This window comes from Lactococcus garvieae (assembly GCF_016027715.1).
In the GTDB taxonomy this organism is placed as follows: domain Bacteria; phylum Bacillota; class Bacilli; order Lactobacillales; family Streptococcaceae; genus Lactococcus; species Lactococcus garvieae_A.
Genome location: NZ_CP065691.1, coordinates 115343 through 173013, shown reverse-complemented (window position 1 = coordinate 173013; position 57671 = coordinate 115343). Strand labels below are relative to the sequence as shown.

The window sequence follows — 57671 nt, the reverse complement described above, 5'->3', positions numbered from 1 at the left end:
AAGAGTTGAAAGAATATCAACCATATGCAAGTTTTGACCATTTGGAGCATGTTGGACGTCATTAACCTCAGCTACAACTTTTCCAGCGGCATTTTTAATCACACCATGGTCAGAAACTTGACCACCCATTTCAGCATAAAATGGTGTTTTATCAAAGATTAATTGTGCTTCACCGATAACTGTATCTACTTTTTCATCATCTTTAACAGCCACCAGTAATTTAGCATCATATTTTTCAACTTCATAAAGGAACTCAGACTCTTCTTTAATTGATTGAAGTGTTTCATTTTGAGCGCCCATTGAGCCCCCTTTGACGACAGCAGCACGTGCACGATCTTGTTGCTCTTTCATCGCTGCTTGGAAGCCTTCATGGTCAATCTTGAAGCCTGCATCTTCTGCTAATTCTTCAGTTAATTCCACTGGGAAGCCATATGTGTCATAGAGGCGGAAGATATCTTGACCTTCAAGCATTGTTTTGCCTTCTTCTTTAAGTTTAGCAAGTAATTCATCAAGAAGTTTGCTTCCTCCATCAATTGTACGACCAAATGCTTCCTCTTCACGGTCAACGATTTGCATGATGAAGTCTTGTTTCTCAAGTACTTCAGGATAGTAAGATTCCATGATTTTACCTACAACAGGTACAAATTGAGCTAAGAACTTACCTTCGATACCCAACTTCTTACCATGCATAACAGCACGGCGGAGAAGGCGACGAAGTACATAACCACGTCCTTCATTTCCAGGCAAAGCACCATCGCCAATAGCAAAACTAAGCGCACGAATATGGTCAGCAATAACTTTAAAGCTCATGTTATCGCCATCTGGATCATAAGTTTTTCCAGAAATACGTTCAATCTCGCGAATAATCGGCAGGAAGAGATCTGTATCAAAGTTTGTTTTACCACCTTGGATGATACAAACCATACGTTCAAGACCCATTCCCGTATCAATATTTTTTTGTGGCAATTCTTTGTATTCACTGCGTGGAATAGCAGGATCAGCATTAAATTGAGACAAAACGATATTATAAATTTCAATATAACGATCGTTCTCAATATCTTCTGCTAAAAGTTTTAGACCAATATTCTCTGGATCATATGCTTCACCACGGTCGAAGAAGATTTCCGTATCAGGACCTGAAGGACCAGCCCCAATTTCCCAGAAGTTATCTTCAATTGGTACTAAATGGCTTGCATCTACACCCAGTTCTACCCAACGATTAAATGTATCTTTGTCATCTGGGTAGTAAGTGATATAAAGTTTTTCTGCTGGAAAGTCAAAATATTCACTGCTTGTAAGCATTTCCCAAGCATAAGCTAAAGCTTCTTTGCGGAAATAATCTCCAATTGAGAAGTTTCCTAACATTTCAAACATTGTATGATGGCGTGCTGTTTTACCAACGTTTTCAATATCATTTGTCCGAATTGATTTTTGAGCATTTGTAATACGTGGATTTTCAGGTACAACGGATCCATCAAAGTATTGTTTCAAAGTAGCAACACCTGAGTTGATCCAAAGCAAAGTTGGGTCATTAACAGGAACCAAAGATTGTGATGGTTCAATAGAGTGGCCCTTTGCTTGGAAGAAATCAAGGAACATTTGGCGTACTTCTGTAGAAGTCATTTTTTTCATAATTACTCTCCTAATAAAATAATTTACGTTTATATTTTTATGTGAAATTTCACACAATGTCAAAACAAAAAATCCATCGTAAACGAGGGGCGTCACTTACGCGGTACCACCCTCATTCACGATGAATACATCGTCTCTATTTTGCTTGGTAAAGCAGCTTGCCCTGCTATATGAAAATCAAAAGATTTTCAGCACATTGACCTATCGGCTTTCACCCTATACCGACTCTCTGTAAGGTCATTTAATTTGTTTTTTATTTAGATGAACTTGATGTGAATTGTGAGAAGATTGAAGAGAAGGCTTCCTCTTTAACAGTCACATTGTGTGCTTTAAGATATTCTCCAATTACACCGGCAACATAAGTAGTATCAGCCATTTTCTGTGTTTTAATCACGTTTTTAAGTTGATCTTTATATTTGTTCATATCTGAACCTTTATCCGATGTTTTAATCATCTTAACAACATAGTAGCTTGTCGCTCCAGTAGAAGTATTTGTTGACTCGATTACATCTGAAACTTCACCATTTTTCAACTTGAAGGCAGCTGTCTGTACTTCTGAAGGAACAGTAGTGCTTGTTGAATCAAATTTTTGTTTGTTGCTGGCGTTGTCTTTTTCAAACTTAGCTGCATCTTCTTTAGCCGATTTTCTAGCCTTAGTTGCTGCATCTTTAGTTGTTTCAGGTACAACAATTGCTTCGACTTCTGGATGGAAGTCTGCCCAAGCTGCTTTTAAGTTAGCATCTGTATATTGTGTATCAGAGATTTTTTTCTCAATGGCATATTCTTGCAAAAGTTGAAGACGGACGTAAGATTTATAGCTGCTTTCAGTGAAACCTTGTTGTTGCAAGGCTGCTGCAAACTGGTCACCCATTTGTTTTTTAGTCTCATCAAACTTCGCTTGAACATCTTTATCCGAAACTTTATCCCCAAAGTCTTTTTCAAACATTTTTGACATAGTCAAATTTTGTAAAAGAGATGTTGCTGGCATACCTGGGAATTCTTTTGCCTGCTTATAGAAATCATTAACATTAATTGTATCACCCTTCATAGTGATGATATTAGCACCTGTCGAATTATTATTTCCACATGCTGATAATGTAATAAGTCCTACAGCTGCAACAACTGTTGCAAGCAAAATATTCAGTTTTTTAAATTTCAAAGTTTTCTCCTTGTGCGGGTATAATCCCTTGATACATTTAGTTGTTGTAACATTATTATAACACAAAACATTAAATAAACCTAAACCACTTCGGTACTTTTTCCTTTTTTAATCATCAAGATTCCATCGCCGAGCGGAACCATACTGGCGCGATATTTTGGATTATCTAAAACTTCATCAAAAAGACGACGAAGTCCACGCTCTAAAGCACGTTGTGTCCGTTTAATTTCCATAATAGGGATAAGAATTTCGCCCCCTTGAAAAATATCATCCATGATGATGACCCCATTTTCAGAAAGTAATTCCATTGCTCTCGGTAAAAATTCGACATACTTAGACTTAGCTGAATCCATAAAAATAAAGTCAAATTCGCCTCGCAAATCTGCTAAAAGATCTGCTGCATCTCCTTCCAAGAGAGTAATTTGCTTGTTACGGTCATATATGGCGAGATTTTCTCTGGCTAAGGCAATCATTTCAGGGTTGCGATCAATGGTGATTATTTCTGCATCAGGTGCTGCTTCTGCCATCATCAATGCTGAAAAACCAATCGCTGTGCCTACTTCGAGAATTCTTTTGGGTTTCATCATATCCAAAAGCAATTGAAAATACACAACTGTTTCATGCGGAATTATCGGAATATTATTTTCATGAGCAAAACTTTCGACATCTTTTAGTGGCCCGGTAATCTGTGTTTGACGTTCACGCATAAATTCAACAATCTCTTCTTTTACGACAGGACGATTCATCATTGGATTACTTGTTCTCTTATATGTTAAAACCATTATAAATGGACTCCTTTTTCTACTAACTTTTCAAGTTCACTCAAACGTTTTTCAAAAACAGCAAAGGCTGAATCCAAATATTCACTACCTTCCATATCAACTCCAGCCTTAGCAATTACAGCAAGCGGATAATCACTCGAACCTGCTTTAAGGTAGTTTAAGTATTTTTCTCGCGCGCTTTCGCCATTATGAAGAATGTTTTCCGCAAGATAACTTGCAGCTGCAAATCCTGTTGCATATTGGAAAACATAATAATTGTAGTAGAAGTGAGGAATACGTGCCCATTCGTATTGAATTTCTGGATTATCTTTAGCAGATAAACCATAATATTTTTCATTGAGCTTAGCATACAGGTTATTCATAAATTCGCTGGTTAAGACTGTTCCTTCTTGATCCGCCTTATGTATATCATGCTCAAACTCTGCAAACTGACTTTGGCGAAAGACCGTACCACGGAACCCATCAAGCCAATGGTTAAGAATCGCAAATCGCTCTTTTTCGTCTTCAGTTTCAGCGAGCAGACTTTCTGTCAATAGATTTTCATTTGTAGTTGAAGCAATCTCTGCAAGGAATATTGGATAATCTCCATAGGCGTAAGGTTGATTTTCTCGCGTAAAGGTCGAGTGCATACTGTGTCCCATTTCATGGACGAGCGTAAATAAATCATCGAGCGTTTCCTGCCAATTCAAGAGCATGAAGGCATTTGTATCATAAGATCCACCAGAATAAGCCCCTGACCGTTTACCTATATTTTCCTCAACATCTATCCATCGCTCATCAAATGCTTTTTTTACCCGAACGGAGTATTCTGTACCATAGACACCGAGAACTTCTTGGGCTTTCTGAACAGCAGCTTCATAATTAAATTTATAATCAAGATTAGATAAAGGGGTATAGACATCATACATCTTCAAATCCCCTTCCAAACCAAGAATCTGTTCACGAAGACGCATATAACGATGTAAAAGGGGCAAATGTTTATTTACAGCTTCTAAAAGTTTGTCGTAAACTTTTTCTGGAATAAAATTATTTGAGAGAGCTGCTTGACGTGCTGAACTGTACCCCCGTGCTTTAGCCATGAAATTATGAACTTTTACATTTGTTTGAAGTGTTTTAGCATAGGTATGCTGATATTGTTCATAATTACTGTAAAGCGCTTGGTAAGCTGCCTTACGAACCTTGCGGTCCTTGCTTTCCATAAGCGAAATATAGTTGCCATGCGTCAATTGAATCTCTTCTTTGTCATCCTTAACCACAGGAAGATTAATATCGGCATTGTCAAAAATTTCAAAGGTGTCCGCAGCTGCCCCAAAAATTTCTCCCGCAGATGCCAGGAGTTTTTCCTCTTTTTGGGTTAAAACATGGGCTTTTTTGGCAAATAGACGCTCAAACATATGCGCATATTGCTTAAGTTTTGGTTCTTCTTCCAAGAATTTTTCATAATCTTTTTGAGTAAGCTCTAAAAATTCTGGTTCATAAAAAGCAAATCTTTCACTAAATTTCGCATATAAATTAGTTGCTTTAGCCTCATATTCTTGGTAAAGACTTACTTGTGTATCTTGGTCATGTTTCATGGAGGCATAAACGTAGACTTTTTCAACCGCTTGTGAAAGTTCCAGCTCTGCCTCAGTAATTTCTAATAAATTATGCGCGCTATCTAGAAGATGGCCTTCATACTGCTCCACTGATTCTAATTTTTCTTGGAGCTCTGCTAGTTCCGCTTCCCATGCTTCATCATTTTTAAATATTGTTGTTAAATCCCAGGTTAAACTTTCAGCTATTTCATCTCGTTTTTTTGCCATTTCGCTCCCCATCTTCTTTTTTATTTTTACCCTTAATTATAGCATAGAAGCACGGGGCGTGCAGGATTTCTATTCCTTCCGCTTCAAAATTTTCATAAAAATTTTGGTAGTAGTCCACTAAGGAAGTTTCGATTTGACAAAAGGTCTCTTTTACGTCTTTCTCAAAACTGTATGTTAATAAATTCAAACCAGGCGGACTCCAGTAATTTTTATTCCAGTCCTCCATCAATAAGTTTTTACCTACTTGATAATATTTTTCTTGTATCTTAAGCCATTTTGGAGTACGATGATACAGTTGTTTTTGGATAAAGGATCTCATTTTCTCGTTTTTGGGAACTTTTATATTCAATTTCTTTTGTGCTTTAAAAGGCAGACGGAGAATTTCAATAATATCTCCACGCAACAAATCAAATTCCTCAGTCAGGTAAATCATCCTTCCTTGCAAGTCTTGATGAATGAGTGACTTCAAACGTATCTTTTGGTTATCTAAATCAAGTTCCCAAAAATAAAAGCCATAGTCTTCGGAATAGTAGAGCAAATTTTTTTGCAAGCTAGTCAATGAGTTTTTAAGCCATAAATCCCTGCCTTGAAGCCATAGAACAAAGTACCCCGCCTTACGATAATTCTCCGTTCTTTCGACTAAGCGCTGTAATGAAAGAGAGGAACACTGCACCTCAATCACCAATCGATCATTGACTAATAAATCTGCTGTTTGTTGAATTTCAGGAAGATATTTTTCGATTTCGACCTTTTCCTTTTGCGAAAACCACTGATACAAATTTAGCTTTAGTTCTAAATGCTGGGCCGATTCATGTTCACTCCATGAATCACACCCCTCGAGAGAGACATGAGCAAAGTGTGGCGTTTTTATGGTTCCCCGTTTCAAACGTAAGGGTGATTTACAAGCAGGACAATAGAAAGCTCCTTGCAAATCGGGCTTTTCTAATATATTGATTGCTTTTCCTTGTTCATCTAAAGCTACTAACATATCATCTAGTACGAAAAATATTATTAACTATCACTTCTAACTAAAAAAGCTCAAAAAATTGAGCTTTTTTCTAACATATTTTAACGCTTAAATACAATGTGCTCCATAAACAAGATAAACAAAGAGAAAGCAATAAAGATACCTGTAATTAAGCCTACCCAGAAAATATGTTTTCGTCGTTGACTATTCATTACTGCAATAAATTCACGGATAAATGCTGGAAGTCGAAAATACATCGGTGTTTTACCCCCAATGCCTCCTTGTGCATTGAGTCCTTGCTGAGCGGCAAAGAGTGCTGCTCGAAAAACGTGATAATCAGAAGAGAAAAAGAGAAACTCCTCATTAGCTTTATCTTCAATCTTTTCAATCAAGGACGATGAGAATTTTAAATTTTCAAAGGTTGTTCTTGATTGATCTTCAATCAATGTCCGTTCTTCCGGAAAGCCAAGCTTCTCAACAGCATATTTTTGCATAGCAACAGCTTCAGGAATTTGTTCATCAGCCCCCTGCCCACCTGAAAAAACCAAAATGGTTTCAGGAGAGGCTACAGCAATTCCCGCACGGATTCTGTTTGCTAATAGTGGGCTTACTTCTCGACCATTAATGAGACCCGAGCCTAAGACAACATGATATTTAGCAGACTTCTTACGAAAACGGCGACCATAGGTCCAGCTGGCAAAAAAGAAAACAATAAATTGCCAAACGAGATAAATTGCTAGAACTGGATAAGTATAACTCAAAAGTTGTAACCAAACCCAACCCTCAGACAAGTTTGCTACGCGGATATAGAGCCAGTCCACCAAGAAGAAAACAAACATAATAGCAGGTAAAATGAGGTTTGCTAAACTGTGAGTTTCTCGTCGCCACATTTTAATAGTCAGAACAACTATACTAATAGGCACGACAAAACTAATCATAAAAGTTGGAATCAGAAAGATAGCGAGTTCGATAGCTAATATCACTAAAATAACATTACTGTGATAGTTATAATTAGCAGAGAAAATAATCCCCATAATACCGTTAAACAAGACAAAAATACTGGCTAAAAAACCAATGGTTAAGCGTCCTAAGCGAAGTGTTCTCAAATCTTTCATACGATGTGACTTTGTATAAAAAATAACAGTGGGTATCAAAGCAAAAAAACTGATTACCGAGAATATAATAATAAAAGGTGTTTCCATAATATTATTTTAACATAAAAATCCGCTTACGAAAGCGGATTTCTCTTTTAATATCAGGCTATAAGCTTGAGTTCTTATAGAATAGCTAGTACTGCAAAGTTCAATGCAAAGGCGATTGCTACCACCCAAATGATTGGTTTAACTTCTTTAATTTTACCTGTGAACAGTTTAGAGAAGATATATGTGATAAATCCTGCAGCAATACCGTATGAAATAGAATATCCAAGCCCCATAAATACTGAAGCAAAGAAGGCTGGAATAGCTTCACTTAACTCAGACCAATTAATTTCTTTGAATGATGACAACATCATCATACCCACAATAATAAGGATTGGCGCTGTAGCTTGTGTTGGAACGATAGCAAGCAAAGGTAAGAAGAGACTTGAAATAGCGAACATTACAGCGACCACAATTGAAGTCAAACCTGTGCGTCCTCCTGCTCCAATACCTGCAGCTGACTCAACATAAACTGTTGTATTTGATGTTCCAAAGATCGCACCGATTGGAGTGGCAATCATATCAGCAAAGAGAGCTTTATCCATCTTAGATGAGAAACCTTTACTGTTTGCCATATCCACGAAGTCTTGATCAGAAAAGATACCTGTGCTGCGGCCTGTACCAATGAAAGTTCCAATCGGATCAAAAATAGAAGTTAAAGAGAAGGCCAAGATAGTCATAAGAACTTCAATAATACGTGAAGAATCAGAGAATAAGCTTCCAAAGCCTTGTGAGCCAAAGGCCGCACCAAATGTAGTGCCCATTTCATTGATCGCTGTTCCAAGATTGTTATCCGCAAACAAGGTAGCCATATCAACTTTTGTTACGCCTGTCAAAAGCGCAAGAACAGTTGTAACCGCGATTGAAAGAAGAATTCCTGCTTTCCATTTGCGGAGAACGAAGAACATTGTAACAAGAATCCCCACAAGAGCAATCAATACTCCTGGGTCATCAAATTTTACAAGTCCAGGAACGATAGTGGAATCTGCTGTGATTGTGCCATGGTTGTCAGAATAAGTACCTGGTGAGGCAATAAATTCTAAGATACTAGCATTTTTGATACCAATATAAGCGATGAAAATCCCGATACCACCACCAATAGCATGCTGTAAGCTTTCTGGAATTCCCAGAACAATCGCTTTACGAATTGAAGTAAACGTAATAATGATATTTACGATACCACAAATAAAGACCATAGCTAAAGCTTCTTGCCAAGTATAGCCAAGAGAAAGGACAACGGTATAAGCAAAAAAGGCGTTAATTCCCATCCCTGGTGCAAGGGCATAAGGTACATTAGCAATCAAACCAATAGCTACAGAACCAACGATAGAAGCCAAGATAGTGGCTAAGAATACTGCTTGAACGGGCATACCTGTTGATCCTAAAACATCAGGATTGACAAATAAAATATAGCTCATAGCAAAGAAGGTAGTAATACCTGCCATAATTTCACGGCCAACAGTTGTGCCGTTTTCTTCAAGTTTAAAGAACTTGTTCACGAGGATGATCTCCCTTTTCTAATATAATAAAAAGATAATTATTTCTACATTCCTATTCTAATGACTTTCCCTATTACTTTCAATCTATTTAGAGATATTTAGTTAATTAGTTACAAGAATGTCCGGAAATATCTAACATTTAATTGCAATCGCTTTTTTTCATTCAGGAATTTACGATTATGTTATAATGGCCTTAGTATTTATTATTTAGAAAGCAGAACAACTTCTATGGACAAGAACACTCAAAAGCTTATTGCCATTGACCTTGATGGAACAACACTTCTTAGTGATGGTAAAACGATTAGTCGTTATACAAAATACGTCTTCAAACGTATTGAAGAACTGGGGCATATCATCTGTATATCAACAGGCCGCCCCTTTCGTATGTCCTTAGATATTTACCGTGAGCTAGAGCTTAAAAGTCCCATGATTAACTTTAATGGTGCATTAATCTCCAAGCCTGATAATCGTAATTGGGAGCATACAAAAGGACATTATATTGATCGCTCATTTGTATTTGATTTTTTACGTCACCAACAAAATTTCGATTTAGAATTTTTTGCAGTTGAATATCGCCGCAAGTTCTTCTTGAACAGTTTCCGTAATGTCGAGCCGAAGTTATTTGGAGTGGATAAATTTCATCCTTACAACCGTCTCCGTGCGGATCGACTCGATGATAATCCGCATGCGGTCTTGCTTTCCACCCGCGTCAAAGACAAGTTCCGTCTTGCTAAACAAATCCAAGACCACTATAATGGAAAAGTCAATGTAAGTGGCTGGGGGGGACCAAACGGCATACTTGAAATTGTCCCTAAAGGAGTCAGTAAAGCTTCAGGGCTTAAACATCTGCTCAAGGTTCTAGATATTCCTAGAGAAAATTTAATTGCTTTTGGTGATGAACATAATGATATTGAGATGTTTAAACTTGCCGAAGAAGCCTACGCGATGAAGAACGCTTCTTATCGACTTATCCCCTATGCCACAGAAATTATACCTTGGACAAATGATGAAGATGGGGTGGCGCGAAAGCTAGAAGAGCTTTTTTTGAAATAATTTCTTTATAAAGAAAATTAAGTATAAAAATAAAAAAACTACATCCACTGATGAAGTTTTTTTATTTTTATTAGTCACGACTGTTGCCCATAAATCCAAAGAGTCTTAGAATTGTGAGGAACAGGTTGATAAAGTCAAGGTAGAGTGACAAGGCCATACTGATAGCCCAACCATTATTGACATTACCATTATTTTGACGGTAGATTTGTTCAATCTTTTGATTGTCCCAAGCGATTAAACCACTGAAAACAATAACACTAATGATTGATGAAACGAAGACAACCATCGGGCTTCTTAAAAAGAAGTTAATGATGCCTGCAATAATTAAACCGATTAGCATCCCCATCATGGCACGACCCATACCAGATAAGTTACGTTTTGTTGTTCGTCCATAGACAGAGAGACCAAAGAACATACCTGCAGTTGTGATGAAAGCTAAAGTAACATCTGAAGCTGTGTAGGCAACAACTGTAAAGCTCATCATGAAGCCCATGAGGATTGAAAAGCCAATAAACATCGGCAAAGCGGTTGGTTTATTCTTCATTGCTGCATTTTGCATCGGGAAGATGAGAATAAGCGGGAGGAGCCAAATAATGAATATACCTATACCTGCATTCTCTACTAAGTTTTGGGCACTTTCCCAAAAGACATTCATTGTCAAATAAGATGTGAGTGCCGAAATCGCAACTCCGATACCTACAATTCCATAAATACGAGCAAAAAATTGATTTAACGATACTTGACTGTTGTTGTGTTTATCTAAAAATGGATTTTCCATTGTATCTCCTTTTCTAATATATCTTTAGACTCATTTTACCAAAATAATCTAAGACTGTCATCAGACTTGAGTCCGAGTTAGGCTTATTTTCCTAATAATCGTCTTATTTTGACCAATCTATGGCTTTTTGTCCTGTACTTTCTAAAAAATCATTGGCGCGTGAAAATGGATGTGAACCAAAAAAGCCACGGGAAGCAGACAAAGGTGAGGGATGTGCGGACTCAATAATCAAGTGTTTTTCGGAATTAATGAATTTTGCTTTTTTTCTTGCATCTCCACCCCATAAAAGAAAGACTTTTGGCCGTTCATCATCGGAAGCAATCTTGATAATCTCGTCTGTTAAAGGTTCCCAAATTTTTCCCTTGTGGGCATTGGATTTCATTTCTGGAACTGTTAAGACTGCATTGAGTAGGAGTACTCCTTGTTCTGCCCAATTTGTCAAATCAGAGTCTTTTTTCTCAAAGCCTTCACTCAATAGCTCTTTCCGAATATTCACAATCGAATCCGGACGGTTAACAACAAATGATGCCGGGTAAGAAAAACTTAAGCCTTGTGCTTTATCTGGTTGAGGGTAAGGATCTTGTCCGACTAGAATAACTTTGACTTCTGCTAAGGATGTCAACTCAATTGCTCGAAATATTTTATCCTCAGGTGGATAAACGTTTCCTTGTGCGTAAACGTCATTGATAAAAGTTATTATTTCTTGAAAATACTCCGCACTAAGACGCGCTCTTAACGGTTTGCTCCAGTCTGTTTTTTTCATTTTTTAACCTCATAATTATCTTTAACTACTGCATATTGGCGAAGTACTGTCTTTAATTTCTCAGGCACAGTTTTTCGGAAATCACTAAGATAAATTTCTCGATGATGATAAGTTTTGTGAATAAGTGCCAGTCCTTCTGCTTTTGCAAATTCTTCCATCTGAGTAAAGGTTGTTGCTTCTTCCGCGAAGGGCCCTATGTGCATAGCTTGTACACATAACCCATCCGCTATTTTCTCATAAGTAACTGAGGAAAAATCTTCTCTTTTCCTCAGAGTAGCTTCATGTTTTGCCCAATCTACAACTTCTTCTGTAACAAAGTCTGGCATCCTCAGCATGATTTTCCAAATCAGTTCTTCTTTATTTAAAACTTGACCTTCCTTAGGTGCTTCTTTGCTTGTCCACAATCCCTCTAATGGCGGTACAACAAAGTTATAAAATCCAGGAATTTTATAATCTTCTTTTTTATAAGACATGGAAATCGTATAAGCAATAGGATAAAGTAACCCAATAGCTTTTTGAAAGGCTTCTCCTGCGGGATCCCCCTCTCCAGATACCGTTAAATAGGTCATCTCTGGCACAGTGATTGTTTCTATTTTCTTAGGATAATAGTACTCTTTTTCCGTTTTTTTAAAGTCAATTTTTATAGGTTTAGTCATTGCTTAAATTCCTTAAGAAAATCCACACTCTACGTTCATACCACTATTTCGCTCTGGCTTTTTTGTGCTTCCTTATCTTTTTCCTTCTTTAATTTTTAACGTCATCTCTTCCTAGATTTTTGAGTAAGAAAAGTTTATAAACTCATTATACCATTTATCTTTCTCTAACCACCACTCGCCTAAATATAAGAAAAAGAGGTCTACACACCTCTACCTAAATGTTAATTATAAAATGCTTTCTCAATGTTTTAACCCACCTGAGATTTAAAATTATTTCCAAGTGCAATATCACGAATACTTTCACTCGCATCCGCCATCTCTACACGTCGTACCGTTCGAGGTAAAAATTTACGTATGTCGTCTTCATTATACCCCACTTGAAGACATTTATCATTAATAATTAGAGGGCGTCGCAAGATAGAGCGGTTTTCATCTATAAAATTAAGCAAATCTCCTAAGGAAAGTTTATCCAATCTTGACACGAGTTTTTTGTAGATACGGCTGCGTTTTGAGAGAATATCTCCTGTTCCTTCCTCTGTCAACGAAAGGATATTAAGAAACTCTTCTTTTTCTATATCAGCAGTAAGCAAGTTTATCTCTTGGTACTCAATACCATGATTAGTCAACCAATTTTTTGCTTTTTTAGATGAGCTACAAGCTGTCACTGTATAAATTTTTAACATTTTTGCATCCAAATTCCTTTGTTTTTGTAATTTAATTATAACATTTATTACAAAAACGTCAAGTTGTCTCTTAAAATTCTTTTAAGTAATTTTTAGTAATGTAAAAAAGTGTAAAAAAAATCCTATCAGCCGACAGGAATATTTTTTGCAATTAAGAATTAGCCCAATTTAGCTGCCAAACGTGATTTATCACGTGAAGCTTTGTTAGCGTGGATAAGACCTTTTGTTGCAGCTTTGTCAATTGCAGAGCTTGCAGCTTTATATGTGTCTTCGCTTGGTGCAGTTTCAAATTTTTTGATTGCAGTACGCATTGCAGATTTTTGTTGTGAGTTGCGTTCGTTAGCAACAACGTTCAATTCAGCGCGTTTGATTGCAGATTTGATATTAGCCATTATTTCCTCCAAAATTTTGTAATACCTATAAATTATACAGGATTTTTAGGTTTTTAGCAACTGTTTATCCGAAGAAAATCGAATTATTTCACTTTTTTTAGCTGTTAAATTGCATATTGCTATTTACATTTTACAGTTTGGTGCTATAATATGAATATGAAATTAGATGAAAATCCTTGGTTGACAGATTCCGAATTTATGAGTTATGTTGGTCACTTTCTTGAAATGCCGGAACTGAAACAACTTGATGAAATCACACATCACTATACTTCTACACGTTTGATTCATTCAATCAAAGTAAGTTATGTGAGTTATTTAGTTTGTAAAAAAATGGGTTGGAATGCAAAATCAGCAGCCCGTGCAGGTCTTTTACATGATCTCTTCTACTACGATTGGCGCGACACTAAATTCAATAAAAGTCATGCCTATGTTCATCCACGTATTGCTGCCCGTAATGCAGCAAAAATCACTACACTTTCAGATCTTGAATACGATTGTATCGTTAAACATATGTGGGGAGCAACACTTGCACCACCCCGTTACAAAGAAAGTTGGGTAGTTACCCTTGCAGATGATTATGTTGCGATGACTGAAGGAGTAGAAACTGCGCGTTTCAAATGGAAAACACGTAAGTACTTTAAACGTCACCTCCCAATTTAATAAAAAGGCTTGCCTTAAGGCAAGTCTTTTTTTATTTAAAAATCATAAAATCTGCTTCAGTAAGTCCAATCAAGGGGTCAAATTCTCCAGAGTTAATGAGAGCAGTGCTCAAATATGGTTCATTTGTAAAGCTGTCTGTATTCTCTTCTGGGAAAAGAGAGATTTCTTCGGACTGTGTTACTTTTGGCTCAAAAACTTTTTGGGTAACTGTTTCTGTTTGCAATTTACTCTTTTCAAGCGTTTCTGTTTTACCATTAAAGCGCTCAATCAGATAAGTTTTACGATTGGCGCTCTCTTTTTGCACAGCTTGCATAAAGGCTTTCTGCTCCCCAATGAGAATCAAACTCTGCTTGGCACGCGTGATTGCCGTATATAGAAGATTTCTTTCGAGCATTCTTGAGTAAGAAGAAACCATAGGGACAACAACTGTAGAAAACTCACTCCCTTGTGATTTATGAATAGACATTGCATATGCCAGTGTAATTTTGTACCATTCTGACCTTGGATAGCTGACTTCTTGACCATCAAAATCCATCACAATCTCATCTTGCTTACTTTCGGTATGCTTTGCTGGGATGAGTTCAATTACTCTACCTAAATCTCCATTGAAAACATTACTTTCTGCATCGTTTACCAAATGTAAAACCTTGTCTGCCTCTCGAAAATGGATTTCTTGGAAGTTAAACTCTTGACGATCCTCAAGTGGATTAAAAAGCTCTTGCAAAAGGGTATTTAGCGTATTTATTCCTGCTACACCTTTGTACATTGGGGCTAATATTTGTAATTCGAAAGGATTATTTCCTCTTTTTTTCCAAGCGGTTGCTACCTGTGTTACAAGATTAGCAACTTGCCCTGTACCTGCTTCAAAGTATGAACGGTCAGGATGGCGACTCGTGAAATCAGCTGGGAGTCGCCCTTCTTTAATCTCATGAGCCAAGTCAATAATCGTGGATTCTGAACCTTGTCGGAAAATTTTATCCAGTCTTACTGATGGAATATCAGTTATCTTTAACAAGTCAGCAAATACTTGTCCCGGCCCCACCGAAGGGAGCTGATCTGCATCTCCAACAAAAAGAACTTTCATTGATGGTGGGATGGCTTGCAAAAGTTTATTGGCTAACCAAGTATCTACCATAGAAAACTCATCCACAATCAAAAGTGAACCCGAAAGGTCATTGCTTTCCATATCCATCGCTTCATCTGTATTCAAGCCAAGCTGACGGTGAAGAGTAGCGGCTGGCAACCCTGTCAGTTCGTTCATACGGCGGCTGGCTCTTCCTGTAGGCGCAGCAAGAAGGATAGGAAAAATGTCATCATTATAATGCTCAGGGTCTAAATCAATTTCATAGAGCTGTGCATAAGTTTCAATAAAACCATTAATTATGGTTGTTTTCCCTGTACCTGGTCCACCTGTGAGGATAAAAAACTGACTTTGAAGGGCTTGTAGAATAGCTTGCTTCTGTAACTTATCATAAGTAATTCCCAAACTCTTTTCAACCTGCTCAATAGAATCTAGAATTTTTTCTTCCGAAAAATCTTGCATAGGCCGCTTAATGAGTTTTTTGAGATACTCACTAATTCCCTCTTCAGCAAAATAAAGCGAGTTTTCGAAGATTTTTGTTCCTTCTTGCTGAATTTTCCCATCTTCTAAAAGATGATTGATTTCTTCAGCTACAAGTTCTGGTTTAATCTCTACTTGTCGCGCTTCTTCGAGCAGTTGAATGGTTTGAGTGAGAAGTTCACGAGCCTCTACATACGTATCTCCTGTAAGAAGCGGCTCTGTCTTCACTACATGCATTAAACCTGCTCTAAATCGATCGCTACTGTCAGCTGCAATACCGAGTTCTTGAGCAATTTGGTCTGCTGTTTTAAAGCCAATCCCTTTGACGTCTTCGACAAGTTGGTAGGGATTTTTAGCAATAATATCTAGTGTTTCATCTTTATAAAGCTCATGTATTTGAAATTGTAGTTTACTAGGTATACCATATTCTGCAAGTTTAGATAAAATCTTTTCAACACCATGATTGTCTCTCAGTCGCTTAATAAAAGAATTTTTGCGGGCCATGGGAAGTATTTCTTCTAGCTCTTCTGGTGAACCTAAGATACTGTCTACGGTATTCTCTGGAAAACGAGCCACAATTCTTTCTGCTGTCTTTTTACCAATACCAGGAAATTTTTCAGATGAAAAATATTTTATGAGTCCAGCGGCACTCGTTGGCATTGCCTTTTCATAGCTTTCAACTTGCAATTGCTCCCCATACTTAGGATGAGTCGTCATCTGACCATAAAAAGTATAACTGTCGCCCTCTATAAGGTCTCCAATCGTTCCCGTAACAACGATCTCATAATCTTCGTATTCGCTATTTGTATCGTCAATTTCTAACAAAAGTACTTTATAAAAATTACTAGGATTACTGAAGAAAATAGCTTCAATAGAACCCGTAAAATATATTTTTTCTGTCATAATTCTTGATTCCAGTGAGTCATCTGAAAGCCTTGACCCTTTGTTTCCAGTACAGTCACACTATTGTTGGCCAACCCGCCTGCCGCACGTAATTCCTGAATAGGAAAACCTGCTAAATGTCGTATGCCTGCTGTTCCTGAAGCACCATGTCCTACAAGTAAAATATTTTCTGCATCTTGATGACGCAGTTCATCAGCCAAGCTGTCAAAGCGAGCCAAAACATTCCCAACTGTTTCAGCTCCAAAATGTCGTCCATCAAAATTTTGCAATTCATTTCGCGATGCAAACATTTCTTCTGGGTATTTAAGAAGGGCATCGGCAACAAGTTGGCCCTCCAACTGCCCAAAATTCCACTCTGAGAGTCTAGGGTCTTTGGCTACCGGTAATTCTGTCAATAGTTCTGCTGTCGTAATTGCTCGCGGCTGGGGGCTTGAGATAACCTTATCAAACTGAACAATCTGCGACAGTTTTTTATTTACACGCGCAATAGCCTCGTAGGATTCCGCTAAAAGGGGAGAATCTCCCTTTTGGCCTTGAAGTCTTTTTTCTAAATTCCACTGCGTTTTTCCATGTCTTACAAAATAGAGTTTCATTTTAATTCCTGAATTTCTTTTGCTATTTCTTCTGGACTTTTGTCCTTAGTTTCAATAATAATATCAGCCACTTCTTCATAAAAGCTTTCTCGTTGCTGAAAAAGTTTTTCAACTTCTTTTCTTGTTTGTAAAGCTAAAGGTCGGCTGTTTTCTTTATCCGAGAGGATGCGGTTATAGAGCGTTTCAAAATCAGCCTTGAGATAAACAACTTCTTTCATTTTCTTTAAACATTTGCGATTTTCTTCTAGTTTAACAATTCCACCACCCGTAGCAACATTAAAACCTGAAAGTACTGCTGCTTCTAAAGTTTCTCTTTCAATCTGACGGAATCGATCTTCCCCATGCTCTTCAAAAAATTGCATGATAGGCATTTCGATCTCTTTTTCAATCGCTTGATCTAAATCAATAAAATTTTTCTGGCTCAAAGCATTAGCGATGGTCGATTTTCCAGCAGCCATAAAACCAATCAAAATTACTGGCATCATCTGTCCTTTCTATGGAGACTCATAAGTATTTCCAAATCTTTAAAGAAGCTAGGATAGCTGGTCTGTATGGCCTGACTGCCGTTGAGATTTACTTCTCCTTCTGAAATAAGCAGAGCTGCAATAGCCGTCATCATTCCAATACGATGATCTCCATGTGTATCAATCGTTTTGTTAGGAGCATGTAAGCTAGTTTTCCCCTTGATTATCATTCCATCTGTTGTAGGGGTAATTTTTGCACCCATAGCTTGCAGGATATCTGCGACTACGGCTATTCGATCTGTTTCTTTTACTCTTAATTCTTCTGCATCAGCAATGACCGTTTCACCCTCAGCCTGAGTAGCGAGCAGTGCTATTATAGGTAATTCATCTATCAATCGTGGAATCAGCTTCCCTGATATTTTTGTAGCTTTTAATGATGAATAGGAAATTTTTAAAGTTGCTGACATTTCCGTTTGTTCAGAGAGTTCTATATTACCGCCCATAGCTTCCACTACATCAAGAATTCCGGTTCTGGTTGTGTTTATCCCTACATTCTTAAGCTCGATGTTACTGTCTTTAACTGTCAGCGCCGCTACAATCCAAAATGCTGCAGAGGATATATCGCCAGGAACAGTTATATCTTGACCTGTTAATCTTTGGGCGCCCGGTATTAAAATCTGTTTACCCTTAACGGAGAGTTTCCCTCCAAACTGTTGCAACATTTCCTCTGTGTGATTACGTGTAATCTCTTTTTCAATTATTTCGGTCACTTGACCTGCTTCTGCTTGTAATGCAGCAAAGATCAAAGCTGATTTAACCTGAGCGGATGCTACGGGGAGTTGATAACTTATCGGTTTTAAATGCCCGCCCTGAATTTTTAAAGGCGGTAGCAAACGCTCTCCCTTTCCTTCAATTTTTGCCCCCATATGTTGCAAAGGAATGGCTACACGATCCATTGGGCGTTTAGAAAGAGAAGCGTCACCACACAGCTCTGTTTGAAAGTTTAAACCAGCTAAAATCCCTGACATTAAGCGCATAGAAGTTCCTGAATTTCCCATATCGAGTGGTTCTGGACTAGCTTTCAAGCTTTCAAACCCTTTCCCCTCAATACAAACTATCCCATCCTTATCCTCAATCTCAACTCCTAGTGCCTGAAAGGCCTTCATGGTTGAGAGGACATCCTCTGCCCGCAAGATATGGTGAACTTTTGTTTGTCCATGAGCAATAGCACCAAACATGATTGAACGATGTGAGATAGATTTATCTCCAGGAATAGTTAAACTTCCTGTAAGAGCTGTTGCGTTTGTTTTGAGTTTCATTCCATTCGGCTTTCTTCTATATAGATTTTATCTACTATTATAGCACAAGTCAGGCGTTGAAATATTGAATTATTTTTAGAGGAAAGAACTTGGATAAGTAGAAATAAAAAAATACTGCTCAATAATGAGCAGTTATTTTTATTGGCTATAAGGCTTGATATTCCGCCTTGGTTATTGCCCAATAGTCACAGAGTATTGAGCGTTCTTCCTTGGCGACATATGTATAAACTTGTCCTATTTTTCGCATGCCTATTTTTTCCATTACACGCCCTGACTTTGCATTGTCAGCATAGTGTTCAGCCGTGATAACCTGCATACCTAACTGCTCAAAAGCAAAGTTCCTAAGATAAGTAGCGGCTTCTGGCATAAATCCTCTTCCCCAAAAATTACGGTTAAGAACCCAACCAAAAATAGCCATATCACCATCAAGACGGAGGTCTATGGACCCAATCAATTTATGACTTTCCTTATCCACAATCCCCCAACAGTTTAAACGATTGGGGATAAAATAATTGACGATACTTACTTCTGTAACTTCTCTACTTGTATGTTGTGGAAAAGAAACATACTGAACGACTTCGGGGTCACTCGCATATTCAAACATATCTTCTTTGTCCGAAAGCTCTATTTTTCTAAAAAGTAATCGTTTTGTTTCAAACTCTTGCAGCCGAGCAAGCATTATTTGCTTATCCTTCATGCTTCTTTACCTCTACTTTCGTTCCTTCTCCTACTTCTGAGCTGATTTTAATATCAAAATCAAGTCGATCAAAAATAAGTTTTGTCAAATAAAGACCAAGCCCTGAAGCTTTGTAGTGTCCTCGCCCATTATAACCAGTAAAGCCATGCTCAAATATACGCGGAAGATCCTCAGGTAAAATACCTATGCCTGTATCACACAAATGCACCTTATTTTCTTCAATAGTAATAGTTAAACTGCCTTCATTTGTATATTTGATTGCATTATTGAGCAGTTGCTCCATCGCTAAGCTGAACCATTTACGATCCGTAACTGCTTCCCAATCCCCAGAAATCGTGACAGATAAATTTTTCTGAATAAAAAAGCTGCTGTATTTTTTCAGAAGTTCACGCATAACAAGCGCAACTGAGAATTTTTCAAAGTGAAAATCGGTTGCAATGTTCGATATACGTTGATATTCCAGTAGCATCTTCAAGTAATTATCCAAGGCAAAAGTTTGATTTTTCAGCTCTATCGGATTGATTTCCGTTTGTGCCATTAAATCAATAGCCGCGAGAGGTATTTTCATCTGATGGGACCAAACTTTGATGATATCTTCCGTTTCTCTAATATGGCGTTCTCTTTCTTTTAAATCTTCTCTTAAATCTTTCAGTTCATGCTTTAGGTCTAATAGAATTTCTTCTCGTTTTGCCCAGCGAAAATAAGAAGAAACCAAATAAATAACAAAGATAATCAAGGCCAATATTGTGGCATTAATAAGAGATTCTATTGGAAGATGCCAGAGCAAAAAGTTACTGACAAAGATAAAGAGCATGACGAGAAAAACTCCAATCTGAGCTACTTTAGTCTGTAAAAAACTTTTTATCTTATTCCAAGGCATAACCGACCCCTCGCTTCGTGACAAGATGCGCAAAACCAATCTCCGCTAACTTTTTACGTAACCTTGTCATCTTCACATTCAGTGTATTATTGTCAATAAACTCATCTGTTTGCCATAGTTCTTGAAGTATTACTTCTTTGCTCACAACTGCACCATCTGCTCTAAAAAGGACCGTAAGAATTTTATTTTCCGATGGTGTCAGCTCAATTTGATCTTTTTCAGATCTTACCATATTTTCCGATAAAACAAAGCCTGCAAATTCTAGTTTCTCAGGACCCGAAAAATTATAAGAACGACGAAGTAAGGCTTTTATCTTCGCCTGTAAAATTTCTAGAGAAAATGGTTTTGTAACAAAATCATCTGCGCCTTGGTTCATGGCTGTAACTTGATTCATATCGTCACTCATTGATGAGATAAAGATAATCGGAATTTGTGAAACCTTTCGTAACTCTGTGGTCCAGTAAAAGCCATTGTAAAAAGGTAAGCCGATATCCATCAATACCAAATCAGGCTCTGCTTCTAAGATTTCTTGCTTCACTGCCCTAAAATTCAAAACAGAATAGACCTGAAACTCTTTCTTCAACGCAGTGGTTAACATTTTAACAATTGTTTTGTCATCCTCGACAATAAAAATTTTGGGCATTCTCTCCTCCAAAAACTATCCTCTATATTAGTATTATTATAACATACAAAAAAATCAGATGATTCCATCTGATTTTAGAAAAAAGTTGTAATACCAAAGTAGCCTAAACCAACAATGATAAGAATAGAAAGAAGGTGTAAGCCTAAGGATATTGCCTGCAAGAGTTTAATATCCTTACATTCGTGAATCTTTCTTTGTATAAAGTGAATCATCCCCCAAACATACCAGGCACAGAAACTAATAGCAGTGAGTGAGCCACCAAGGACCAGTAAATAGTAGGGTATTTTTTCCATTTTATTTTTTCTCCACAATATTGTAATAAACGCGACTTGTTCCTTTATAAATAAGCCAGTAAACAAAGGCTAAACCTGCGATTGTTCCCAAACTTACCCAGAGAATCAACTGGCTATCCATGATACCAAAGACCTGAATAATCTTGCTAATCATGATATAAGCAAAGCTGAAATGAATAATTGTCATTGCGATTGGCAATAAGAAAATCATACTTACTTGTGATTTGATTGTTTTAGCAACTTGTTCTTTGGAAAGTCCAACTTCTTGAAGGATTTTGAATGAGCGTTTATCTTGCACACCTTCTGAAAGTTGTTTGTAATAGATAATCAAGGCAGCGCCGAGAATAAAGCTAATACCAAGCACTAAACCGATGAAGACAAAGGCACCAATGCCTGTTTTGACTTCTTTCAACTCAACAGTACGGAAGCTAAGAAGGTGTTCTCCGTCTCCAAATGCTTTTACAAGTTTGTCTTGATCTTTTTCTTGAATATCAAAGTTAACAGTTACAGCTGGACTTATTTGGTAATCTTGACCATCATTGCCACTTGCTGTGTTAAAAGTGTTCAGCGCTTGAAGTAACTCTTGATCATTTGGGAAAATAATGAGCGTTGGGTTCATAATGTTCATCATGATTGGATACTTTGTCAAATCATTATTCGCCATAATACTTTTGACTTCATATTTTGTCCCAAACCAGTTAAGCTCTTTTAAAGCTGGATGAGCGCCAAAATAATCCAAGACGTTAATTTGATTGCCAAATATTTCATCAACCTTTTCACCTAGATTTTTCAAAGTTTGCATCGTTGTCAGTGAAAACTGGATTCCCGTTTTGGGATCAGCCATTGGAGCAATCTTTAAAGAATTTGCCCCTTCTTTTTGACCATTTGCAAGTAAACCATCAGCACTCAAAGCCGTTGAAACATTTGAGATATCCACGCCTGCTTGTTTCGCTTTTTCTTCTAAAGTCTGAATCATCTGATCGCCAGTTTTTTCTTGTGTATACAGAGTATATTGCCCTTCTTTTGGATAAGAGCGCTCAACTGACTGTGTGCTACCTAAGAAGATACCCACAGTAACAACAAGTGTTACTAAAGTCATTGACAAGAGAATAGTAATATTAGCCAAACCAACCGCATTAGCTTTCATGCGGTAAAGCATTGAACTGATTGTGATAAAGTTTTGTGGTTTATAGTATGAATTACGTTTTTTACGCCATTTTAAATACCATACAGTGAAACTGATATAGAAGAAATAAGTTCCGAGAATAACTGCTAAGACTGCGGTGAAGAAGGTAGACAAGGCCTTAACAGGGTTGTCAACATTGACTGCGAGTCCATACCCTACAATAAGTAAGATAAGACCAACCATCGCCATAAAGATATTTGATCTAGGTTCTTTTTCTCCCTTAGAAGCTTCTCGTAATAAGTCTAAACTTGAAGATTTCCAAATGATAAACGTTCCTATGATAAGGAGTAGGAAGAAGAAAAGCAAGAAGATAGCAGCCACTGTCAGAATTGAAGCTGGAGTAATCGCTAAATTAAACTGATTTTCCCCAATCATATTTATGAAAATAAGGAAAAGGAATTTTGAAAAAGCAATACCAACGATTGTACCAATAATCACTGTAGCCACATAGCTTAACACAAGTTCAAAGAAAGATACAAGAGCGATTTTCTTTTTACCTAATCCTAGGATATCGTACAACCCAAACTCACTTGAACGTTGCAATTGGAGAAAACGATAGCTATAAATAAGGATGATAGCACCAAAGATAGCTAAAATCCACATGGCAAAGGTCATCAATTGTGCAACTGCTGCCCCACCTCTCATCTTTTCTAGAGACGGAGATTGTGCTATGGCTGCTGTCACAAAGAGTAAGACAAACATGGTAACACTTGCTACAATAAAAGGCGCAAAGGACTTGAGGCCTTTCTTTAAATTTTGGACTGCCAGTTTAAAACTAAGCATTGTTTGCTACCTCCATTTCACTTGGGCCTGTTGAATCACCTAAGAATGAAGTCATTGACATTGTAATTTCTTTAGCAAATTCTGTTGAAGTTTTTTCACCGCGATAAAGTTGGTGATAAAGCATCCCGTCTTTAATAAAGAGAACACGTTTAGCATGACTTGCTGCCAAGCTAGAGTGAGTAACCATAATAATAGTTTGTCCCGCATCATTGATATTTTCAAAAAGCTCAAGCAAGCTCTCAGAATTTTTATAGTCTAAAGCTGCTGTTGGCTCATCAGCCAAAACAAGATCTGGTTTAGAGATCAAGGCACGTGCCACAGCAACCCGCTGTTTTTGTCCCCCAGATAACTCAAAAGGTTGTTTTTCTAAAAGCATCTCGATATTCAATTTAGGAGCTAAGGCTTCTATACGTGATTTCATTTTATTTACTGGTGCTTTAGATAGAACCATCGGAAGATAGATATTATCTCTTACTGACAAAGTATCCAAAAGGTTAAAATCTTGGAAGACAAAGCCTAAATGTTCACGACGGAAGGCTGAAATATCCTTGTCTTTGATCGCTGTAATATCTTTTCCTGAAAGTAAAACTTGTCCTGCTGTTGGTTTTTCTAATGTAGATAAAATATTTAGCAATGTTGTTTTACCTGAACCAGATTCACCCATAATGGCAATATATTCACCCTCTTCCACAGAAAAATCAATATCAGCAAGAGCAGTTGTTTCTTCTTTTGAAAAACGTGTTTTGAAAACTTTTTTGATGTGTTTAACTTCTAATAGCATTTTTTGTCCTCTTAATATATTTTTTCTTAATTTAATTTATCTTTTGCTTGAGCTGGTACGTCTTTTTGTTGAACTTCTTCCCAGCTTGTTATTCCTTTAACTTTGTTATCCGTTAATTTTAAGTAAGCTTCCTTACGTAAATTGTGTTGAGCGTTAAAAGTTACCTCTTTTTTAACACCATTTTTATCGTAAGAAGGTATTTTGTATACGTAATCTACATAACGTTCCCCTGAATCAGTCTTGCCTTCCTTTTTAGTACCGTCTTGGGTGATTTTGACATAACGTTCTGCTCCACCATAACTTGACTTATACCAACCATAACCCAGGCCACCGATTATTACTACAAGTGCAAGTAAACCAAATAATACTTTTTTCATAATTTTACCTCTTTCATACTGGGCTTTATTTTTCTTAACCCTATACCTCTATTCTAGCAAATAATATTTTCTATAAACTTACACTTTTGTAATAAAAAAACTAGAAGCTATTTCATAACCTCTAGTTTTTATTTTACTTAAAAGTTTTTCAAGCGTTTTTTGTACTTTTGAAAGGCTTCTTGGAGCTCTCGGAAGCTATCACTTGAAAACTTATCACATATTTCCTGAGCTAAAACGGTAGCAACCACATTTTCCATCACTACACCCGCAGCTGGCAAAGCAGTTGGATCAGAGCGTTCCACACTGGCTTTATAAGCTTCATGCGTTTCTGTATTTACGGACATCAGTGGTTTATACAAAGTAGGTATCGGTTTCATCACTCCTCGAATAATCAAATCTTCACCATTGGTCATCCCACCTTCAAAGCCACCAAGATTGTTTGTGTTTCGACTATAGCCTGCTTGTTCTGTCCAAAGAATTTCGTCCATTACTTGGCTTCCTTGACGACGCCCTGCTTCAAATCCTAATCCAAATTCCACGCCTTTAAAAGCATTTATAGACACTACTGCTGCCGCAATTTTTGCATCTAATTTACGATCATAATGAACGTAAGAGCCTAGACCGGCGGGTACATTTTCAGCGCGAACCTCTACGATGCCGCCAATTGTATCTCCCGCTCTCTTTATTTCATCAATATAGCTACGAATCTCCTCTGCTCTTGACGTATCAACTAAAGACAAATCATTTGAACCAGCGGTTTCTTTGATTTTACTGACAGTTAATTCCGAGAGCTTCTCCGTCACATCTTTTCCGCCAAAATTAACAACATGATTGCCTAATTCGATGCCTAGATTTTTCAATAGAACTTTAGCCACTGCACCAACAGCTACACGCATGGTTGTTTCCCTTGCTGATGATCGCTCAAGTGTATTGCGCAGGTCTTCAAATTCATACTTCATCCCACCCACGAGATCAGCATGTCCAGGACGTGGTTTTGTCAACTTACGTTGTTTTTTTATGGCATCATCCACTTCCTCGGCTGCCATAATTTCAGTCCAATGTGAAAAATCTCGATTGGTAACATTAAGGGTCAGAGGGCTTCCTAAGGTTTTTCCATGACGGAGACCGCTCGTTATTTCAACTTGGTCTGACTCAATCTTCATCCGTCCACCACGGCCATAACCACCTTGACGACGTTTAAGCTCCACATTGATATCTTCTGCCTTAAGAGAAAGTCCTGCGGGAAGTCCTTCAATAATGGCAGTCAAGCGTGGCCCATGTGATTCACCTGCTGTAAAAAAACGCATGTTACCCCTCCTTCATCAATTGTTTATAAATCGGCAATAAGTCATCCACAGTCTCCATCATCTCCTGCAAGATTACTTTATCTTGTACGCCATCAAAGCGTGATGCTTCCCAAATTTTCCCCAGCTCTAGTTCTGACTTTTTCACTTTTTTTAAACGATCGACAAATTCTGGAAAATAGTTCACTTCATAAAAATCAGCCTTGGTGTGATCTTTAGATAGAACAAAACCCTCTGGTAGTGCCGAAAGCTGGCCCAGTTTTTCAGCAAAGTCTTTTTGTCCTTTAGGCTGATCGATAATAGAGAGATAGACAAAAACATATTCTTGCCAAATGCCCAACTGAAAGTGAGGTTCCATCTTATATCCTCGTTTTTGTCGTCCAATTGCTGACCATGTGTTTTCTGGAGCATTACTTGTACGACGACGGTGTTGTGCGATATGGAGATAGAAGTCTTGATTTGGAATAGCCTGACTGATTCTTTCTCTCATTTCTTCACCTATTTTCATAAAAACAGGTTGAATTTCCGCACGAACCCCATCCATACGTGGTTCTAAACCTTCAATATCAAATACTTCAAATGATTTTTTTCTAAACATATAACCTCACAAAAATTTTATACAAACTATCCCTACAAGCATAACCAAGACACCAACGACTTGTAAAGGTTTGATCGGATAACGATCCGAATGCCACCAGCCAAATTGCTGTACCAACATTGAACCGACAATTTGACCAAGAATAGCCATCATGATATTGAGCCCTGCTCCAATCTTTGGTACCGCTAAGACTGCCCCGAGAACAAAGAAGGACCCCCAAATTCCACCAAGAATGTTCCATTTCTTAATACTTCGGATTTCGATTTTCGTGATAAAGCGTCGTTCTATTGATAAGGTCACAAGAATAATGGCAAGTAGACCGATAAAAAAGGACATGAAAGAAGCTTGAAAAGGTCGATGCAGTAAAGTACCTAGATGGCCATTGATTGCTTGTTGAATGGCGGTAAATGAGCCAGATATAACGGCCCAAAGGCGCCATAAGAGTAAACTCGGTTCGTTGTGGTCTTTCACTCGTTCTGTTTTTTTACTCAAGCTAGTGAGTACAACAGCAATAAAAAGTCCAGCCATGGTAACAATAACCCCTACAATACGCATCGGACTCATAGGAATCTGAACAGCATAAAACCAGCCAAAGCTATCTATTATCACTCCAGTCAAAATTTGTCCTAAGATAGGTAAAATCACTGTTTGCACAGCACCTAATCTTGGAAAAAGAAAGACATTGGAAGTCACATAAACTGGACCTAACAAGCCACCTATCCAAATCCAAGCAGGATGACTACTTACAAACTCAACAGAAGGAAATAAATCTCCGGTTAAACCGAGTGATATTCCTCCGAGAAAAATAACCCCAATAATCTGAGAAATTGTCGATGCCCAAAAAGGGGAGTTTACTTTTTTGCGAAGATCAGCATTAATCGGGTTTTGGTTTGCTAGTAAAAAACCCGCAAAAAGTGCTATTCCAAGATAGATAAACATTATATTTTATTTATTATTTTCTCCATTGTATTGATATTACGACTCGTAAATAATTCTTTATAAGCTTTTTTTCCTAAAATCTTACCAAAAGGGGTGCCTAAGGTGGAACCCTTGGGAACCTTCCAATAAAAAGTATTTTCTTTGACAGCAGCTGCTTCTTGTGCTGTTTTCAAACTCTCAAATTCAGATAAAGCAATCTGCGCAAAGGCTTCCTCTGCCACAAAAATATAGATATGATAATCTTCTTGTATAGCAAGAGGATTATTTTCCAGCATTTTTTTCACTTGTTGCTCTGTTTTTACAAAGGCTTGTACAGGTAAGAAAGATAAATCTGGTGCTGCTTTACTACTAAAGATAACATTTCCTGTCGCTAGAACGGTAGCAACATCTGTAAAACCAGCAGCTTCAAACTCCTGTTTTAGATCAGTCATCTTAAGCTTTATACCACCAACATTAATTCCTCGAAGAAAGGCACAGTATCTCATCTTAAATACTCCCGCATTTCTTCTAAGCTTATTTCATTTATTTTAGCTTGTCCAATTTCTGGCACAATTACTGTTTTTATTTTATTCCCACGTGTTTTCTTGTCATGTGTCAAGATATTAAAAAGTGCTGCTTCATCCCAAGGCTCAAAAGTTTGTGGCAGGCGAAATTTTTGAAGCATAGCTCTGATTTTGGCTGTTAATCCTTTGGGCATGAGTCCTTTACTTTCAGCAACTTTACTTATTTGAACCATACCAATAGCAACAGCCTCTCCGTGCATAACTTGCCCATAGCCCGCCCATGCTTCCACAGCATGCCCGATTGTATGCCCAAAGTTTAAATACAGCCTTGTACCTTGATCAAATTGATCTTCAACGACAAGCCGACGTTTCACTTCGCAAGCTGCTCTGATAAAGTACTCCGCCTCTTGAAGCAACTCTTGCTCGTTTTTCAGGTCTAGCAATCGTTCCCAAAGCATCTTATCCCCGATCAAGGCACACTTAACGATTTCTCCGATTCCTTCCCGAAAAGCTCTTGGAGAGAGGGTTTCGAGTACTTTTGGATCGATAAGAACTCCATCTGGCTGAGCAAAAGTTCCAATCATATTTTTAGCATAGGTACTATTTACTCCTGTTTTCCCGCCAATTGAACTGTCCACCTGTGCCGTGAGACTTGTCGGAATTTGCAAAAAATGAATGCCTCGCATATACGTACTTGCCGCAAAGGCCGCAAGGTCGCCAACAACTCCCCCGCCTAAAGCAACTATTCCATCCGAACGGGTAAGGCCTTTTTCAGCACAGAAGTTCCAAATTCTTTCAGCATTTGCCAATATTTTGCTTGACTCACCAGCTGGAAACTCAAAGACAAAAACTTCAAATCCTTCATCTTCTAACTGCTCAGCTACGCTCCTACCATACAGTGCATTCACATTATCATCTGTGACAAGTACAATCTTTTGTTTCTGCCAAAGATTTGAAACCCAACTTCCTACTTTTGCCAACTCTCCTTTTTGGATAATAATCTCATAGGGAGTATTCGGAAGGTTAACACTTAATTTCATTGCTTTCCTCCAATTCTTGACTGATTTGTTCAACCGGCATTTTTTTACCTGTCCATAGTTCAAAGGAAGCTGCTGCTTGGTGAATAAGCATCCCAATACCATTCTGAGTTTGAACACCCTGCGCTTTGCCCCATTTTAAAAGCGGAGTTTCCAGTACTTTATATATCGTATCCACAAGTAATATATGAGACGGTAAAATAATCGAAGACGATAGGGGCATTGCTTGATCCAGCATACCAACTGGTGTTGCATTAACCAGCAAGTCCGACTCCGTTATTTCTTCTTGCAACCGCGATAAATCTGCCAAGTCCCAAAGTTTTATTTGGCTTTCCGTTTGCTTTGCTAGTTTTTGCAAGCGTTGCGCCAAGGGAGCATAGGAAGCTGATTGCCTTGCAAAAACAATAACTTCCTTGGTCCCAAGCAAAACTGCTTGAACAATAATTGCGATAGCAGCCCCACCACCGCCTAAAATTACCATTTTTTTATTGTTGGGCTTAAAATCTAAAGCATTAAAAAAGCCAATTCCATCTGTATTATAGCCAACGAGTCTTCCATTCCGATTGACAATAGTATTGACAGCTCCAATCAGTCGCGATTCTTCTGACAACTCATCGAGAAACTCAAAAGCACTTTTCTTGTAAGGCATTGAAATATTAAGCCCATACATGTGCAAAGTTCTCACATTGTTTATCATTTGTCCCAGTTCTTTTTTATCTTCTAACTCCCAAGCCAGATACACTCCATTTTCATTCAAGAGATTAAATGCGCGATTATGAATGAAAGGGGAAAGACTGTGTTTGATAGGATAGGCTAGTACGGCAGCCATTCGTGTTTGTCCATTGATTTCCATCTTACACCTATATCTATTGTTTATTTGTTCTGTTTTTTTAATATAAAAAATAGTATTCAGTTTCCTAAATACTATTATAACTTATTTTATGCTGCTTTGCGTGCCGCGAGATACCGCTTTGCAAGGCCTAGAACGGCAGGAAGTAAAGATACGGCAACAATGGCGAGCATCACTAGCTCAAAGTTTTTCTTGATGAAGGGTACTTGCCCAAAGAGAAAACCTGCCCCTAAAGCGACCGTCACCCAAGCAAAACCACCTAGGAAATTGTAGAAGACAAACTTCTTATGTGGCATACGACTTGTTCCTGCTGTAAATGGAACAACTGTCCGAATGATTGGCATAAAACGTCCCAAGAAGATTGCCCATGAGCCCCATTTCTCAAAAAATTGCTCTGCTTCTTCAATATATTCTGGTTTTAAGAATTTTGATAAAGTTCTGTGCCGAGGAATTACATCTCCAAACTTCCGGCCAATCTCATAATTCAAAAGATTAGCCAAGAAAGCTAATGCTCCCATCGTCAAAATCAACAAGGGCATTGATAATTTAGTTGGATACAAGGCAGCCATGGATCCGACAAAGAAGAGGATAGAATCTCCAGGTAAAAATGGGAAGATAACTAAGCCCGTTTCAATAAAGATAATGGCTCCCAAAAGAACATAAACCCAGATATGTGCGCCTGGCGCATTCAAAAAACCAGAAATCCAGTCATTGAAAAAGCCAAACATCGAAAGTGTTGTAAACATATTTTAATTTTCCTTTTACTGTGCTGTTATTGTATTTACAATTTTACACTAAATATGAACCTTTATCAAATCCTCATAAGGTTATTTTTTTGGACAAATAGAGAAATTTTATATATTTTCGCCCTTTTTCATGTTATATTTTATTACACAAGTTATTTTTTTCAAGAATGTTTTATGGTATACTGACAAGTATATAATTGTTTATATAATTAATGAAACTTAGGAGAAATAATGAAATGAAGAAATTATTCCTTACATTATCTTTAATATTTGCCACGATTACTGGTATATCCTACGCTACTGCAACAAATGTTAGCGCTCAGGAAACTGTACGTATTGCAAGCGATAATGCTTATGCCCCATTTGAATTTCAAGATTCAGATAAAAACTGGGTAGGTATCGATGTAGATATCATGAAGGAAGTTGCTAAGATCAATGATTGGAAACTTGAAATGTCCTTTCCTGGGTTCGACGCAGCGCTTCAAAACTTAAAGGCTGGTAAAGCCGACGCTGTCATTGCCGGAATGACAATTACTGATGAACGTAAACAAATTTTTGACGTTTCAGACCCTTATTACACTTCAGCTATTACTTTAGCTACTACGAAGTCTTCTACCCTTAAGAGCTATGATGAGCTCAAGGGTAAAGCAGTTGGTGCTAAAAAAGGTACTGCTTCTTATGATTGGTTACAAAAAAATCAAGATAAATATGGTTATACAATCAAAACCTATTCTGATGGTGTTCATATGTTCGCTTCTTTGGCTGCTGGGAATATCGTTGGAGCGATGGATGAAGCTCCTGTCATTTCTTATGCCATCAATCAAGGGCAAGACTTGGCAATTCATCTTCCATCATTCTCGCTTCCTGGAGGTTATGGTTTTGCGGTAATGAAAGGTCAAAAACCTCAATTAATTGAAGGCTTTAATAAAGCTCTTACGCAAATGAAAGCTAACGGCGATTATGATAAAATCGTTCAAAAATACACAGGTGGTAAAAAAGCTACACCTAAAAAAGATGTTTATACTATTGCTTCTGACAATAGTTTCGCTCCTTTTGAATTCCAAAATACAGATAAAAAGTTTACTGGGATTGATGTTGACTTACTTAATGCCATTGCTAAACAACAAGGTTTCAAAATTAAATGGAACCATGTTGGTTTCCAACCTGCCGTAGATTCTGTCCAAGCAGGACATGCTGACGCAATGATGTCAGGTATGACTATTACAGAGGAACGTAAAAAAGTATTCGACTTTGGTGATGCTTATTTCGACTCTAATCTCACACTCGCTGTTCCTAAAACAAACGACGATATTAAAAAATGGGAAGACTTAAAAGGAAAACAAGTCGGAGCCAAAAAGGGAACTGCTGGTTATGATTACTTATCAAAAAATGAAAGTAAGTATGGCTACACTTTAAAAACCTTTACTGATGCTACTCCAATGTACTCTTCATTGAATAATGGTTCAATTCAAGCCATTATGGATGATGAGCCTGTTGTTAAGTATGCCATTAAACAAGGGCAAGAATTCAAAACTCCTTTTGAAACTGTCCCAACTGGTCAATATGGTTTCGCTGTGAAAAAAGGGACAAACCCAGAGTTGATTGAAATGTTCAACAATGGATTATCTTCACTACGCGCTAGTGGACAGTATCAAGAAATCGTTGATAAATATTTAGCTTCAAAAACTGAAACAACTACAGAATCAAATACTGAAAGTACAATGCTTGGTATTTTGAAAAACAACTGGAAACAATTAGGTAAAGGACTTTGGATTACAATTCAACTTGCTTTAGTTTCATTTGTTTTAGCAATGATTGTTGGTGTCATCTTTGGTCTTTTCTCAGCCAGCCCATCACCAGCTCTACGTACCATTTCACGTATCTATGTGGACCTTAACCGCTCAATTCCACTTTTGGTATTAACCATTTTCATTTTCTATGGTATTCCAAATATGCTCCAACTCCTCACAGGACATCAGAGCCCTCTGAATGAGTTTACAGCCGGTGTGATTGCCTTGACCCTTAATGAATCAGCCTACATTGCCGAAATCGTCCGTGGAGGTATCGCTGCGGTACCAACCGGACAAATGGAAGCCAGCCGTTCACTCGGTATTCCTTATGTGAAGACAATGCAAAAGGTAATCTTACCACAAGCTGTTAAGATTACAATTCCTAGCTTGATTAACCAATTTATCATTACACTTAAAGATACAACTTTGGTATCTGTTATCGGATTGGTTGAACTCTTACAAGCTGGTCAAATCATCGTTGCCCGTAACTTCCAAGCCTTCCGTGTTTACGGTTTGATTGGTTTGATTTACATGATTGTTCTACTTCTTTTGATGTGGGTAGGACGTCGCATCGAACAAAAAATGAAATAAGGAGATTAAAGATATGCCTGTACAAATCGAAGTTACAGATCTTCATAAAACATATGGTAAAAACGAGGTCCTTAAAGGTATCTCCGCAAAATTCAACAAAGGAGATGTTGTTTGTATCATAGGTCCTTCTGGTTCTGGTAAATCAACATTCCTCCGTACATTAAACGGCCTAGAAGATGCAACTAGTGGTGATGTTATCATCAACGGTTACAACCTTACAGATAAAAATACAGATATTAACTTGGTTCGCCAACACGTCGGAATGGTTTTCCAACACTTTAACCTTTTCCCTAATATGACTGTTTTAGAAAATATCATGTACGCTCCTGTTGAACTTAAAAAGTTAACAAAAGCTGAAGCAAAAGAAAAAGCTCTTCGCTTACTTGATGAGGTTGGTCTCGGAGAGAAAAAAGATACAATGCCTGAAATGCTTTCAGGTGGTCAAAAACAACGGGTAGCTATTGCACGAGCACTTGCTATGGATCCAGATGTAATGCTCTTTGATGAGCCCACATCTGCATTGGACCCTGAAATGGTTGGAGATGTTCTGGACCTTATGCGTCGTATTGCTGATGATGGCATGACAATGCTCATCGTAACACACGAAATGGGCTTTGCACGCAAAGTTGCTAACCGTGTCATGTTTACAGATGCTGGCGTAATTCTCGAAGATGGTAAACCAGAAGAACTCTTTGAAAATCCACAACATCCACGTCTACAAGATTTCTTATCAAAAGTATTGAATGTTTAACTAAAAAAAAGACTTTCTACTAACAAAGAAAGTCTTTTTTTTATTCAGAATATGTTAAAACGGAAAGGAGCTTAACCTTTCCGTTTTGTTATTCTGTAGCGGCAGCTTCAGTTGTATTATCTGTTGCTTTTTTAGCAGCTTCAGGATTTTTCAAATCATTGAGATATTCTTCTTTAGGTTTTGCATAAATTCCTGCTTCCATATCAATGACTTGCGGAGCTTGAAGTTGCTTTGCGACATTGGTATAGTAAGGAAGTTTATCTGATATTTGACTCAAGGAAACTCTAACCTGGTTGCCATCTGACATGTCTAAAGCGATAAAGTCTTTCGTGGCTTTAGTCGGCGCCTTGCTTACAGTAGTAATAAGGTTCCGTATTTCGGGCTTGAGCTTCATATAAGCCGTTATAAAGGTTTTTACTTCTTGATCTGAAAAACTCTTTAAGATCGGTAATTTCGTAAGTTTGTCTTTGGAAATTGCTTGATTACTTAAAATATAACCATTTTCCAAAACTTGATAAGTTTTTCCTTTTTGTTCAACATAAGCAACCTTTTGAAACTCTGTCACTTTTGCTTCGACATTATTAGGAAAAGAAATATGTAAATTCACTGATTTCACACGAGGGAATTGTTGAACAATGCTGTTCTCAATCCCTCTTCGGTTTCTAAGTACTCCATATATTCTATCTGTAGGCCTAAGTTTTGAAGCTTTTACGATTGATTCAAATGACTCATTTTGGTTTCCTGAGACAGTAAATGTTCCAATCTTACTGATAGGTGAAACAGCATAGACCGATGTAAGAAACAGAAAAATAGTAATGAACAGAACAGGCCACATCTGTTTAAAAACTTCAAAGCTCCCATCAAAGATAGAGGGTTTTGCTTCCTCTTCAGGTTCATTGTCCTCAGCAAAATCATCAGAATTACTCCATTCCGATGTTTCACTCTCTTCCATCGCATCAGATTCTAGATTCTGAGTGACTTCTTCCTGTTCATTATCAGGTTCTACTTTTTTGTTTTCTTTTTTATTTAAAAACTTCCGTTTTTTGGGTTCCTCAGATTCTTCTTTACTTTCAGCCGCTTTTCGGCGCTGATATTCAAGATTTTTCTTTTGCCAAGGCGTAAGGTTTTCTTCACTCATTATTTTTTAATTTCTTTCACAAGTTTATAAAGTCGATCGCTTGCATCAGGTACACCTGCTTTTTTGCTGGCTGATGACATGGCTTGATAAAGTGCTTCATCAGAGAATATCTCTGAGATACTTGCAAGCATTTTCTCTGCTGTAAGCTCTGCATCTCTAATCATCTTAGCTGCGCCGATATCCACAAGAGCTTGGGCATTTTTGGTTTGGTGATCTGCTGTGACGTTAGGACTAGGAACAAACAGGGTCGGAAGACCAAGAGCTGTAATCTCAGCAATCGTAGTCGCTCCCGCACGGCATAGAATCAAGTCTGATGATGCTAACACTTCAAGCATATTTGAAATATAGGGGCGAATGGCGATATTTTCAGTTGTATCATATTGAGCAAACTCAGCATGATCTTCATCAAAATAAATTTGTCCAGAAGCATAAACAACTTGATAATCTTCTTCTGCAAATTTAGGGAGAGCTGCTTTAACAGCTTCATTGATGGTTTGAGCACCACGAGATCCCCCAAAAATTACTACTGTTTTTTTATCTTTGTTGAGCTTGTATTCTGTTTCTAAAATATCCGTAGCTTTTAGTGTAGCAACTTCTTGGGCACGCGGATTACCTGCAAAAACAGTCTTTTCTTTTGGAAAATAAGGTCGAGCTGCTTCAAATGCTACAGCTACTCTATCCACATACTTACTTAAGAATTTATTAGTAATTCCTGGAATAGAATTTTGTTCATGGACAATAGTTGGCACCTTTAGCTTAGCTGCTGCATAAAGTACAGGACCTGCTACATAGCCTCCTGTTCCAATAACCACATCTGGTTGAAAGTCTTTGATAATTTTCTTAGCATCAGATGTTGATTTCAAAAACTTGTAAACTGTCTTAAAGTTATTTAGAGAGAGACTACGACGAAAGCCTTGTACATCCACTGTTTTAAAGGCGACACCTGCAGCAGGAACGATTTTATTTTCGAGGCCACGTTTTGTACCCACATAGAGAATTTCAGAATCGGGTTCAAGTTTTCTCAGATGATTAATAAAGGACAAGGCAGGATAAATATGACCTCCTGTGCCTCCCCCCGTTACAATAATTCTCATATTATTTCACTTCACCTTTCAACTCTTCAAACGCCTTGATGAACAAATCTCCCCGTTCTTCAAAGGTTTTATATTGATCCCAACTCGCACAAGCAGGACTAAGTAATATCGTATCACCTACGGCTGTTTTTTCAAAAATCTCTTTCAGCGCAGTAGCTACATTTTCAGTTTTAAGAGTTGGAATATGCAACTCATCCGCTAATTGTTGCAATTTTGGTGCAGTTTCCCCAAACAAAACCATGCCTTTAACACCTGAAACTGCTTCAGAAAGTTCTTCAAAGCCATTCCCGCGATCCAAACCACCAGCTAAAAGCCACAACTTACTGTTGTCAAAACCAGAGAGAGCTTTTTCTGTTGCCAAAATATTCGTTGCTTTACTGTCATTATAAACTTTACGTCCCGCGACTTCTCCGAGATATTGTAAACGATGTTTAACACCTGAAAAACTGGTGAGTTCTTCAACGATAGCTTCGTTTTTAGCCCCTGATAACTTAGCAACCGCTATGGCTGCAAGAGCATTTTCAAGATTATGTTCGCCGGGAAGAGCCAAATCAGCAACTTCCATGATATATTCCCCTCGGTAATACATCTTGCCCTCTAAAGAATAGGCCCCATCTACTTTTTCTTCCGTTGCAAAAGCTACTACATGTGCAGCAGTATGTTCTGCCAAAGCACGGCACTTTTCTTGATTGTAATTAAGGACTAGATATTCATGGGCTGTCAAGTTTTCTTGAATACGCCATTTGGCCGCTTCATAAGCTTCTTGTGAACCATGATAATCCAAATGGGATGAAAAGATATTTGTAATCAAAGCAATTTGAGGTTTGAAATCAATAATCCCCATAAGTTGGAAACTTGAAAGCTCCATAACTAAGGTGTCTTGAGGCGTAGCTTCAGCTGCTACAGCCGAAGCTGGGAAACCAATATTACCTGACAATTTTGCGGATTGGCCGTCAGTGTTCAAAATATCTGCAATGAGTGTTGTTGTCGTTGTTTTACCATTTGTCCCTGTAATACCAATGATTGGTGCCTCAGAAACAAGATAAGCCAGCTCCACTTCAGTAATAACCGGAATTTTTTTATCTATAGCTTTTTTAACCATCGGATTATCATAAGGAATTCCTGGGTTTTTCACCATGAAGTCAAAATTTTCATCTAAAAGTTCAATAGGATGGCTACCACAAATAACTTTTATCCCTTCCTCAAGCAAGGCCTGAGCTGCTGGATTTTCATCAAAAGCTTTACCGTCATTAACGGTTACTAAAGCTCCTAGTGAGTGGAGTAAGCGAGCGGCAGCTTCTCCAGATTTTGCCAACCCAAGGATTAGCACATTTTTATGTTCAAAAGTCGTGATTTTTTTCATTGTTCCTATTCTTTCTACTTCCCTCTATTTTACCGCTATTTGCCTATTTTTTCAATATAGAATTAGAATTACAAAGTATATATCCTAAAAACGTAGAAAAAACAAAAACTTTATCCGAGGGCAAATAAAAAAGCAGAGAGCAGGTCATTCTGCTTGCTGCTTTTTTATTCAGGCTTTCAAAAATCGGGAAAGAAAAGCACGTGTGCGTTCTTCTTTAGGTGCTCCAAAAATTTCTTCTGGTTTTCCTTCTTCGGCAATCACGCCCTTATCCATGAAAATTACACGGTCGCTCACATCACGCGCAAATTCCATCTCATGCGTTACAATAACCATAGTCAACCCTGTTTCCGCTAACCCTTGCATTGTTTGGAGCACTTCTCCCACCATTTCGGGATCCAATGCTGATGTCGGCTCATCAAATAAGATAACATCTGGATTCATTGAAATAGCTCGTGCGATAGCAACACGCTGTTTTTGCCCCCCTGAGAGTTGTGTTGGTTTCGCATTAGCAAACCGAACCATGCCAACTTTTTCAAGATTTTCTAGAGCAATGGCCCGTGCTTCTTCTTGATTTTTCTTTAATACAGTTACCTGTCCTGCCATAACATTTTCGATAACATTCATATTATTAAAGAGATTAAAACTTTGAAAGACCATGCCGAGATGAGTACGATATTTAGGGATATCAAAACCTTTAGCTAAAACATTTTCTCCCTTATAAATAATTTCCCCGCCAGTGGGCTTTTCCAATAAATTGATAGAGCGCAGTAAGGTTGATTTTCCACTTCCTGATGAACCAATGATGGAAATAACTTCCCCTTTGTTGACTGTCAAATGAATATCTTTTAGGACTTCATTCGTGCCAAATGATTTTTTCAAATGATTAATTTCTAAAATAGCTGTCATTTAGGCATCCCCCAATTCTTGTACTTGCATTTGATTTTGGATTGGAACATATGCATCTGGACCATCCATTTTTCTTTCCACAAAACGTAGAATACGTGTCACTGTAAATGTAAGAACAAAGTAAATCGCACAAATTACAGCGAAAGTTTGGAAATACATAAAGTTTTGTTGAGCAACTGTTGTTCCTTGGAAGAACAGCTCTGTTACAGAAATCACGGACAACACAGAAGTGTCTTTAATATTAATAACAAATTCATTACCCGTAGCAGGAAGAATATTTCTTAGCACCTGTGGTAAAACAACTTTACGCATCGTTTGGCCATGAGTCATCCCAATAGCCTGTGCGGCTTCAAATTGTCCTTGGTCGACAGAGAAGATCCCTCCACGAACAATCTCTGACATATATGCCCCTGTATTAATTGAGACGATGATAAGTGCTGCCCAAGTTCGATCTAAACTGAGTCCAAATGCTAAAGCCGTACCATAATAGAGTACCATAGCTTGCACAATCATTGGCGTGCCACGGAAGATTTCGATATACGCAGTAATCAACCAACCAAATACTTTATGAAGAATAGCTAAGAACTTATTGCTAATCTCTGGAATAGTACGATAAACACCAATTAATAGACCCAAAATTGTACCAAGAATTGTACCAATCAATGAAATGAATAATGTCATCCCTGTACCATTAAGAAACTGTTTACCATTGTCTCTTACGATACTGATAATCTGATCATACCAAGCACCTTGAGTTTTAGCTTCAGGTTGTGCGGCTATCATTTTGTCCATCAGCTCTTTTTGGTCTTGTGGAGTAAAGCCTGTTAGAAAGCTGTTAATCACAGGTAAGTTAGGGTCGTTTTTACGTACACCTACTGCTACAGTAGTGTCATCTGAGTTTGTTACAAAACCTTTACCTTCGCCAAACTCAATCATTTTGAAATCAGGATTAGCTTTTTCTGCTGTAACTCCTTCAGGGCGCTCAGCCACATAACCATCGATGGCACCACTTTGTAAAGCTACACGCATGCTTGAAAAATCTTTCATAGCTGTTTGTTTACTTACATTTTCAATCTGGTCAATCATGTTATAGTGGAAAGTTCCCAACTGAGCTGTAATTTTTGCTCCAGAGAAATCCGCTAAGCTTGATGCTTGGGCAAAAGTTCCGCCACTTTTTACCATCATTACAAGGTTAGACGTGTAATAAGGCTCAGAAAAGGCAATTTGTTCTCTCCGTTCAGCTGTGGGAGACATTCCTGCAATAATTCCATCAATCTTGCCTGATTTTAAAGCTGGCAGTAGACCATCCCAACTTGACTTTACAATCACCAAGTCTTTATTTAACTTATCTGCAATCTTTTTAGCGACTTGTACGTCATATCCATTGGCCCACTGACCATCAACACCATCAATAGGGACAGCACCATTGCTATCATCATACTGCGTCCAGTTGAAGGGAGCGTAAGCCGCTTCCATCCCCACACGGAACTGATCTGCACTGGCTTTTGAACTACCGATAAATAATATCGTAAACAACGTCGCGACAAGTAAAAATAAGTTTTTTCTTCTCATAATACTCTCTCTTTCATTTTTTCCAAATAAAAAGCAACCTTTACACAGAGAGGTTGCTAAACGTTGTACGTGATCTATTATCAGTAAGTAACGAATAGCACTCCGCAAAACTGCGACAGTTCAGCAAGTATCCCTTGCTGCCCCAACAAATCCACTTGGACGAGTGAATTTATTTCGGCAATGTCTCCTCCATTTTACTTCAACGCTTGTCCAGCTCAGTAAAATTTCCTATTCATTGCGACCTCTATCATTTTATTTGTATATTGTACTCTAAATCTTAACTTTTTTTTTGCAAATTGTCAATAAATTACTCGAATCATCAAATTAATTAGAAAAATTATAAAAAAATAAAAACTATATCCAGTGTACACACTTTCAATAGTTTTTCATTTTTATTTAATTTTAGGGATTTTCAAGATAAATTTAGAACCTTCTCCTAGAACCGAAGTTACACTAATATCCCCTTCATAGTTTTTCACAAGTCGACTAATAATCGAAAGACCGAGTCCAGTTCCCCCTATATCACGATTACGCGCCTTATCCGCACGGAAGAAGCGCTCAAAAATATGCTTCAGGTCCTCTTCACCAATACCGTAACCATGGTCTTCCACACTTGTAATGATGAAGTTTTCGTCTTCTTCCAAATGAATGCTTACTTCTTGACGATCTGCTGGTGAATACTTTATAGCGTTGTCAATCAAGATTTTCAGTCCTTGTTCATAATGGTTAGGGTAAATATGGGCTAATCTTCCTGGGGTCAAGTCATTTTTTACTGTCAAATCCAAATCCGGATGAATAAGTAAAAAGTTTTTCATCAAAAAGTTTGAAACTTCAATTGGATCGCAAATCAAGTCCTCATCTCGGAAATCAATGCTTTCTAATCGTGCCAAGGCGAGCATTTCTTCAAGCATGGTCCGCATCGTCTTAACTTCCTCAATACTTGCCAACAAAGATTCATCAAGCACTTCGGGATCGTTTTTCCCCCAACGATTCAAGAGATTTAAATGCCCGTCAAGAACCGCTAATGGAGTCCGTAACTCATGGCTCACATCTGAAACAAACCGTTTTTGCTGATCCACATACTCGTTAATTTTGGTCATCATATCATTATAGACCGTAGCCAGCTCTTCGATTTCATCGCCTGTCTGAATCACCACAGGTTTGAAATCCATACTCAAGTTATTGGTTCTGGTGATAATAGCATCATGTAAACGCTCAAGTGGTTTGATATAACGACTTGCCATAAAGTAACCTACAAATTGAGCGATAAAGAGCGCGATTATTTCTAAAATAATCAGGGCGATGAGTAACTTCGTACGTACAGTATAATAATAACTCATGTCGTAGAAAGCTTGCACATAGCCAACCAGCTTCCCTGTTTTCTGAGAATGAACAGGGCGTTCTACTAAGTATCCAGAATAGTCCCCAAAGGTACGTACCGCATCAGTGGAATCCCCCACATCTTTTCTCAGAGGAAAACCATAAGCATTCGTAGAATAAAGAAGATTTTCACTCACGTCAAAAACATAAAAAGACTTTCTCGATCCAATCATACTCCCTAAAGTCTCAAGTTCATTCTCTCTTGCTTGATTTGAAGTCGTATAGTCTCTCGCATAAGCTAAATAGTTTGAGAGGTTTTTTTCTGACAAAGGCATTTCAGCCTGAGACAGACTCTGTTCTACATTATCCAAAGCTCTCATCATGTCATCTTTTTCAGAGTTGATAAAAGTTGTGATTGTGAGTTGATAAACCAATACTGCAAAAATAGTAAAGGTGATAAAACAGAAAATTGTATTAGCAAAAGCCCAGCGAAGCATAATGCTCCGCTTTCTTTCTGGTAGACTTTCTGTTATTTCTTTTTTCGAATCAAAAAATTTTGCCATGTCACATTTTTCTATTTCTTTTAGATGTCATAGTAATAATAAATCTAGTGGGGGAACCACTAGAAATTTTTTTATTTATTTGCGGTCGCGCATGACATATCCCATCCCACGAACGGTTTGGATATAGCTCTCACGCCCTTCCACATCAATTTTGTTACGCAAATAGCGAATATAAACGTCAACAACGTTTGTCTCGGTTCCTTCTTCATAACCCCAGACTTCTGAAACCAAATACTCACGTGTTACAACGTCACCCACATTTTGCATGAGTGTTAAGAGCAAGTCATATTCCCGGCGTGTAAGGTCGATAACCTTTTTACCACGATGAACCGTACGGTTTGTTTTATCAATCACCAAGTCGCGGAATGAAGTGTTATCTGCCTTCTCCGCGATATGAATATTATCTTCACGACGGAAAAGTGAACGCACACGAGCCAAGAGCTCTTCGATGGCAAAAGGTTTTGTAATATAGTCATCAGCACCAATATCAAGACCAGCAACGCGGTCCATAGTTGAATCACGCGCCGTCATCATAATAATATGAGTATCTTTTTCACGGCGTAAGCGACGTGCAACCTCGAAGCCATCAAGTTCAGGTAACATCAGGTCAAGCAAAATCAAATCATAATCTTTTGACATCGCTTCTTCAAGACCTCTACGACCATTATCTTGAACGGCAGTCTGGTAACCTTCATGCTCAAGCTCAAGTGAAACAAATCTCGCAATATTTTTATCGTCTTCGATAATCAAAATACGTTTAGATGAATTCATAATTTAGCCTCATTAATATCTATCTTTTTTAGTTTTATTTCCTCTATAACAAAATTATAATATAATTGTAATTTTGTTGCAAGTGTTTTATGAGATTTTTCTTAATTTTTTTCTTCTGAGAAAAGTCCAGCCAAACCGGCAAAAGGAGATTTATTTTCTTTGTTTTCTTCTTCTTCTTTTTGTTTCTTATAATCTGCTTCAGACATAACTGCCCAGTTTTTACCTGAAGGTAAGCTTGCACTTCCTTCTTCTTCATCTTCAGCTAAAATCTGCAAAGGAATTTCTAGAAGAATATTGTCAGCCACAGACTCTGACAAACTAATCCAATCCGCTTCAAGTGTAAAAATCATGTCACTATCTAGTAAATCTTCATTCTCTTTAAGAAATTCTTCTGTAGTAAAAGCTTCATTCACTTGAATTTCCATGGGATAATCTACAGGCTTTAGGCTGCGTGATGATGGCAAAGTGAGACCTACCTTAAGAGTATAGTCTAAGTAGTAGATCCCCGTGTCATAAGAAATTTGACCTTGAACTTTGACTGGTTTTGCATCCAAAATTTCCTCTGAACGCTGTTTGAGGTCTGCAGTCAGTTCCAGTTCTTCCTCAAATTTAATTATTTTCTTTTTTGATATTTCAAGAATAGACCATTTCATTATTTATATTTCCTTTACTTTTGTATTTGCTCAAGAGCAGCAGTTCTTGATTGCGGCTATTTCTCCAATTTCTTAACAGATATCTTTGTTCTATTATATGATATTTTTTAATTTTTTTATAGCCCAATGAACTAAAGATATTCACTTCCTGCTGTGCTCTCTGCATATTGTGGTTCTTATTTGTCAAAGCAAAAAGAACGATAATAAAAAAGCGCCGAAGCACTTTTTTATTTTCCATATTTCTTGTTGAAACGAGCGATACGTCCGTCCGCTGCTTGGAATTTTTGACGGCCAGTATAGAATGGATGTGAGTCAGATGAGATTTCCACACGAATCAATGGATAAGTGTTTCCGTCTTCCCATTCAACAGTTTCTTTCGAACCTTTAGTTGAACCGCTCAAGAATTTAAAACCAGTAGTTGTATCTAAGAACACAACAGGTTGGTAATTAGGATGGATGTCTTTTTTCATTTTGCAAAATTTCCTTTCTGCCTTGGACTGTTTGCCAGACCAAAGTTTGTTAGACCTTAATATTCTAACAGATTTGTTCTTGAAATTCAAGCTTTTATTGACTATAAAATAAATTATTCTTTAAATAAAATTTGACGTGGTGTTTTTGGTAAAAATCAATACTTTTATCTCATTTTTAACTACTTCTCCAGGAAACTGAGAAGAAAAAAGAAGATAGTTTTTCTATCTTCTTCACTCTTGATTTTCTTAGGCTTTTTCTTTTTTCAAGTAGCCGAACATTAATCCAGACACTACTGCACCTACTAAGACAAAGAGGAGATACAATAAAGGATTATTTGTCAAGGCCAATACAAAGATACCACCGTGAGGAGCCATTAATTTGATACCAGCTGCACCAACAAGCCCACCAGCCAAAGCAGAACCGACAACGAATGATGGAATCGCACGCGCTGGGTCCGCTGCTCCGAATGGAATAGAACCTTCTGTGATAAATGAAAGGCCCATGACGATATTTGTCAATCCTGATTGACGTTCTTCTTTTGTAAATTTATTTTTGAAGAAGAGGACAGCAACTGTCGTTGCAAGCGGTGGTACCATACCACCAGCCATAACAGCAGCCATAATAACTGATCCACCTGTAGCAACGCTTGCTGCCAATGTTCCTGTACCAAAGATATAAGCAGCTTTATTGATTGGACCGCCAAGGTCAACCGCCATCATTCCCCCAACAACAAGGCCAAGAACCAAGGCTGAAGCTCCGTTAAGGCTGTTCAAGAAATCTGAAAGACCAGTGTTGATTGCAGCCATTGGGATGTTGATGAAAAGCATGAGCAAACCTGTGATAAATGTCCCCAAAAGTGGGAAAATGAGTATGGCTTTAATCCCATCAAGTGATTTTGGTAAGACAGTCAAAAGCTTACGCAAGAGAATAATTACTCCACCAGCGATAAAACCACCTACCAAAGCGCCAAGGAAACCAGAAGGAATCATTGTTGCAGGGTCCAGTTTACCAAAAGCAAGACCAGATGAAGCCATGGAACCCGCTACGAAACCGGCAACAAGTCCAGGTTTATCCGCGATAGAGTTGGCAATAAAACCTGCCAATACAGGAAGCATGAAGGCAAAGGCTGCTCCCCCAATATTTTTAAAGTAGGCTGCAATTGGATGATAAGTACCTAGGTTGGCCAGCTGATCTTTAGGAACACCCATAGACTGGTCAATCAAGAAGGCAAGAGCAATCAGGATACCACCACCTACGACAAACGGTAACATCGCAGAGACACCACCCATGAGGTGTTTGTAAAAGGCTTTACCAATACCGCCTGAGCTTTCTTCTTTCACTTCATCTGCCGCATCTGCTTCAAACTTTGGAGCATTACCTGAGATTGCTTTATTGATGAGCTCTTCAGGTTGGCGAATAGCTGCTGCTACTGGAACTTGTACCATCGGTTTTCCAGCAAAACGATTCATTTCAACTTTTTTATCTGCTGCAACAATAATACCATCTGCTTTTTGGATATCTTCTGAAGTCAGTTTGTGGTCAATACCACGCGCGCCGTTTGTTTCAACCTTGATAGCGATTCCCATTTCAGCTGCTTGTTTTTTTAGGGCTTCTTCAGCCATATATGTGTGGGCGATACCTGTTGTACAAGCTGTTACTGCTAAGACATAGTGCTCGCTGTCTGTCACTTGTTCAATTTCTTCTGTTTCTTCAGAGAAAAGTTCAAGAACTTGACGCGGATATTTCGCTGCTTTTACTTTGTCGGTAAAGCCAGCTTGCAGCAAGAATTTAGAGAGTTGTGCTAAAGCTTCAAGGTGAGTATCGTTTGCTCCTTCTGGTGCTGCAATCATGAAGAAAAGATTGACAGGCTGACCGTCTAAAGCTGCATAATCTACACCAGCTTGAGATTTGGCAAAAAGGACAACTGCTTCGTTCACTGCTGTGTTTTTGCTGTGTGGCATAGCAATTCCATCGCCTAAACCTGTAGAAGTTTGTGCTTCACGGGCCATGATACCAGCTTTGAATGTATCAAAGTCACTAACGTAACCTTCAACGACTAATTTGTTCACCATTTCATCGACTGCTGCTTCTTTAGATGTCGCCTGAAGGTCTAAAATCATGACTTCAGTTTTGAGTAAATCTTTGATTTCCATAATCTTTCTCTTTTCTAATTTTTATGTATTTTTTCTATGGCTACTTTTTCAAAGCATTCTTTTAGGAAGCTCTCACTTGGCATATCTTCTGAGAAGACTTTGGCCGTACCACATGCCACACCTTGTTTAAAGGCGCGGAGTGGATCTTGACTTCGGCTCCATTCGGCAAGAAAGCCTGCAACTGTAGAATCACCCGCACCGATAGAGTTTTTCAACTCTCCTTTGATTGGGGCTGCAAAGTATGTTTCATCATCTGTAAAGAGCAAAGCTCCATCTCCTGCCATGGAAATCATGACATTCTGTGCACCCTCCTCAAGTAATTTCTTACCATATGGAATGATGTCTTCTTTTGTTTCAAACTTAACAGAATAAATTTCCTCTAATTCTTCACGATTCGGCTTGATAACTAAGGGTGAATGCTTCAAGGTTTTCAATAATTTTTGTCCATCTACATCAATAGCAAACTGAGCGCCTCTGGCCTTAACTTTTTCAATCAATACTTCGTAGAAATCTTCGCCTAAGCTTTTAGGTATGGTACCTGCAAAAACGACAATATCTCCTGATTGTAATTTATCGAATTTACTGAGGAAAGCATTTATTTCCTCCTCGGTCAAGGACGGCCCTGCTGCGTCAAAGGAAGTTTCTTCTTGGGCATTGACTTTAATTTTGGTATTAATACGAGTTGTGCCAGCAATGGGCGTGAAATCCGACTGGCTACCAATATTTTGAAGATAGTCCTGAATAAATTTACCAGGAAAGCCTCCGAGAAAACCGAGAGCTGTGTTGTCCACCTTTAAAAGTGACATCATTCGACTTTCAACAATACCCTTTCCTCCTGGAAGCATACGGGTCTCTGTTGCTCGGTTGACTTGACCAAGTTCAACTTGTTCAAAATCCATGAAATAGTCTAATGCTGGATTTAGTGTTACTGTGTATATCATAATTTCTCCGTTATAAGTTCTATTTGGTCACTGTCTGCAAACTTTACGAAGCTTGTTTGACCAATTTTACTACTATCAAGAAGGAGATAACTTGTACGGCTTTGCTGAATGGCTTGTGCTTTGACTGCTGCCTCTTCACTATCTGGTGTCATCGCCCCGAGTTCTTTATCAAAAGCATTTGCACCAATAAAAGCAAGATTAAAGCGATAAGTGCTTAATTGTGCAATAGCTGAACTGCCAATTATCGCATCCGTTTGCTTTTTAACTCTCCCGCCCAGCAAATAGACAATCAAGTTTTCACTTGTTAGTCTTGGCAAATGACTAATAGAATTCGTCACGATTGTTAATCTTTTACCTGATTGATTGAGTAAATGACAGAGCGGTGTCACTGTTGTACCTGCATCCAAGTAAATAATGTCACCTTCTTTAATCTTCGCAAAAGCAAGAGCGGCAATTTTTTCTTTTTCTTGAACGTTTTTGGAAGATTTTTCCAAAATCGAAAGTTCTTCCGAAAAATCTTGCTGCAGTTCCGCACCACCGTGTACACGGCGTAAGAAGTTCTCTTCTTCGAGTTCATTCAAATCCCTTCTTAAAGTAGAAACAGAAGCCTCTGTTACAGTAGAAAGTTCCTCTAAAGTTGCAGCTCTTTGCTCTTTTAGTAAAGCAAGTATTTTTTCCTTACGCTCTGTCGCTAACATTCGCTCTCTCCTTCTGAATTCGTTTACATTTTATATTATACACCATTTTCGTTCAAAGTCAACCAAAAACTACCATTTTCATTTAAAAAAAGACTCAAGGTAATCCTACCTTAAGTCTTTGAGTGAAAGAGGCTAACCTGTCTGCGTTTCTTGGGACTCTAAGTTATTAATCTTAACAGTTGGTTTCTCCAAAAACTTTTGCATCTTCTCTTTATCAAAACCTACCTGCAGTTGTTTTTCATCAAGAATTAGAGGTACTTTTAGAAGTGTGGCATTTTCCTCTATTAACTCCATAAATTCTTCTAACATTAAATAGTTGAGATCAATATTCAACCGGCTAAAAGCTCGCGTTTCTCTAGAAATAATTTCTTCCAAACCATTCTCTGTTAAAGAAATAATCTGTAAAATCTCTTCGGAAGAAATTACTTGTGATAAAATATCGATTTCCACAAATTTAATTTTATGCGAATACAACCAACTTTCTGCTTCTTTTGTCTCCTGATTAGAGGAGATTGTGTAAATTTTAAGCATTAGCAATCTCCTTTCTTTTATAGATAGAGCCTCTTTGTTATTTTTATTATCCTATTTTATATTATTGAACACAAATGAAATGCTTTTCATAGAAATACGAAAAATAAAAAAAAGCCCCAAGGCACTAGGCTTTTGGGGCTTTTGGGGCTTTTGGGGCTATTTGACTTTATTTAACTTCTTCGAAGTCGCCGTCAACAGTGTTGTCATCTTTAGGAGCATCTTCTCCGCCAGCTTCTTGACCTTCTGTTGCCGCTTGTTCAGCATTAGCTTGCTCGTAAAGTTTTACTGCAAGGTTTTGAGCGATTTCGCTAAGAGCTTCAGATTTAGCTTTGATATCAGCGATATCTTCACCTTCAAGAGCTTTTTTCAATTCTTCTTTAGCGTCTTCTGCTTTTTTCACTTCAGCTTCGTCTACTTTACCTTCAAGATCTTTGATTGTCTTTTCAGTTTGGAAAACAAGAGCATCTGCTTCGTTACGAGTGTCTACTTCTTCTTTACGTTTAGCATCAGCATCGGCATTTGCTTCAGCATCTTTCATCATCTTATCGATTTCTTCATCAGAAAGGCCTGAGTTAGATTTGATAACGATAGTTTGTTCTTTTTGAGTGCCCAAATCTTTTGCTTTAACTGATACGATACCGTTTTTATCGATGTCGAATGTTACTTCGATTTGTGGCACACCACGTGGTGCTGCAGGAATATCTGTCAATTGGAAGCGACCCAATGATTTGTTATCTGCTGCCATTGGACGTTCACCTTGAAGCACGTGGATATCAACGGCTGGTTGGTTGTCTGCTGCAGTTGAGAAGACTTGTGATTTAGAAGTTGGGATTGTAGTATTACGTTCGATAAGTTTTGTAAATACTGATCCCATAGTTTCGATACCAAGTGAGAGTGGAGTTACATCAAGAAGAACAACGTCTTTAACATCACCTGTGATAACACCACCTTGGATAGCAGCACCCATCGCAACTACTTCATCAGGGTTAACTGATTTATTTGGAGTTTTACCTGTTTCTTTTTGAACAAGTTCTACAACTGCTGGGATACGAGTTGAACCACCAACGAGGAGGACTTCATCGATATCTGAAGTTGAAAGACCAGCATCAGAAAGGGCTTGACGTACAGGTTCGCGTGTTGCTTCTACCAATGATGCTGTCAATTCATCGAATTTAGCACGTGTGAGTGTCATTTCCAAGTGGAGAGGACCTGCAGCACCTGCAGTGATAAATGGCAATGAAATTTGTGTAGAAGTTACACCTGAAAGGTCTTTTTTAGCTTTTTCAGCTGCATCTTTCAAACGTTGAAGCGCCATTTTATCTTGAGAAAGGTCAATAGCATTTTCTTTCTTGAATTCAGCTACCATGTAATCAATAATCGCTTGGTCAAAGTCATCACCACCAAGTTTGTTGTTACCTGCTGTTGACAATACATCAAAGACACCATCACCTAATTCAAGGATAGAAACGTCAAATGTACCACCACCAAGGTCAAAGACAAGAATTTTTTCATCTTTATCTTGTTTATCCATACCATAAGCAAGCGCAGCTGCTGTTGGTTCGTTAACGATACGTTCTACTTCCAAGCCAGCGATTTTACCCGCATCTTTTGTTGCTTGACGTTGTGCGTCATTGAAGTAAGCAGGAACAGTAATAACCGCTTTTTCAACTTTTTCACCCAAGTAAGCTTCGGCTGTAGCTTTCAAGTTTTGGAGGATCATAGCTGAAATTTCTTGAGGTGTGTATTCTTTACCACCTGCAGAAACTTTTTCATTTGTTCCCATTTTTGATTTGATTGAGATGATTGTATCAGGGTTTGTTACTGCTTGACGTTTTGCAGCATCACCGACTTGAATTTCACCATTTTTGAAAGCTACAACAGATGGTGTTGTACGATTTCCTTCTGGATTTGGAATAATTTTTGATTCAGTTCCTTCAAGAACTGCTACTGCTGAGTTTGTTGTACCAAGGTCAATACCAATAATTTTAGACATATGCTCTACCTCTTCTTATTTTATTATTTTTATCTATTTGTTATAGTTTAGGGACATTTCGGTCACTTGATTTCTTATTGAGCTACGACAACCATTGCTGGGCGTAGGATACGATCGTGGATTTGATAGCCTTTTTGGAAGACTTGAACGACATGATCTGCTGGATGCTCCTCATCCGCTGGAACAGTTTGCACGGCCATGTGGAAGTTTGGATCAAAAAGACCATCGACTGCAACTTCAGTCACACCTTCTTCTTTAAGTGCATTAATCAAACTTTCACGCGTCATTTCCAAACCTTTTTTAACATCTTCTGTCAAACCTTCAACAGCAAGTGCACGTTCCAGATTATCCAAACTTGGTAAAATCTTTTTAGCCAAGTCTTGCGAACGGTATTTCAAAATACTTGTACGTTCTTCGTTTGCACGACGTTGGACATTTTGCATCTCGGCACTGACACGCAAGAATTTATTTTCCCACTCGTCGGCTTTTGCTACAGCTGCGTCAAGTTCAGAAACTTCTTCTTCCACGATGTCTTCAAGTGCTTCTTCTGTAAGTTCCTCAACAACTTCTTCATCCTGGACTTTTTTCTTTAGTTCTTCTTTATTTTCTTCAGCCATATTGTTTCCTTTTCTTTTAAAAAATTTCATATGTTAACTTATCTCATAATGATTACCATCAAGATAGCGATAGTAATCCATTAGTTTCATACTTAAGACTTTAGCAAGTAAGTCAAGCGTACTTAGCGTTTTTTGATAGTCTTGCTCCACCGGCCCAATCACAGTCAGTGTACCCAAACCTCGGTAAGGAATGACAAACTTTTGATTGATTAACGTGAGGTTTGCAAAGTAAGATACATTATCAATAACAACCGAACGCATCTCATCTGTATTGGTTAATTCACGTATTTCCTGAGCCATACGTGCGTCATCGCTTAAAAGTTTGTAAAGTTCGGACAGGTTATCTGTCGCAAACTCAAAGACATGCTCCCGACCACTGCTGGTCAACTTTTCTGTAAGCAAGTCCGCAAAGACTGAATCAAAAAGTTCTAAGACCTCACTTGTGGTTTTGAAATAACGTTGTACAATCTGCGGTATTTCAGTTCGTAAAGCGTAATGTACTTCCAGAACTTTTTTACCCACCAAGCGTTCCTTGATTAAACGAGTGAAGACTTTCAAGTCATGCTCACTCATACTTTTAGGAAGAACAAATTGGTTGGTTCGGATTTCGCCAGTAGCTAAGCTCATCGCTGTTAGTATCGAGTGGTTATCTAAAGTAACTAGCTCAAAAGACTGCAAGACTTGCTCTTTTTGAGGTACATTGAGTACAAAAGATGTCAAACCTGTCAATCTGGATAGCACTTCGCTCGCTCTCTCGAATAAATCCGATAAGCGATAAAATTCACCATCAAATGACTTCATAATCTGGAAAAGGTCATTTTGTGTAAACTCTTCTAGACGTAATACATTTTCCACAAAGTACTTATAACCAGAAATGCTAGGGACACGCCCACTGGATGTATGTTCTTTTTGGATAAGACCAAGATTTTCGAGAGCTTTCATATCATTTCTGATGGTTGCACTCGAAGCTTTAATCTGCTCCAATAAAGCTTTAGAACCAACTGGAGTATGCTCTTTAGCGTAAAGAGAGACGATCAAATCCAAAATCTGTTGCTGCCGTTCTGTAATCATTTTGTCTCCCTTCTTCCATTTTAGCACTCGACACCTCCAAGTGCTAACAATCTTATTATAACCCTTATCAAATAACTTGTCAAGCAAAAAAACCAAAAATTAGCACTCTTTTTTATAGAGTGCTAATTTTAAATTTTATTAAATTAATGCCATTTCTTTAGCAATAAAGCGGATACTAAACAAGCTAATAAAAAGGACAGCAAGGGGATAGAGTAGTGTCAAATTTTGCTGGTGTGTAAAATATTGATAAAGCCAATCAACGAGTACTAAACCAGCACAAATTTCTAAAAGTAAGATTCCGACATGAAAAAAACGGATAATCAGAAGGATAATCACAAAAACGAGAAGCACTTGAATAACGTTTTGCCACTGAGCAACCGGGGCTAAAGTTTGATTGATAAAATGAGTTACTGTACGACTTGTATTTTGAAAAAAAGTCGTAAAAGCATTGGGAGCAGCTAAAAGCCTCTGGGATACCTGCATGAGTGTGTAGATAAATAGGGCGATATTAGCATATAAAATAAGATGTGCTTTATTCAGCATAGTTTCGTTACTCCTTTGGAATTTCTTTCCGTTTATTCTGGCAATAACCTTAAATATTGTTCAAGCGTTAAGTTATGTTTTGTCATATACTTCGCGTTTTCTACACCCACATAACGAAAATGCCAGTCTTCATAATCTACACCTGTGGAGGACTTTCCTCCTTTTGGAAAACGTAAGACAAAACCATAATTGGGAGCAATTTTTTTAACTTCTTCCACAACATCTGCAGGACTTTGGTTCAGCGCATCTATGGTTGACATATCCACAGCCAAACCTGTCTGATGTTCTGAACTTCCTGCGGGTTGTGAATAAGTTTTAACATTTGCTTCTGCCTCTTCACGGGAAATAGCTTGGCCGGTATTATTTACTGACCCTGCCGCTCCCACCATTTCGTTTTCGACATAACCATTGAATAGCTGTTCTTGATAAGCGACAGAGCGATAAGCAGAAATCAAATGCTCAGAAGGATCAATAGCCTGTGCAGCAGCTAAAAATTCTGTTAGTGCCTCAGCTATTCGACTGTCCACCTGCACACTACCTATAGTAGTTAAGTCGGGAGAAAGTTCTTCTTTAGGATTTTCTCTATTAACCAAGATTAGATTCCAGTCCGATTGATGAGCATCTGGTAAGTCTGCTTTCTTACTTTCGGATTCTGAACTTGAAGGGTTTGACGTACTTGATGCAGTGGTTGTAAGAGATGTTTCTGGTTGATTAGTATCTCGGGTTTTAAGCTTGCTCACAGTGAATACACAGATACCAATGAAAGCTATAAGAACAAGAATACTCCCAATCACTTTACTTTTATTTAATTTTCTTTTTTTAGTTTTTCTTTGCATTTTTTAACACTTCTGCCCCGAGTTTACGGTAAAACATTGATCCAACTTCACCAATTTTAAATTGACCATTTTCAAAAGTAAGATGCGTTACAGAACCATTGTCTAAGTCATGTGGGCGCTCTTCATCAGGACGAAGCATTTTAACATAGCTCGCAATAGTCATGCCATGGCTGACAATGACGATGTTTTTTGCTCCAGCCGCTTCTGACTCTGCAGCCATCTCACCAAAACCTGACATAATGCGTCCAGAAAGTTCTTCCCAAGTTTCGGCCCATCCTGCTGTGTCTACTTCGTATATTGCACGCGCAAGTTCCTCATCTGTAGGAAAACGACCAGAGTCCTTCATACCTTTTTCAGCAAATATAATAGGAAGAACGCCATCAAAAAGTTCACCATCATAGCCACCATCAAAAGAGCCAAAGCACCATTCCCGGATACGTTTATCCATCTTATAAGGAATATTTTGATTTTCTGAATGTTCCAGGATGAATCCCATTGTTTGAATGGTTCGTCCCGAATCCGACGAATAAGCGCGATCAAATTTCAATCCTTTTTCCTTGAAACCTAACCCTAATTCCATGGCACCACGTTCACCCTCTGCCGTCAATGGTGTATCTGACCAACCTTGTGCACGCCCGATTGTATTGAACATTGTTTTTCCGTGTCTTACTAAATAAATTTCAACCATGAATTCACCCTATCTTCTAACTGTGTATACCTTAATATTATACTTTATTTCAAAGTAATTTAACAGACAAAAAAACCTCTTGCAGTCCAAGAGGCTTAAATATTTATGCTATATCTTAGCTGAATTTTTTAATTTTTTCTTGGATTTCATGTGCAGATTCTTTTAACTTATCCGCTTCATCTTTAGATAGACTTTCAATAAATCCTGGATACGCTTGTACACCTTCACGACCAACAAGCGCTGGTGTTGATAAGTAAGCATCTAGTTCAGCATCATAGTGTGAGCAAACGACCGCTGCCTTAGCATCAGAGAGAATCAAGTTCATCAGGCTCACTGAAGCTGCTGCAATAGCAAAGTTTGTATAGCCTTTACCTTCATAGACTACAAAACCACCATGACGTGCTGAATTTTCAATAATTTCAAGATCAAATTTATTCTTAGCAGCTGTTTTTTCAAATGGTACCCCACCAATAGTAACTGTCGACCACGCCGCAAACTGTGAATCACCATGCTCACCCAGCATATAACCATTCACACTTCGTGCATCTACACCAGCTTCTTCAGCAATGTAGCGGTGCAAACGTGCTGAATCCAAATAAGTTCCTGTGCCAAAAACTTTATTTTTTGGAAGATTAAGTGCTTGTGAATAAAGTTGTGCAATCACATCATTTGGATTTGTCACAATTAAGAATACACCTTTAAAACCTGAAGCATTTATTTCATCGGCTACAGCTTTAACCATTGGTGTATTGATTTTAAGTTCTTGGAAGCGGTCTTGAGCATCCAAAGCTTTGATATGTCCCAAGGCTGAAATAACAACTTCTGCATCTGTAAGATCTGGATAATCTCCAACCGTAATCTTTGTGTGACTATTCAGTAAGCTTGCAGCATCTAACATGTCAAAAGCTTCTGCCTTTGATTTTGCTGTATTTTTATCAATGAGGACTAATTCATCAACATAACCTGCTTGCACAATCATTTGAGCAATCATCGCTCCGACATTTCCTAAACCAATTATACCTACTTTACGCATCTGAATCTCCTTTTAATATAGAGGAAAGCTCCCCTTACTTGTTTCATTGTATCAAAAAAAATCCCCTTTTTCAGAGATTTTTTCTTTTATTGACTAAAGAAGTGACGTAACCAACCTATTTTTTTCAACGCACTTAGCAGTAAAGCAGAGGTACCGATACCGGTAACGACGCCCCCAGCACCTGCGGCGTTAACTGCAATAGCATGCTTACGAGAAGCGACTTTTTCAGCTACATGAGGCAATTGCTGTCTTAATTCTCCTTCAGCAGTATTATCTACCAAGTAGGCTGTGGATTGAGGGACTAAAGTTAAGGATTGAGCAGGAAAAGTTTCTCTAGTCGAATAAGTGGGGCCGACATTTGGCTCTTTTCTATCGTTAACTTTCTTTACTGTAGTCGGTTTTAGTTTTTTAGGTTCATTTTTTTCTTTGGTGGGCACGTCTACTTTTTTCTCATGTGATGTAGGTGGGGCTATCGGGGTGAGTGGTTTTGGCGGATCTACTGTCACTAGTGGCAGAGTGATATCGGGGGTTACAGGATTGACAGGGGGTGCTGTTGGAGTAACCGGTTTTGGTGGGTCTATTGGGACTGGTGGTAGCGTGATATCGGGATCAATGGGTGGGGCCGTCGGGGTAATTGGCTTCGGCGGTTCAGTTATTGTGGGGGGTATGACAATATCTGGAGTTTCTGGATTGGTTGGTACTGTTGGAGTAATCGGATTTGGTGGTGCTATAGACTCTGGATTTGGCACGTCTGGCGTTACTGCTGTTTCTCCTTCAATTGTAGATACGTCTTTGACCAAATAAATTACAAAACTTACACCCTTTGCTGTATACTGAGTTGAGCGACAGGCCTCTTCTAGAGTAGCATATACAATGCCTTGATGGTTAGCCACTTGCTGAATGGTAATATCTTTAGGAAGGGAAATTACAGGGGGAATTATTCTTGTTTTTAGCTCCCCCCTTTGTGTGAATGCTTCGGGTAGCGTAGCATTAGGGATAGCTTCTCCCCATTGAAAACTGAAATATATCTCTGATTGAAGCGGGCTTGAGGAAGTTGCAGGATCCAGTAAAGCATTGGATGTTCCTGCTGTATGTGACGAGTCATCTGTGGCAATGGAAGATGCTTCAATTTTTCCTATGTTTGCAAAGATACCTATTATTAAGGCACCCATCAAAACGAATCCTTTTATGTTCTTTCTCATATAAAATTAAAGCTCCTCTCTCATCTTTTTATACTAAGCATCCTTCAAACTGTGAATAACTCTTACTCCAAATATTTTCTCCACAGTTATATCTAAGGTTTCATATACGTTCTTTGAGCCACTGTTCAAAGAGCGTTTGGCTGATGCCTCCATTAATAATCTCTTCTGCTCGAAGTGTGCTGGCTTTCTCCGTCAAGGTACATTGTACTCGTGAATTTTTTATTTCTAAATCCAATAATTCCACTGCTTCTTTCAAAGTAGAAGCTTCTTCGAGCCTTAAGGTTTCAGTAATATAGTTCAAACTTTTTAGATTAAGATATTTTTCTGGAATTGGTGTATTTTTCAAAGCTTCACAATCTAAAAGCATTTCCATATCTGTAATCATTTTTTCTCTTTTTCGACTGTACTTGGGAAAAAGCTGTTTAGCCAAAGATTTTTGACCAATCGGCAGAGAATCGCTACCAAACAGTTTTTTGAAAAAACTATTTAAATAAATCCCCAAGGCCCATAGAGAAAAGCTGACAATAAAAGTTCCTAAAAAAGTTTGCAATATAGAACGCTCAGCTACATTATCAACAAAGGCAAAATCATTCGTAAGATAAAAAGACAGGACAAGCATTGGTAAGATAAAAGCTGTTAGAGCTGAACGATGGTTAATTTTTCGCTGAGCTTCGGTTACAAAATCAATTTCTAAAGTATCAAATTGTGTAAATATTTCTTCTAAAGCTTCTAACGCTTTCAATAGCTTCTGGCAGTGCTGAATACCTGCACTCTCCTCCTTCCCCATGCTTTACCTCCTCTTAGTATCAAAATAACAAATACGTTATATTAATCATTTTCGTAATACTTTACAAAACTATACGTAAAATTTGTATTTAGATTTACATTCTAACATTTTAAATCAAGTTTTTTTGTTACAATTACATTAAAAAAACATCCAGTATTGGATGTTTTTTTGTTTATTAATTATGTTTTGATACATTCAAACGGTTAATCGCACGATGAAGTGCAACTTCTGCACGTCTCGCTTCATCACTCTTATGTGCTGCTTTCGCTTCTTCAAGCTCTTTTTCAGCTCGGAGTTTGGCACGTTCTGCACGCGGAACATCAATATCACGATTACGCTCAGCAGAATCTGCAATAATTGTAATCAAGCTATCTTTGACCTCAATAATACCACCATTTACAGCAATATAATCAACGTGATTCATATCATCAGGACGGCGCACCTTAAGCTCACTAATCTGTAAACCAGCAATGGTTGAGATCATGTTAGGCAAGATACCCATGTCTCCACCAAGAGTGTGCGCAAGAATGTAGGTTGCATGGTGGTCGTAAACGACACCCGCGGGAGTGATGACTTGTATAGCCATGACATTTTCACTCATTTCAGCAACCTCCTATCTTAGTAACCCATTTTTTTAGCTTTTTCGAGAACGTCTTCAATTGGACCTACACCACGGAAAGCATCTTCTGGGATTGCATCGTATTTACCTTCAAGAATAGCTTTGAAGTCTTCAACAGTTTTTTCAACAGGTACGTAAGATCCTGGGACCCCTGTAAACGTTTCGGCAACGTTAAAGTTTTGTGAGAGGAAGAATTGGATGCGACGTGCGCGGTTTACCAATGTCTTTTCATCATCAGACAATTCATCCATACCAAGGATAGCGATGATGTCTTGCAATTCTTTATAACGTTGAAGGACACGTTGAACTTCCATAGCGACTTCATAGTGTTCTTCACCAACAATTTCAGGTGTAAGAGCACGAGAAGAAGAAGCCAATGGGTCAACGGCTGGATAGATACCCATTTGTGTCAAACGACGTTCCAAGTTAGTTGTTGCGTCCAAGTGAGCGAAGGCTGTAGCTGGCGCTGGGTCAGTATAGTCATCGGCTGGGAC

59 protein-coding genes and 1 riboswitch (2 of these 60 running past the window's edge) are annotated in these 57671 nt (G+C 38.2%); of the genes, 4 read left to right on the top strand and 55 right to left on the bottom strand.

Annotation, left to right across the window (positions count from 1 at the left end; translation table 11 throughout):
- The 7 genes from alaS to I6G50_RS00970 all read right to left on the bottom strand — a co-directional run.
- A protein-coding gene (alaS, locus tag I6G50_RS01000) for an alanine--tRNA ligase (protein WP_197908903.1) crosses the window boundary here: on the bottom strand, positions 1–1632 show its 5' portion. Its footprint begins 987 nt before the window's first position; only the first 1632 of its 2619 coding nucleotides appear in the window; the start codon lies at positions 1630–1632; the stop codon falls past the left edge of the window.
- Between the two features lie 253 nt (positions 1633–1885).
- Entirely contained in the window at positions 1886–2791 is a 906-nt protein-coding gene (locus I6G50_RS00995) for a peptidyl-prolyl cis-trans isomerase (protein WP_081165004.1), read from the bottom strand.
- Between the two features lie 80 nt (positions 2792–2871).
- Entirely contained in the window at positions 2872–3573 is a 702-nt protein-coding gene (locus tag I6G50_RS00990) for an O-methyltransferase (RefSeq protein ID WP_197908902.1), read from the bottom strand.
- Positions 3573–5375 (bottom strand): oligoendopeptidase F, encoded by a 1803-nt coding sequence (pepF, locus tag I6G50_RS00985; RefSeq protein ID WP_197908901.1) that lies wholly within the window; start codon positions 5373–5375, stop codon positions 3573–3575. The genes I6G50_RS00990 and pepF overlap by 1 nt, the downstream gene beginning before the upstream one ends.
- Positions 5356–6363 (bottom strand): competence protein CoiA, encoded by a 1008-nt coding sequence (locus tag I6G50_RS00980; protein WP_197908900.1) that lies wholly within the window; start codon positions 6361–6363, stop codon positions 5356–5358. The genes pepF and I6G50_RS00980 overlap by 20 nt, the downstream gene beginning before the upstream one ends.
- Before the next feature lie 80 nt (positions 6364–6443).
- Positions 6444–7544: a YdcF family protein gene (locus I6G50_RS00975; protein WP_197908899.1), complete on the bottom strand. Its 1101-nt coding sequence runs from the start codon at positions 7542–7544 to the stop codon at positions 6444–6446.
- Positions 7545–7618: 74 nt separating this feature from the next.
- On the bottom strand, positions 7619–9040 hold the full coding sequence (locus I6G50_RS00970) for an NCS2 family permease (protein ID WP_197908898.1): 1422 nt from the start codon (positions 9038–9040) through the stop codon (positions 7619–7621).
- 228 nt (positions 9041–9268) lie between these two features.
- Here I6G50_RS00970 and I6G50_RS00965 point away from each other — a divergent pair, with 228 nt between their 5' ends.
- The gene (locus tag I6G50_RS00965) at positions 9269–10093 is read left to right on the top strand and encodes a Cof-type HAD-IIB family hydrolase (protein ID WP_081165018.1); all 825 of its coding nucleotides are present in this window, start codon (positions 9269–9271) and stop codon (positions 10091–10093) included.
- A 70-nt stretch (positions 10094–10163) separates the two neighbouring features.
- Here I6G50_RS00965 and I6G50_RS00960 read toward each other — a convergent pair whose 3' ends face one another.
- The 5 genes from I6G50_RS00960 to rpsT form a co-directional block, all read right to left on the bottom strand.
- The gene (locus tag I6G50_RS00960) at positions 10164–10871 is read right to left on the bottom strand and encodes a Bax inhibitor-1/YccA family protein (protein WP_003135005.1); all 708 of its coding nucleotides are present in this window, start codon (positions 10869–10871) and stop codon (positions 10164–10166) included.
- 103 nt (positions 10872–10974) lie between these two features.
- A complete protein-coding gene (locus I6G50_RS00955; RefSeq protein WP_197908897.1) occupies positions 10975–11634 on the bottom strand; it encodes a uracil-DNA glycosylase in 660 nt (219 codons plus the stop codon).
- Complete coding sequence (locus tag I6G50_RS00950; RefSeq protein WP_197908896.1) at positions 11631–12290, bottom strand: GyrI-like domain-containing protein; 660 nt, start codon at positions 12288–12290, stop codon at positions 11631–11633. Before I6G50_RS00950 ends, I6G50_RS00955 begins: the two co-directional genes overlap by 4 nt.
- A gap of 248 nt (positions 12291–12538) precedes the next feature.
- On the bottom strand, positions 12539–12973 hold the full coding sequence (locus I6G50_RS00945; RefSeq protein WP_003135010.1) for a Spx/MgsR family RNA polymerase-binding regulatory protein: 435 nt from the start codon (positions 12971–12973) through the stop codon (positions 12539–12541).
- 158 nt (positions 12974–13131) lie between these two features.
- Positions 13132–13365 (bottom strand): 30S ribosomal protein S20, encoded by a 234-nt coding sequence (gene rpsT / locus I6G50_RS00940; protein WP_003135011.1) that lies wholly within the window; start codon positions 13363–13365, stop codon positions 13132–13134.
- Between the two features lie 150 nt (positions 13366–13515).
- Here rpsT and I6G50_RS00935 point away from each other — a divergent pair, with 150 nt between their 5' ends.
- Positions 13516–14025 (top strand): HD domain-containing protein, encoded by a 510-nt coding sequence (locus I6G50_RS00935; protein ID WP_003135013.1) that lies wholly within the window; start codon positions 13516–13518, stop codon positions 14023–14025.
- A gap of 31 nt (positions 14026–14056) precedes the next feature.
- On the opposite strand, the gene I6G50_RS00930 is transcribed toward I6G50_RS00935, so the two are convergent.
- The 18 genes from I6G50_RS00930 to I6G50_RS00845 form a co-directional block, all read right to left on the bottom strand.
- Positions 14057–16489, bottom strand: a complete 2433-nt coding sequence (locus tag I6G50_RS00930) for an ATP-dependent RecD-like DNA helicase (RefSeq protein ID WP_197908895.1) — start codon at positions 16487–16489, stop codon at positions 14057–14059.
- Positions 16486–17082 (bottom strand): histidine phosphatase family protein, encoded by a 597-nt coding sequence (locus I6G50_RS00925; protein ID WP_197908894.1) that lies wholly within the window; start codon positions 17080–17082, stop codon positions 16486–16488. The genes I6G50_RS00930 and I6G50_RS00925 overlap by 4 nt, the downstream gene beginning before the upstream one ends.
- Complete coding sequence (locus tag I6G50_RS00920; protein ID WP_197909391.1) at positions 17079–17564, bottom strand: shikimate kinase; 486 nt, start codon at positions 17562–17564, stop codon at positions 17079–17081. Before I6G50_RS00920 ends, I6G50_RS00925 begins: the two co-directional genes overlap by 4 nt.
- A complete protein-coding gene (aroA, locus tag I6G50_RS00915) occupies positions 17564–18865 on the bottom strand; it encodes a 3-phosphoshikimate 1-carboxyvinyltransferase (protein ID WP_197908893.1) in 1302 nt (433 codons plus the stop codon). The genes I6G50_RS00920 and aroA overlap by 1 nt, the downstream gene beginning before the upstream one ends.
- A 145-nt stretch (positions 18866–19010) precedes the next feature.
- Positions 19011–19562, bottom strand: coding sequence for a GNAT family N-acetyltransferase (locus I6G50_RS00910; RefSeq protein WP_197908892.1), 552 nt, complete (start codon positions 19560–19562; stop codon positions 19011–19013).
- Positions 19552–20442 (bottom strand): sensor histidine kinase, encoded by an 891-nt coding sequence (locus tag I6G50_RS00905; RefSeq protein WP_081165035.1) that lies wholly within the window; start codon positions 20440–20442, stop codon positions 19552–19554. Before I6G50_RS00905 ends, I6G50_RS00910 begins: the two co-directional genes overlap by 11 nt.
- Positions 20429–21085 carry a response regulator transcription factor gene (locus I6G50_RS00900; protein ID WP_197908891.1) on the bottom strand — a complete coding sequence of 219 codons (657 nt, stop codon included), beginning with the start codon at positions 21083–21085 and terminating at the stop codon, positions 20429–20431. The genes I6G50_RS00905 and I6G50_RS00900 overlap by 14 nt, the downstream gene beginning before the upstream one ends.
- Before the next feature lie 74 nt (positions 21086–21159).
- The gene (locus tag I6G50_RS00895) at positions 21160–21378 is read right to left on the bottom strand and encodes a hypothetical protein (protein WP_081165037.1); all 219 of its coding nucleotides are present in this window, start codon (positions 21376–21378) and stop codon (positions 21160–21162) included.
- A gap of 1 nt (position 21379) precedes the next feature.
- Positions 21380–23347, bottom strand: coding sequence for an FtsX-like permease family protein (locus tag I6G50_RS00890; RefSeq protein ID WP_197908890.1), 1968 nt, complete (start codon positions 23345–23347; stop codon positions 21380–21382).
- The gene (locus I6G50_RS00885) at positions 23340–24128 is read right to left on the bottom strand and encodes an ABC transporter ATP-binding protein (protein WP_197908889.1); all 789 of its coding nucleotides are present in this window, start codon (positions 24126–24128) and stop codon (positions 23340–23342) included. Before I6G50_RS00885 ends, I6G50_RS00890 begins: the two co-directional genes overlap by 8 nt.
- A 26-nt stretch (positions 24129–24154) precedes the next feature.
- On the bottom strand, positions 24155–24505 hold the full coding sequence (locus I6G50_RS00880) for a YxeA family protein (protein ID WP_197908888.1): 351 nt from the start codon (positions 24503–24505) through the stop codon (positions 24155–24157).
- 137 nt (positions 24506–24642) lie between these two features.
- Positions 24643–25812 carry a chorismate synthase gene (gene aroC, locus I6G50_RS00875; RefSeq protein WP_197908887.1) on the bottom strand — a complete coding sequence of 390 codons (1170 nt, stop codon included), beginning with the start codon at positions 25810–25812 and terminating at the stop codon, positions 24643–24645.
- A gap of 1 nt (position 25813) precedes the next feature.
- Entirely contained in the window at positions 25814–26407 is a 594-nt protein-coding gene (locus I6G50_RS00870) for a DUF1054 domain-containing protein (RefSeq protein WP_197908886.1), read from the bottom strand.
- A 6-nt stretch (positions 26408–26413) separates the two neighbouring features.
- Positions 26414–27346, bottom strand: coding sequence for a DMT family transporter (locus tag I6G50_RS00865; protein ID WP_003135032.1), 933 nt, complete (start codon positions 27344–27346; stop codon positions 26414–26416).
- Positions 27346–27777 (bottom strand): DUF1697 domain-containing protein, encoded by a 432-nt coding sequence (locus I6G50_RS00860; protein ID WP_232252359.1) that lies wholly within the window; start codon positions 27775–27777, stop codon positions 27346–27348. The genes I6G50_RS00865 and I6G50_RS00860 overlap by 1 nt, the downstream gene beginning before the upstream one ends.
- Before the next feature lie 50 nt (positions 27778–27827).
- Entirely contained in the window at positions 27828–28889 is a 1062-nt protein-coding gene (gene aroB, locus I6G50_RS00855; RefSeq protein ID WP_197908884.1) for a 3-dehydroquinate synthase, read from the bottom strand.
- Positions 28873–29739, bottom strand: a complete 867-nt coding sequence (gene aroE, locus I6G50_RS00850; protein ID WP_003135037.1) for a shikimate dehydrogenase — start codon at positions 29737–29739, stop codon at positions 28873–28875. Before aroE ends, aroB begins: the two co-directional genes overlap by 17 nt.
- Positions 29740–29825: 86 nt before the next feature.
- Positions 29826–30482, bottom strand: coding sequence for a VTT domain-containing protein (locus I6G50_RS00845; RefSeq protein ID WP_003135038.1), 657 nt, complete (start codon positions 30480–30482; stop codon positions 29826–29828).
- Positions 30483–30718: 236 nt separating this feature from the next.
- Here I6G50_RS00845 and I6G50_RS00840 point away from each other — a divergent pair, with 236 nt between their 5' ends.
- Both I6G50_RS00840 and I6G50_RS00835 read left to right on the top strand, forming a co-directional pair.
- Complete coding sequence (locus I6G50_RS00840) at positions 30719–32863, top strand: amino acid ABC transporter substrate-binding protein/permease (protein ID WP_003135039.1); 2145 nt, start codon at positions 30719–30721, stop codon at positions 32861–32863.
- 13 nt (positions 32864–32876) lie between these two features.
- The gene (locus tag I6G50_RS00835) at positions 32877–33614 is read left to right on the top strand and encodes an amino acid ABC transporter ATP-binding protein (protein WP_003135040.1); all 738 of its coding nucleotides are present in this window, start codon (positions 32877–32879) and stop codon (positions 33612–33614) included.
- An 88-nt stretch (positions 33615–33702) separates the two neighbouring features.
- Here I6G50_RS00835 and I6G50_RS00830 read toward each other — a convergent pair whose 3' ends face one another.
- The 25 genes from I6G50_RS00830 to atpD all read right to left on the bottom strand — a co-directional run.
- Positions 33703–34752, bottom strand: coding sequence for a cell division protein FtsQ/DivIB (locus I6G50_RS00830; RefSeq protein ID WP_197908883.1), 1050 nt, complete (start codon positions 34750–34752; stop codon positions 33703–33705).
- Entirely contained in the window at positions 34752–35846 is a 1095-nt protein-coding gene (gene murG, locus I6G50_RS00825; protein WP_197908882.1) for an undecaprenyldiphospho-muramoylpentapeptide beta-N-acetylglucosaminyltransferase, read from the bottom strand. Before murG ends, I6G50_RS00830 begins: the two co-directional genes overlap by 1 nt.
- Before the next feature lies 1 nt (position 35847).
- Positions 35848–37209 (bottom strand): UDP-N-acetylmuramoyl-L-alanine--D-glutamate ligase, encoded by a 1362-nt coding sequence (gene murD / locus I6G50_RS00820; protein ID WP_197908881.1) that lies wholly within the window; start codon positions 37207–37209, stop codon positions 35848–35850.
- A 168-nt stretch (positions 37210–37377) separates the two neighbouring features.
- A complete protein-coding gene (locus tag I6G50_RS00815) occupies positions 37378–38115 on the bottom strand; it encodes an amino acid ABC transporter ATP-binding protein (RefSeq protein ID WP_003135044.1) in 738 nt (245 codons plus the stop codon).
- On the bottom strand, positions 38116–39687 hold the full coding sequence (locus I6G50_RS00810) for an ABC transporter permease subunit (RefSeq protein ID WP_003135045.1): 1572 nt from the start codon (positions 39685–39687) through the stop codon (positions 38116–38118).
- An 87-nt stretch (positions 39688–39774) separates the two neighbouring features.
- Positions 39775–39942, bottom strand: a riboswitch (Lysine riboswitch).
- 137 nt (positions 39943–40079) lie between these two features.
- Positions 40080–41570 carry a HAMP domain-containing sensor histidine kinase gene (locus tag I6G50_RS00805; protein WP_197908880.1) on the bottom strand — a complete coding sequence of 497 codons (1491 nt, stop codon included), beginning with the start codon at positions 41568–41570 and terminating at the stop codon, positions 40080–40082.
- 75 nt (positions 41571–41645) lie between these two features.
- Complete coding sequence (locus tag I6G50_RS00800; protein ID WP_003135047.1) at positions 41646–42341, bottom strand: response regulator transcription factor; 696 nt, start codon at positions 42339–42341, stop codon at positions 41646–41648.
- Positions 42342–42442: 101 nt separating this feature from the next.
- Positions 42443–42994 (bottom strand): YceD family protein, encoded by a 552-nt coding sequence (locus I6G50_RS00795; protein WP_003135049.1) that lies wholly within the window; start codon positions 42992–42994, stop codon positions 42443–42445.
- Positions 42975–43232: a hypothetical protein gene (locus I6G50_RS00790; protein WP_197908879.1), complete on the bottom strand. Its 258-nt coding sequence runs from the start codon at positions 43230–43232 to the stop codon at positions 42975–42977. Before I6G50_RS00790 ends, I6G50_RS00795 begins: the two co-directional genes overlap by 20 nt.
- Positions 43222–43464 (bottom strand): type B 50S ribosomal protein L31, encoded by a 243-nt coding sequence (locus I6G50_RS00785; protein ID WP_003135050.1) that lies wholly within the window; start codon positions 43462–43464, stop codon positions 43222–43224. Before I6G50_RS00785 ends, I6G50_RS00790 begins: the two co-directional genes overlap by 11 nt.
- Positions 43465–43710: 246 nt before the next feature.
- A complete protein-coding gene (locus I6G50_RS00780) occupies positions 43711–45618 on the bottom strand; it encodes a PTS fructose transporter subunit IIABC (RefSeq protein WP_197908878.1) in 1908 nt (635 codons plus the stop codon).
- A gap of 14 nt (positions 45619–45632) precedes the next feature.
- Positions 45633–46559, bottom strand: coding sequence for a 1-phosphofructokinase (gene pfkB, locus I6G50_RS00775; protein WP_197908877.1), 927 nt, complete (start codon positions 46557–46559; stop codon positions 45633–45635).
- Positions 46556–47257, bottom strand: a complete 702-nt coding sequence (locus I6G50_RS00770; protein ID WP_003135053.1) for a DeoR/GlpR family DNA-binding transcription regulator — start codon at positions 47255–47257, stop codon at positions 46556–46558. Before I6G50_RS00770 ends, pfkB begins: the two co-directional genes overlap by 4 nt.
- Before the next feature lie 132 nt (positions 47258–47389).
- The gene (locus I6G50_RS00765; RefSeq protein ID WP_003135054.1) at positions 47390–47788 is read right to left on the bottom strand and encodes a Spx/MgsR family RNA polymerase-binding regulatory protein; all 399 of its coding nucleotides are present in this window, start codon (positions 47786–47788) and stop codon (positions 47390–47392) included.
- 166 nt (positions 47789–47954) lie between these two features.
- A complete protein-coding gene (dnaK, locus tag I6G50_RS00760; protein WP_197908876.1) occupies positions 47955–49781 on the bottom strand; it encodes a molecular chaperone DnaK in 1827 nt (608 codons plus the stop codon).
- Between the two features lie 74 nt (positions 49782–49855).
- Positions 49856–50398: a nucleotide exchange factor GrpE gene (gene grpE, locus I6G50_RS00755; protein WP_042753113.1), complete on the bottom strand. Its 543-nt coding sequence runs from the start codon at positions 50396–50398 to the stop codon at positions 49856–49858.
- A 33-nt stretch (positions 50399–50431) separates the two neighbouring features.
- Positions 50432–51469: a heat-inducible transcriptional repressor HrcA gene (gene hrcA / locus I6G50_RS00750; RefSeq protein WP_042753114.1), complete on the bottom strand. Its 1038-nt coding sequence runs from the start codon at positions 51467–51469 to the stop codon at positions 50432–50434.
- Positions 51470–51607: 138 nt separating this feature from the next.
- The gene (locus I6G50_RS00745) at positions 51608–52012 is read right to left on the bottom strand and encodes a hypothetical protein (RefSeq protein WP_197908875.1); all 405 of its coding nucleotides are present in this window, start codon (positions 52010–52012) and stop codon (positions 51608–51610) included.
- A 32-nt stretch (positions 52013–52044) separates the two neighbouring features.
- A complete protein-coding gene (locus I6G50_RS00740) occupies positions 52045–52848 on the bottom strand; it encodes a M15 family metallopeptidase (RefSeq protein ID WP_197908874.1) in 804 nt (267 codons plus the stop codon).
- Positions 52832–53536, bottom strand: coding sequence for a histidine phosphatase family protein (locus tag I6G50_RS00735; protein WP_003135061.1), 705 nt, complete (start codon positions 53534–53536; stop codon positions 52832–52834). The genes I6G50_RS00740 and I6G50_RS00735 overlap by 17 nt, the downstream gene beginning before the upstream one ends.
- A 115-nt stretch (positions 53537–53651) precedes the next feature.
- Positions 53652–54569: a lactate/malate family dehydrogenase gene (locus tag I6G50_RS00730; RefSeq protein WP_197908873.1), complete on the bottom strand. Its 918-nt coding sequence runs from the start codon at positions 54567–54569 to the stop codon at positions 53652–53654.
- A gap of 86 nt (positions 54570–54655) precedes the next feature.
- Positions 54656–55771 (bottom strand): hypothetical protein, encoded by a 1116-nt coding sequence (locus I6G50_RS00725; protein ID WP_197908872.1) that lies wholly within the window; start codon positions 55769–55771, stop codon positions 54656–54658.
- Between the two features lie 100 nt (positions 55772–55871).
- Positions 55872–56558 (bottom strand): hypothetical protein, encoded by a 687-nt coding sequence (locus I6G50_RS00720; RefSeq protein ID WP_197908871.1) that lies wholly within the window; start codon positions 56556–56558, stop codon positions 55872–55874.
- A gap of 175 nt (positions 56559–56733) precedes the next feature.
- On the bottom strand, positions 56734–57159 hold the full coding sequence (locus I6G50_RS00715; protein ID WP_003135065.1) for a F0F1 ATP synthase subunit epsilon: 426 nt from the start codon (positions 57157–57159) through the stop codon (positions 56734–56736).
- Between the two features lie 17 nt (positions 57160–57176).
- Positions 57177–57671: the end of a F0F1 ATP synthase subunit beta gene (gene atpD, locus I6G50_RS00710; RefSeq protein WP_003135066.1), read on the bottom strand. 915 nt of this gene lie beyond the right edge of the window; only the last 495 of its 1410 coding nucleotides appear in the window; the start codon falls outside the window, past its right edge; its stop codon occupies positions 57177–57179.

Excerpts from the sequence above, each read along its gene's own strand:
- I6G50_RS00925 (WP_197908894.1), bottom strand. The coding sequence starts at position 17,082 with ATGAAACTCTATTTTGTAAGACATGGAAAAACGCAGTGGAATTTAGAA.
- murG (WP_197908882.1), bottom strand. The coding sequence starts at position 35,846 with ATGAGAATTATTGTAACGGGGGGAGGCACAGGAGGTCATATTTATCCT.
- I6G50_RS00990 (WP_197908902.1), bottom strand. The coding sequence starts at position 3,573 with ATGGTTTTAACATATAAGAGAACAAGTAATCCAATGATGAATCGTCCT.
- I6G50_RS00810 (WP_003135045.1), bottom strand. The coding sequence starts at position 39,687 with ATGAGAAGAAAAAACTTATTTTTACTTGTCGCGACGTTGTTTACGATA.
- I6G50_RS00960 (WP_003135005.1), bottom strand. The coding sequence starts at position 10,871 with ATGGAAAATCCATTTTTAGATAAACACAACAACAGTCAAGTATCGTTA.
- I6G50_RS00950 (WP_197908896.1), bottom strand. The coding sequence starts at position 12,290 with ATGACTAAACCTATAAAAATTGACTTTAAAAAAACGGAAAAAGAGTAC.
- I6G50_RS00890 (WP_197908890.1), bottom strand. The coding sequence starts at position 23,347 with ATGCTTAGTTTTAAACTGGCAGTCCAAAATTTAAAGAAAGGCCTCAAG.
- I6G50_RS00745 (WP_197908875.1), bottom strand. The coding sequence starts at position 52,012 with ATGCTGAATAAAGCACATCTTATTTTATATGCTAATATCGCCCTATTT.
- I6G50_RS00895 (WP_081165037.1), bottom strand. The coding sequence starts at position 21,378 with ATGGAAAAAATACCCTACTATTTACTGGTCCTTGGTGGCTCACTCACT.
- I6G50_RS00845 (WP_003135038.1), bottom strand. The coding sequence starts at position 30,482 with ATGTTTACAACACTTTCGATGTTTGGCTTTTTCAATGACTGGATTTCT.
- I6G50_RS00785 (WP_003135050.1), bottom strand. The coding sequence starts at position 43,464 with ATGAAAAAAGACATCCATCCTAATTACCAACCTGTTGTGTTCTTAGAT.
- aroE (WP_003135037.1), bottom strand. The coding sequence starts at position 29,739 with ATGGAAATCAATGGACAAACACGAATGGCTGCCGTACTAGCCTATCCT.
- I6G50_RS00770 (WP_003135053.1), bottom strand. The coding sequence starts at position 47,257 with ATGTTAGCGACAGAGCGTAAGGAAAAAATACTTGCTTTACTAAAAGAG.
- pepF (WP_197908901.1), bottom strand. The coding sequence starts at position 5,375 with ATGGCAAAAAAACGAGATGAAATAGCTGAAAGTTTAACCTGGGATTTA.
- I6G50_RS00720 (WP_197908871.1), bottom strand. The coding sequence starts at position 56,558 with ATGGGGAAGGAGGAGAGTGCAGGTATTCAGCACTGCCAGAAGCTATTG.
- I6G50_RS00860 (WP_232252359.1), bottom strand. The coding sequence starts at position 27,777 with ATGACTGATCTAAAACAGGAGTTTGAAGCTGCTGGTTTTACAGATGTT.
- I6G50_RS00715 (WP_003135065.1), bottom strand. The coding sequence starts at position 57,159 with ATGAGTGAAAATGTCATGGCTATACAAGTCATCACTCCCGCGGGTGTC.
- I6G50_RS00740 (WP_197908874.1), bottom strand. The coding sequence starts at position 52,848 with ATGCAAAGAAAAACTAAAAAAAGAAAATTAAATAAAAGTAAAGTGATT.
- I6G50_RS00865 (WP_003135032.1), bottom strand. The coding sequence starts at position 27,346 with ATGTTTATCTATCTTGGAATAGCACTTTTTGCGGGTTTTTTACTAGCA.
- I6G50_RS00795 (WP_003135049.1), bottom strand. The coding sequence starts at position 42,994 with ATGAAATGGTCTATTCTTGAAATATCAAAAAAGAAAATAATTAAATTT.
- I6G50_RS00955 (WP_197908897.1), bottom strand. The coding sequence starts at position 11,634 with ATGAAAAAAACAGACTGGAGCAAACCGTTAAGAGCGCGTCTTAGTGCG.
- I6G50_RS00965 (WP_081165018.1), top strand. The coding sequence starts at position 9,269 with ATGGACAAGAACACTCAAAAGCTTATTGCCATTGACCTTGATGGAACA.
- I6G50_RS00815 (WP_003135044.1), bottom strand. The coding sequence starts at position 38,115 with ATGACAGCTATTTTAGAAATTAATCATTTGAAAAAATCATTTGGCACG.
- I6G50_RS00780 (WP_197908878.1), bottom strand. The coding sequence starts at position 45,618 with ATGGAAATCAAAGATTTACTCAAAACTGAAGTCATGATTTTAGACCTT.
- I6G50_RS00935 (WP_003135013.1), top strand. The coding sequence starts at position 13,516 with ATGAATATGAAATTAGATGAAAATCCTTGGTTGACAGATTCCGAATTT.
- I6G50_RS00930 (WP_197908895.1), bottom strand. The coding sequence starts at position 16,489 with ATGACAGAAAAAATATATTTTACGGGTTCTATTGAAGCTATTTTCTTC.
- I6G50_RS00735 (WP_003135061.1), bottom strand. The coding sequence starts at position 53,536 with ATGGTTGAAATTTATTTAGTAAGACACGGAAAAACAATGTTCAATACA.
- murD (WP_197908881.1), bottom strand. The coding sequence starts at position 37,209 with ATGAAAAAAATCACGACTTTTGAACATAAAAATGTGCTAATCCTTGGG.
- I6G50_RS00870 (WP_197908886.1), bottom strand. The coding sequence starts at position 26,407 with ATGTTTAGAAAAAAATCATTTGAAGTATTTGATATTGAAGGTTTAGAA.
- I6G50_RS00905 (WP_081165035.1), bottom strand. The coding sequence starts at position 20,442 with ATGCCTTGGAATAAGATAAAAAGTTTTTTACAGACTAAAGTAGCTCAG.
- I6G50_RS00910 (WP_197908892.1), bottom strand. The coding sequence starts at position 19,562 with ATGAAGGATAAGCAAATAATGCTTGCTCGGCTGCAAGAGTTTGAAACA.
- dnaK (WP_197908876.1), bottom strand. The coding sequence starts at position 49,781 with ATGTCTAAAATTATTGGTATTGACCTTGGTACAACAAACTCAGCAGTA.
- aroA (WP_197908893.1), bottom strand. The coding sequence starts at position 18,865 with ATGAAACTCAAAACAAACGCAACAGCTCTTACAGGAAGTTTAACTATT.
- I6G50_RS00920 (WP_197909391.1), bottom strand. The coding sequence starts at position 17,564 with ATGCCAGTAATTTTGATTGGTTTTATGGCTGCTGGAAAATCGACCATC.
- hrcA (WP_042753114.1), bottom strand. The coding sequence starts at position 51,469 with ATGATTACAGAACGGCAGCAACAGATTTTGGATTTGATCGTCTCTCTT.
- I6G50_RS00885 (WP_197908889.1), bottom strand. The coding sequence starts at position 24,128 with ATGCTATTAGAAGTTAAACACATCAAAAAAGTTTTCAAAACACGTTTT.
- I6G50_RS00725 (WP_197908872.1), bottom strand. The coding sequence starts at position 55,771 with ATGAGAAAGAACATAAAAGGATTCGTTTTGATGGGTGCCTTAATAATA.
- I6G50_RS00830 (WP_197908883.1), bottom strand. The coding sequence starts at position 34,752 with ATGAGTGAAGAAAACCTTACGCCTTGGCAAAAGAAAAATCTTGAATAT.
- pfkB (WP_197908877.1), bottom strand. The coding sequence starts at position 46,559 with ATGATATACACAGTAACACTAAATCCAGCATTAGACTATTTCATGGAT.
- I6G50_RS00790 (WP_197908879.1), bottom strand. The coding sequence starts at position 43,232 with ATGGAAAATAAAAAAGTGCTTCGGCGCTTTTTTATTATCGTTCTTTTT.
- aroB (WP_197908884.1), bottom strand. The coding sequence starts at position 28,889 with ATGAAATTAAGTGTTAACCTTCCGAATACTCCCTATGAGATTATTATC.
- grpE (WP_042753113.1), bottom strand. The coding sequence starts at position 50,398 with ATGGCTGAAGAAAATAAAGAAGAACTAAAGAAAAAAGTCCAGGATGAA.
- I6G50_RS00840 (WP_003135039.1), top strand. The coding sequence starts at position 30,719 with ATGAAGAAATTATTCCTTACATTATCTTTAATATTTGCCACGATTACT.
- I6G50_RS00765 (WP_003135054.1), bottom strand. The coding sequence starts at position 47,788 with ATGCTTAAAATTTACACAATCTCCTCTAATCAGGAGACAAAAGAAGCA.
- I6G50_RS00975 (WP_197908899.1), bottom strand. The coding sequence starts at position 7,544 with ATGGAAACACCTTTTATTATTATATTCTCGGTAATCAGTTTTTTTGCT.
- I6G50_RS00980 (WP_197908900.1), bottom strand. The coding sequence starts at position 6,363 with ATGTTAGTAGCTTTAGATGAACAAGGAAAAGCAATCAATATATTAGAA.
- I6G50_RS00835 (WP_003135040.1), top strand. The coding sequence starts at position 32,877 with ATGCCTGTACAAATCGAAGTTACAGATCTTCATAAAACATATGGTAAA.
- aroC (WP_197908887.1), bottom strand. The coding sequence starts at position 25,812 with ATGCGTTTTTTTACAGCAGGTGAATCACATGGGCCACGCTTGACTGCC.
- rpsT (WP_003135011.1), bottom strand. The coding sequence starts at position 13,365 with ATGGCTAATATCAAATCTGCAATCAAACGCGCTGAATTGAACGTTGTT.
- I6G50_RS00730 (WP_197908873.1), bottom strand. The coding sequence starts at position 54,569 with ATGCGTAAAGTAGGTATAATTGGTTTAGGAAATGTCGGAGCGATGATT.
- I6G50_RS00900 (WP_197908891.1), bottom strand. The coding sequence starts at position 21,085 with ATGCCCAAAATTTTTATTGTCGAGGATGACAAAACAATTGTTAAAATG.
- I6G50_RS00805 (WP_197908880.1), bottom strand. The coding sequence starts at position 41,570 with ATGGCAAAATTTTTTGATTCGAAAAAAGAAATAACAGAAAGTCTACCA.
- I6G50_RS00945 (WP_003135010.1), bottom strand. The coding sequence starts at position 12,973 with ATGTTAAAAATTTATACAGTGACAGCTTGTAGCTCATCTAAAAAAGCA.
- I6G50_RS00880 (WP_197908888.1), bottom strand. The coding sequence starts at position 24,505 with ATGAAAAAAGTATTATTTGGTTTACTTGCACTTGTAGTAATAATCGGT.
- I6G50_RS00800 (WP_003135047.1), bottom strand. The coding sequence starts at position 42,341 with ATGAATTCATCTAAACGTATTTTGATTATCGAAGACGATAAAAATATT.